Raw genomic sequence first — 56,446 nt, forward strand, 5'->3', positions numbered from 1 at the left:
GAATACAGCAGGGTATAATCCGCGCTGGCTTCATTCTGCAACGCGCTGCCGATGGTGTAATACACCTCCGCAATCCCATCCTGCGCGCCGCGCACGTGGGTGAATGGCAATTGCTCCCCGGCCTTTAAAGCCGCCTGCATCTGGCGCAACTCCGGATCAAGATCGGCGCCAAACACCTCATCCAACAACGCCAGAGCATCAGTGTTGCGCTCCAACTGACTCAGCACTTCGACTTCTGCCATGACACCGCGCCGCGTGCGTTGCAGCCCGTTTTCTGCGCCATTGGCAAAAATCTTGTCCGCGCCCTCAAAATCGCCAACAGAAGCAAGGGCCAAGGCCCTGTGATATGCGGCAAAACCGGAAAGGCCGGGCTCAGCCGCCACGGCATCAAAGGCGTTAAGTGCTTCGGACATGTCGCCTCGTCCGATCTGGGCCCAAGCCTTCATCAAACCATCAACCAACGGCCCGATGCCGCTCGCCTCCAATCGTTCCAAAACGTCGGAATACTGCCCGTCTTTCACCATGCCCGAGGTGATGACCATCTCGGCAATCTGGCTTTGGAAACCTTCTCCGTCCAGCTTGCGCGCAATCGGCATCGCCCGTTCGATCTGCCCCAGCGCCATAAAGGCCAGCACTGCGTTTTCCAAAAGCCCGGGGTTAGAGGGATCGCGCATCAACGCTTCGGAATAATACCGCGCCGAATTGGTGTAATCGCTGCCATAGCTCGCCTGCCGCGCTGCCAGATACGGGCCGGCAAAACTGTCGGCAACCGCAGGAAGCGCCAATGCGGCCACCAGCGCTGAAACGGCGACCGAGCGGAAAAAACGATGTGCCACAGGCAACTCCCTTTTCAAATCATCAAGGAAGGGTAGTCCGCGCTCTTCAGACACGCAATGGGGCGACCCGCAGGCCGCCCCATCTTTTTCGTCAAATCTTTGCGACCACCGATCACATGTTCGGATAGTTCGGCCCGTCGCCGCCCTGCGGCGTGGTCCATGTGATGTTCTGGCTGGGGTCTTTGATGTCGCAGGTTTTGCAGTGAACGCAGTTCTGGAAGTTCACAACAAAGCGCGGCTCGTTGCCTTCCTCCTCGACCACTTCGTAAACACCGGCGGGGCAATATCGCTGTGCCGGCTCTGCGAATTTCGGCAGGTTGACCGAGATCGGCTTGTCGGGGTCGGCCAGACGCAAATGGCACGGCTGGCTTTCCTCGTGGTTGGTCATCGAGAAGCTGACGTTGGTCAGGCGGTCAAAAGACAGCTTGCCATCGGGCTTGGGATAATCGATCGGCTTGTGCTTGCTGGCTTCTTCGGTCGCCTCGGCGTCGTTTTTGCCATGCTTGAGTGTGCCAAAGAGCGAGAAGCCGCCGGTAAGGGTCTGGAACCACATATCAAAACCACCCAGCGCCAGAGACGCGGTGAGGCCCCACTTGGACCACATCGGTTTAACGTTGCGCACCTTCTTGAGGTCTTTGCCGATGGCGCCGCCACGCACGTCCTCTTCGTAGGGGGTCAGCTCATCACCGGACCGCTCCGCCTTGATCGCATCAAACGCCGCCTCGGCCGCTGCCTTGCCCGAAAGCATTGCGTTGTGGTTGCCCTTGATCCGCGGCACGTTGACCATGCCCGCAGAACAGCCAAGCAATGCCACGCCAGGCGCAACAAGCTTCGGCATCGACTGATACCCGCCTTCGGTGATCGCCCGTGCGCCATAGGCCACGCGCTTGCCGCCTTCCAGCAGTTCCGCAATCATCGGATGATGCTTGAAGCGCTGGAATTCCATATAGGGGAACAGATGCGGGTTCTTGTAGTTCAGATGCACCACAAAGCCGACATACACCTGATTGTTCTCCAGGTGATAGACAAAGGAGCCGCCGCCAGCGTTGGAGTTCAGCGGCCAACCCATAGTGTGGGTGACAGTGCCTTCCTTGTGCTTGGCTGGGTCTATCTCCCAGATTTCCTTCATGCCGACGCCGTATTTCTGCGGCTCTTTACCGGCCTGCAGGTCATACTTTTCGATCACTTCCTTGGACAGCGAACCGCGCACGCCTTCCCCGAGGAACACATATTTGCCGTGCAGTTCCATGCCCGGCTCGGTGTTCGGGCCATAGGAGCCGTCCTCCTCAAGACCAAAGACACCGGCAACCACGCCTTTGACTTCGCCGTTATCGCCGTAAACCAGCTCGGAACACGCCATACCCGGGAAGATTTCAACGCCCAGTTCTTCAGCCTGCTCCGCCATCCAGCGACACACGTTGCCCATAGAGACAATGTAGTTGCCGTGGTTGTTCATCAGCGGCGGCATCGGGAAGTTCGGCACACGGATCTCGCCCGCCTCGCCAAGCATGTAGAAATTGTCTTCGTTCACCGGCGTATTGAGCGGCGCGCCTTTTTCTTTCCAATCCGGAATCAGCGCATCAAGTCCGCAAGGATCAAGCACCGCGCCCGACAGGATGTGCGCCCCGACTTCGGATCCTTTTTCGAGAACCACCACATTGAGGTCCGCATCCAACTGTTTCAGACGGATCGCCGCCGACAGGCCCGCGGGGCCTGCACCGACGATGACAACGTCATATTCCATGGCTTCGCGTTCGATTTCCGACATTGGCTTCCCTTCCCGGATCGCTGGCGTAATATTGTTTCGCAGTTGCTAGCCTGAGTTTTACGCTTCGGTCAATCGGAACCCAACGACATTTCATCGGAAAACGACATGTTTCGCTGCGGCACAGCATAATTGTGCCCTCATCACGCTCTGCTCTTGCATTTCAAGAGCGCCTTGGGGCAAGTTGCGCCACATGTTTTACGAATGACCCGCCCCCGCGTGCGTTTGCCGGGGCCAATAACCAACGGGACTGCCTCATGGACAAACTACCGATGACCCGCGCCGGCTATGCGGCGCTCGAAACAGAATTGAAGCAGCTCAAGACCGTTGAACGCCCGGCGATCATCGAAGCCATTGCCTCCGCGCGGGAACTTGGCGACCTTAAGGAAAACGCCGAGTATCACTCCGCACGCGAAAAGCAGGGCTTTATCGAAGGCCGCATCAAAGAACTCGAAGGCGTGATCGGTCTCGCCGAGGTCATCGACCCGACAAGCTTGTCCGGATCCATCAAGTTCGGCGCCACAGTCGCCTTGGTCGATGAAGACACCGACGAGGAAAAGACATGGCAGATCGTCGGTGAACACGAAGCCAACGTCGAAAACGGGCTCCTGAACATCAAATCACCTCTGGCGCGCGCGCTGATTGGCAAAGACGAAGGTGACAGCGTCGAAGTCCGCACTCCGGGTGGCGAAAAAAGCTACGAAGTTCTGTCTATCGTTTTCAAATGAGCCAAGCCAACGGTCAAAAAAAAGGGACAGAGGACCGCGACGGCAAGTCAACTCCTCTGGGCATCTACGACAAACCACGCGTGCCGGCTGTCACCGGCATCGAGGTGATTGCCGTCGGGCTAAGCTTTGTCTGGCTCACGGCCGCGGTGGTGTTTTTTCTGGTTCTAGACCCCAACGCTTTGGGTCAGGTGGACAACCTGCGCTTCATCATGACGTTGCTCGCGGTCTTTATGCCCGTCGCGATGATCTGGGTCGCGGCCACCGCCGCACGCTCAGCGCGTGTTGTGCGCGAAGAAAGCGCCCGCCTTCAAGCCGCCATCGACGGCATGCGCCGCACCTATGTGGCGCAATCCCGCGGCGCCCAGATCCAAGGAACTTCAGAACCCTCTGTGGCCCGAAAGCTCGACGAAATCGCTGCGGCCACCCGCAAGACAGAAACCGCACTGGCGACGTTTTCCAGCAGCCGCGACCGCGACACCGGCATTCGCAAACCCGCAGAGAAAACCCAAACGGCAAGCAGCGAAAATCAAGGGCTTTTGGAGTTGGGGACACCAGCCGAAGATCTCGGGCCGCCGCTGTCACGCGACGATTTCATTTCCGCTCTGAACTTTCCGGAAAACGCCGATGATGCGGTGGGCTTCGCAGCCCTGCGCAAAGCGCTCAAGGACCGAAAGGCCGCGCATCTTATTCAGGCCAGCCAAGACATTCTCACGCTTCTCAGTCAGGACGGGATCTATATGGACGATCTGCGTCCTGATCTGGCACGCCCCGAGGTCTGGCGCCATTTCGCCGCCGGAGACCGTGGCCGCTCGATCGCTGCGCTTGGTGGCGTACGCGACCGCAGCTCTCTGGCCTTGGCGGCCGGACGCATGAAACAGGATCCGATCTTCCGCGACGCCGCGCATCACTTTTTGCGCCGTTTCGACAAAAGCTTTGTTGAGTTTGAGGAAACCGCCACAGACGCGGAAATCGCACGGCTTGCCGACACACGCACCGCGCGGGCTTTCATGTTGCTGGGCCGTGTTGCCGGTATTTTTGACTGATCCAAGAAGGGGGCGAACCCGTTTGCCCCAAAGGTACTTTTGCCGGAAAGAAAGCGCCTAAAGGCCAAAGGACGCGTAGCTGTAAAACGCCACGGGTGTGCCCGGCTCAATGTCCTGAGCCTCATCCGGCAACTCGACCAGCCCCTCAGCCCAGCTCAGACCGCTGATCCGGCCAGACCCTTCGGAGGCAAACACTTCGACCGCGCCGTTTTGCAGGCGGGCGCGTAGGTATTCACGGCGACCGGCCTTTTTGCGTTTGCCAAACTGCGCGGGCAACATAAGCGGCGTGGGCATCTGCCAACCTTCACCAGCCAGCGCGCCCATAGCCGGACGCGCAAACACCAGCGTGCACACCATGGCCGCCACCGGATTTCCCGGCAGACCGAACACCGGCTTGCGGTTCCACATACCGAGTGCCAAAGGGCGACCCGGCTTTATGGCCAACCGCCACAGCGTCATGGCTCCGCTTTCATTTAACAAGGCTGACAAGTGGTCCTCATCCCCAGCGGATGCGCCTCCCGAGGTCAAAATCAAATCCGCATCTTGCGCTGCCTGATCCAGCATCGCCCGAAGCTGATCCCGATCATCCGGCGCACGCCCCGCGTCCACAGGCTCAAACCCGAACTGTTCTATCATCGCCAGAAGCATTGGGCGATTGGCGTCAAAAATCTGATCTGCCCGCGCTTGCTCCCCAGGTTGTGCCAACTCGTCGCCGGTAGACAAAACCGCCACCCGCAACCTTTTGCGCACCGACAGCTCTGACATGCCAGTCGCCGCCGCAAGGGCCAGATCGGCTGGCGTCAGCCGCCGCCCCGCAGGCAGGATTACGTCGCCCGCGTTCACATCCTCTCCGGCGCGCCGGATATTGGCGCCTGACTTAAGGCCTCCGTGAAAAGCGATTTGCGCGCCGTCCGTTGTCACGTCTTCCTGAAGGATGACGGTGTCCACGCCATCGGGGACAGTGGCGCCCGTCAAAATGCGGATGGCGTGGCCCTCCGGCAACTGACCATGATAAGGCGCCCCAGCCGCAGATCGGCCATCCACCAGCGGCAAGCTGTTTGGCCCCTCGGTTGTGTCCGCAAGGCGCAGCCCATATCCGTCAACCGCCGAATTGGGCTGCGGCGGATTGGAACGTTGCGCGAAAGCATTTTCGGCCAAAACCCGATCCAGCGCAGCGTCCAGCGCCACTGTCTCGCTGCCGACCACGACCGACAACCGCGCCCGCAGCATGTCATGCGCCTCCGAGACCGGAGTCCAATGGGTGCCGGGCGGCAAAGAAAAACAGTCGTTCGTCAATGGCGGTGGCGCCAGCGGCTCAGACATCGCCTCCTCCCTCCGCCAAGGCAGGCATCAAACCCACCTCGGACAAGACAAAATCCGCGATGGACCCTGTGTCGTCCAAGTCAAAAACCACCCGATCACTGTCCAGTGTCACGTCCGCCGCAATCGCCTTGATCGTGGCGTCTTCCGGCGCAATCAGCGGATTACCGGTGGCCTGTCGAAAGGCCTCCACCTTCGGGTGCGCGTCGCGTTTGTAGCCCTCCACAAGAACCAGATCGACCGGCGCAAGCTTGGACAAAAGCAACTCCAGCGGCGGCTCTGCCTCTTGCGCAAGTTCATGCATCAAAGCCCAGCGCGCACCGGAAGCCAAAAGAACTTCGCGCGCACCCGCCGTGCGATGCCGGTGGCTGTCTTTGCCGGGTTGATCCACGTCGAAACTGTGGTGCGCGTGTTTGACCGTCGACACCGAGAACCCACGCCCCGTAATTTCGGACACGAGCCGTTCCATCAGTCCGGTTTTGCCGGCGTTCTTCCAACCGACAACGCCATAAATCCGCTGTGTCATTCTGCCCCCACCATCTGCCGGGCCTTGCTCAGGTCGTCGGCGGTATTCACATTAAAAAACGGATCGCCACCTTCGGTGGAAAATTCCGCCAGCCGCCCGTCATGCGGGTCGGTCCACAGCACCACTTTGCGCAAACCACCGTCAAGCGCACGGCGCAAATCGTCGCGCAGCGCCACCGGCCAGATGCCAAAGGTCGGATGTCGGATCAAGCCCGAGCGCGACATGGATTTTGTTTCTTCGCCCTCACCGCGCGGCGTGGCTGCCAGAGCCAGCCGATGCGTCGTGCCTTCGGTCGCTAGCAACAGACGCGGCACCAGATCACAGGGGAAGAACGGCGTGTCCGCCGCGGCTGTGACAATCGTCTCAGCACCTCGCTCTGCTGCCCAATCAAGTCCCGCCAGCACACCCGCCAAAGGCCCTGCAAACCCATCCACATCATCCGCGACCACCGGCAAGCCCAGATCTGCAAACCGAGCTGCGTCGCCATTGGCATTCAGCGCCACTTCCGCCACCTGCGGCTCAAGCCGGTCGATCACATGCTGCAAAATGGAGCGCTCCCCGAGCTTCAATCGCCCTTTGTCGCCCCCGCCCATGCGCGTGGCCTGTCCGCCCGCAAGGATCACACCCAGAGGCTGCTTCATTGCGGTGCTCCCTTGCGCCGGTGTTTCTTATCCTCTTCGCGCACCGTAGCCGGATCAATGTCCCGCAGCAGCCGCTCCTCACCACTCAGACAAACAAACCTCTGCCCGCGCATGCGGCCAATCAGCGTCAGGCCGACCTGCTGCGCGATCTCCACACCCCAAGCTGTAAATCCGGACCGCGACGCCAGCACCGGAATGCCCATCATCGCGGTTTTGATCACCATCTCACTGGTCAGACGGCCCGTGGTGTAAAGCACCTTATCGCCCGCATCCGCGCCTTCCTGAAACATCCAGCCCGCGATCTTGTCGACCGCATTATGCCGTCCCACGTCTTCCATATAGACCAACGGCCGATTTCCCTGACACAGAACCGTGCCGTGGATGGCACCCGCCTCCAGATACAACGACGGTGTACGGTTGATCTTATGCGCCAGCGCATAAAGCTCCGATGTGCGCACCTGCGCGTTCGGCAACTCAACACCCTCCAGCCCCTCCATCATATCGCCAAAAACCGTGCCCACTGCGCAGCCGCTGGTGCGGGTCTTTTTCGCCAGCTTTTCCTCGTGGTTGGTTTCCTGCGCCGTGCGCACCACCACAACCTCAAGCTCCTCGTCATACTGAACGCCGGTGACGTCATCATCGGGCATCAACATGCCCTGATTGAGCAAAAATCCCAGGGCCAGATATTCGGGGTAGTCGCCAATTGTCATCGCGGTGACGATTTCCCGACTGTTGAGATAGATCGTCAGCGGACGTTCTTCGACAACCGAAATTGTCGCCTCGTTGCCGTCGTGATCCCGTCCGGTCACACGCCGCGTCAAACGCACGGCCGAGGGATCAGGCGCAATAAGGTAATCCTTGGCAAGGTCTTCGTCATTCAATGCAATAACCTCCGGGCAGTCACAGAAAACTTAGTCCGGTTTCCCCAAAGTGACCACCGGTGAATCTTCGTTCATTGCATCCCGTGAAAACCCGCGCTACGGCTTGGCGAACCATTAATCTGTTTATCATTTTGCGGATCACCATGACGTCCTACTATGATCGTTCCTCCTACTTGCGCGGCGTCCGCGACGGGCTGCCATTCATTCTGGTGGTCTCACCTTTTGCGCTGTTGTTCGGCGTTGTGGCCACCGAGGCTGGTCTTACCGTGTTTGAAACGCTGACATTTTCCGCCGTAGTGATTGCCGGAGCCGCCCAGTTCACGGCATTGCAACTGATGAATGACAATGCTCCGACACTGGTGGTCATCCTCTCGGCTCTGGCGGTGAATCTGCGCATGGCGATGTATTCCGCCTCGCTGACCCCTCATCTGGGCCCGCTCCCGTTCTGGCGGCGTGCTTTTGTGGCGTATACGTTGGTTGATCAAAGCTACGCTCTCAGCACGCTGGAATTCGAAAAACGCCCCGACATGACATTGGCCGAAAAGACGTCCTACTTTTTCGGTGTCATCACCCCCGTCCTGCCAAACTGGTATCTTTGGTCTCTGGTCGGAGCCATGGTCGGGCAGTCCATTCCGCCCGCGCTGGCGCTGGATTTTGCCGTCCCGATCACCTTCCTTGCGATGATCGGCCCTATGCTGCGCACCGGCGCTCATGTCGCTGCCGCGTTTGTTTCGGTGGCCTGTGCGATCGGGTTTGCCTTCTTACCATGGAACCTTGGCCTGATGGTTGCAGGTATTGCCGGCATGGTGACAGGCGCTCAGGTGGAACTCTGGATGGTGCGCCATGCCGCCAAAGGAGACGCGCAATGATCGACAAAAGCGATCTTTGGATCATCATCTTCGCAATGGGCATTGGCAGCTTTGGTCTGCGCTTTCTGTTTCTCGGCCTCGTCGGAGACCGCGCAATGCCTGAATGGGTGCTCCGTCACTTGCGCTATACGGCCGTCGCCGTCCTGCCAGGGCTGGTTGCGCCGCTGGTTCTTTGGCCTGCCGCAACAAATGGCCAGCCAGACCCTGCGCGCCTGATGGCGGCTTTGGTGACACTTGCGGTGGGGTATTTCACGAAAAACGTCCTCGCCGCGATCTTTTCAGGCGCGGGGACACTATTTCTCGGTCTCTATTTTTTGGGCTGACGCAACCGCGACGATCAGTTCGTCGGCTTGACGGGCTGCTCTTCGTATTGCGGCGTGAATGTTGCCAATACTTTGGACTTGTCGTCGTCGTCATACTCAAACAAGCGTTCATAAGTCGCGCCCTTGGCCGCGAAATACTCTTCCAGTTTGATCGGGAACAGTGTCGATGGGGCATCTTCAAACCCCGGCAATGAGCGCAACACTTGCGATGTGGACTGTGCGCATTGCGATTCCAGCACCGGGCCCAAAGATTGCGCTTTGCGAAACGCCATTTCCGCCACCTGCGGGCTCACGTCAATGGATTGCACCACAACATGATATGTCTCACGAGCGTGAAAACGGGTGTACTGATCGACCATCCATGGCGTCATGCCATAGACCACGTCGTTTTTGGCCACGATGGCCCCTTCCTTACGGAAAGAGCCTGCCGGATCAAACGCCACCCGTTCAGACGCGTTAATCAAAAGCGACGTATGCGCGCCTTGTCCGGTCCGGTTGGAGCGCATCGTATAAAGCGTCAGGCGGGTTGGGCCATCATGCACATAGCGCGACGCCGCAACCGCCGCGTCCGCCGAGTTTTCCTTGACCGGATTGCGCACGGTACAAGCCGACAATGACACCACAGCCGCAACGATAGCACACACACGCAAAACCGATTTCATGACGCTTTTCCCGCGATCAGCTGTTGAACAGCGCCAAGAAGATCAGCACACCAATGGAAAATACCGATACGCGGATCGACCATTTGATAAAGCCCGCAAATGCCTCTTCCTGAACCTTGATGTCCATCGAGCCGTGTTCATTTTCCGCCATAGTCGCGTTCCCTCTTGTTCGCTGCGCCTGATGCAAATTCAGGCACTCAATTCCCTCGGATCAGACTGCCCTGATCCCAACCTTTTTGGTTGAATACCTGATTCAATCCGGCCTGTCACCACGACAATGACGCACAGGCCTATGAGGCTTCCAGGCCCTGCGCCAAGCGAAAGCCGATACGTGCCGCCTCTGTCGTTTCTGCCGGTTTCGGCAAAGCCCGCAACATCACATTAAGCTGGCTCACATGCTGCACCAGTTGGGTTTTGATGCCGTTGCTGTCGCTGCCGTAAAACGTGACGATATCGGGGTCAAAGAATCCCATACCCTCAATGCGCAACACACCAACCTCGCCACCGGTGAACCCCATCGCGATTTCGTGGTCGCTATCCAGTTGCTTTTCAAAGTTCTGGATATACATCACCAGCCGCTCATAGGCCCATTCCGCAGGGCTTTTTTGGGCCACTGGCTTCTGGCTCACCCCGTCCGGCACTTCCACCTGTGTGGCGTCCGGATCCGTGTGAACTTCGTGCAAACGCGGAAGCGCCGCCGCCTCAACTGCTTCGGCGGTGGTTTTGATCTCGTCATTCATACTTAGGGCCTTTTAGTCGATACGTTGCCACAAATAGGCGCCGTCATCCCGAACCGTGCGCCGTGCAATGCCAACATGGTAAAGATGGTTGAGATGCGCAAGCGCCTCCACCAGAGCCAGACCATAGGCCCCGCCCTCGATGTTGCGCTTGAACAGCGGCAAGAAGCACTCCGCCGCAGTCTTTGGCGTGTCCAGATGATCCCGCAGGCGGTTCAAGGCCCCGTGATGGTTCTCGATCAACTGCCGCATCCGCATCGGCGCGCCGGTAAAGGGCAGCTTGTGCCCCCCCAGAATCAATTGATCATCCCGCGCCAAAAGCGACAGGCGCTCACAAGCCTCAAGCCAGTCCGCGACCGGATCAGCCTCCGGTTCTGTGGCGTACACACCGATATTGGAACTGATCGACGGCAAAATCTGATCGCCTGAAAGAACCAGATTGTCGCTGCGGCTCCAGAACGTTGCATGCTCGGGCGCATGGCCGTTGCCGATATGCACATCCCAGACGCGCCCGCCCATTTCGATCACATCGCCCTGTTTGATGCGCTTGAACCCCAAAGGCATCGGGGCCACCACATCGGCAAAATTGAACGGCCGCTCGGTAGCACGCTCCTGATAGATCGCCTCGTCCATGCCGCAGCTGCGATAAAAATCCAGTGTTTCTTGACGCGGCACCGCCTGCTCATCAAGCTGCAACATCCGCGCAAACAGCCACGCCGTGCGCGTCGTCCAAAGGCTCGCGCCATGCTCGGACTGGAACCAACCCGCGAGACCCACATGATCCGGGTGGTGATGCGTGACCACAACGCGGCCAACAGGTTTGCCCTTCAGCGGACCGGCCAAAAGGCCGCCCCACATGGCGCGACCTTTCTTGCTGTCAAAACCTGTGTCGACGATGGTCCAGTGATCGCCCTCATCAAGCGCATAGACATTCACATGGTCCAACGCCATCGGCAGTGGCAGACGTATCCACAGAACCCCCTCAGCCACCTCAATGGCCTCACCTGCTGCAGGAGGGGTCTCCCATGGATATCTGATACCTACTGCCGATCCGTCGCTCATTAAGCGGCTCCCAAGTCTTCCGCGCTCAGCGCATAAATTCCGGCTGCACCCTGCATGGCCTGCTCCAGAAGTCCGGAGTGTTCCGGCAGCAACCTGTTGATATAAAACGCCGCAAGCTTGCTGCGCGCACCTTCTCCACCTTCCGCAATTGCCGCTTTCAGATGGAAATACCCGCCCAATACACGGGCAAAACCGATCAGGAACGGCACAGATCCGGCAAACCGCTCGTTCATGTCGCTCTGCGCAACCATCCATTCGGTGGCTTCTCGCAGAGTCTCCGTGGCCTGCCAAAGCGGCTCGGCCAGTTCGGACATGCTCTCGCGTACCTTCTCGGCGCAATCTTCGATCTCATCAAGGATGGCATAGGCCGCGTCACCGCCATCCATCAGCTTGCGACCCACAAGGTCCATCGCCTGAATGCCGTTGGTGCCTTCATAAATCGCGGTCACACGCACATCGCGGCTGAACTGCGCCGCGCCTGTTTCCTCGATAAAGCCCATGCCGCCATGCACTTGCACACCCTGATGGGCCACATCCATGCCGACTTCTGTGCCAAAGGATTTCGCAATCGGCGTGAGGAACGCCGCGCGGGCTTTCCAGTCTTTGTCACCTGTTGCGGTGTTCATGTCGATCGCCACTGCGCAGGACATCTCGATCGCACGAGCCGCAAAAATGTCGGCCTTCATGCCCGCCAGCATGCGGCGCACGTCGGCGTGATCCAGAATGGTGCCGGTGCCATCGCCCACAGGAGTACGGCCCTGCTTGCGGTCCAAGGCATAGCCCAGCGCATGCTGAAACGCCGCCTCGGCCGCGCCAACACCCTGACCACCAACGCCCAGACGCGCATTGTTCATCATGGTGAACATGCACTTCATGCCGTCATGTTTTTCGCCCACAAGCCAGCCCTTGGCGCCATCAAATTGCATCACTGCTGTTGGAGACCCGTGCAGACCGAGCTTGTGCTCGAGGCTGACCACACCCAGCGTGTTCGCGACACCTGGCTTGCCATTCTCGTCGGGCAGCAGCTTGGGAACAATAAACAGGCTGATGCCTTTGGTGCCGGAAACACCATCTGGAAGGCGTGCCAACACAAGGTGACAGACGTTTTCGGTGATGTCGTTATCACCCCAGCTGATAAAGATTTTCTGGCCCGTCACCGCATAGCTGCCGTCGCCATTCGGCTCAGCCTTGGACTTCAACGCACCAACGTCAGAACCGGCAGACGGCTCGGTCAGGTTCATCGTGCCTGACCACTCACCGGAAATCAGCTTGGGCAGGTAAAGGTCTTTGATCTCATCAGAGGCATGGTGCTCCAACGCTTCGATCTGGCCCTGCGTCATCAGCGGCGCAAGTTGCAGCGACAGACATCCCGCAGCCATCATTTCGTTCACAGCAGTGGTGATCGAATGCGGCAAACCCATGCCGCCGTATTCGGGATCCGCACTGGTGGAAATCCACCCGCCCTCGGCAATTTTCTGATAGGCCTCCTTGAAGCCCGGCGAAGTGCGCACCTTGCCGTTTTCCAAAACGGCGCCCTCAAGGTCACTTCCACGGTTCACAGGGGCCATGACTTCCTCGACCATTTTGCCGGCTTCCAGCAAAATGGCATCAGTGGTTTCCTTGTCGGCATCTGCGAACCGCTCGGTGGCGGTCACGCTTGCAAAGTCCACGACATGATCGAAGAGGAACTGAAAATCGGTTACTGGGGCGCGAAACGGCATGAAAATCTCCGGCAGGCTTGGCATTGACTGCTGCGGCTTGTATGCAGCATTTCGCGTTACGGTAAGGGGCGAAAGGGCCCTATGACAGAAGAACGCAGCGTCACAGGAGGCCGCCCGTTGGATACGCAAACGCTGACAGCAGACAAGGCGGGCTTTGCCCGTGCAGCAACCCTTCTGGACGCTGGCGGTCTGGTGGCCTTTCCAACGGAGACCGTTTACGGGCTTGGCGCAGACGCGCGCAATGATCTGGCTGTGGCCCGCATCTTTGAGGCCAAAGGCCGCCCCCGATTTAATCCGCTGATCGTGCATGTACCGGACGTGGAGCTGGCAAAACGCTACGTCATTTGGGACGATGAGGCTGATCGATTGGCTGCCGCGTTCTGGCCCGGCCCGCTGACGCTGGTTCTGCCATTGCGCCCCGACAGCGGCCTCAGCCCGCTTGTAACAGCGGATTTGCAGACACTGGCCATTCGTGTTCCGGCGCATCCTGTGGCCCGTGCTCTACTGGAAAGATTTGGCGGGCCGGTCGCCGCGCCCTCCGCCAACCCGTCCGGCCGGATCAGCCCGACCAAAGCCGCACATGTGCTTGCCGGCCTTACAGGCCGGATTGAGGCCGTGGTGGACGGCGGCGATTGTGATGTGGGTGTCGAAAGCACCATTCTCGGGCTTGGCGAAACACCGACGTTGCTGCGCCCCGGTGGCCTGCCGCAGGAAGCACTGGAGGCGGCACTTGGCACGACCTTGACCCGCTATCAGGACGGCGATCCGTTGACCGCGCCCGGCCAGATGACGTCGCACTACGCACCCGGCGCCAAAGTGCGCCTGAATGCCCGCGAAATTGACAAAGGCGAACGGCTGCTTGGGTTTGGCAATGTCCAGAACGCCACCCTCAACCTCAGCCCAGCATGCGACCTGACAGAAGCAGCGGCCAACCTGTTTCACCACCTGCACTCTCTGGATCAATCAGGTAATGCCCCCATCGCTGTTTCGCCAATTCCCGAAACCGGATTGGGACGTGCAATCAACGACCGCCTGCGCCGCGCCGCTGCTCCACGGTCGTAAAGGGGCCAGCCCCTCTTGGCCTGCGGCCAATTCACCCCGAGGTATTTTCGGCAATAGGAAATACGGTGGCTTCAGGTCTGGGTGATGCCGAGCGCACCAAGCACTTTCTCCGCCGCTGCCGTGGGGGCCATGTCGCCGGCGGCCACCTCGGCACCGGCTGCAGCCACCAAACGTTGCGCCTCTTTGGTTTCAAGCCGCGCCAGCAAGGCCTGACGCAATTCTTCGTGAAACCAATACTGCGCCTGATGCGCACGTCGCCCCTCCCAATGACCATTCTCCTTGCGCCAGCCAGTGAGGCTTTGCATCTCTTCCCACGCCTGAGCCAGCCCGTCTTCCTCCAGCGCTGACACGGTCATCGCTTTGGGGAAACCCTCAGGATCCTGTGGCCGTTTGCGCAGCAGACGCAGCGCGCCCGCATAATCCGCGCAGGTGCGCATCGCGGTCGGCTTCAGATCCCCGTCCGCCTTGTTCACCAAAATGACGTCCGCCATTTCCATGATCCCGCGCTTGACCCCCTGAAGTTCATCTCCGCCCGCTGGTGCCAACAAAAGCAGGAACAGGTCCGACATTTCGGCAACAACGGTCTCTGACTGCCCGACCCCCACGGTTTCAATCAGCACCACGTCAAAGCCCGCAGCTTCGCAAAGCGCAACGGCCTCCCGGGTGCGCCGGGCCACCCCGCCCAGATGGGTCTGGCTTGGGGACGGCCGGATAAAAGCGTTCTTGTCGCGGCTCAAACGTTCCATCCGTGTCTTGTCGCCAAGAATCGACCCGCCGGAGCGCGCCGAACTCGGATCCACCGCCAGCACCGCAACCCGCAGCCCCTGCGCGGTGAGCATCATGCCAAAGCTCTCGATAAAGGTGGACTTACCCACCCCCGGCGTGCCCGACAGACCGATGCGCAACGCCTGTCGCCCTGCACCACGCAGCCCGTCCAACAGCTCCGCCGCCTGCGCTCTGTGATCCTCACGTGCGCTCTCGACCAGCGTGATCGCTCTTGCCAGCGCGCGACGCTCTTGGTTCAATATCCTGTCTCGCAAGTCTGCGATATTCATACCGTCACCCGATTTTAGTCTGAGCCCGTTCATGCCCCGCCCCCATTGCCCTTGTCCAGCCCGAGGCCATTCATTGCGACAACTTGCACGAAACATCGCCCTTGGCGTTTGGCTTGCGGCTCCGGCGCCACTCCTTGCCGATCAGGCGCAGCTCTGGTCGGTGCACGCCTTTGGCCTCAAGGTTGGCGAACTCAAGATCCGGTCCACCAGCACGCCTGCGACCTACAACGGCAATGGCACGTTCAAAACCACAGGTCTTGCCGGTGTTCTCAGGCGCATCCGGTTCACCATTGCAGCCCACGGCACACCGCGCGGCGCCGACCTCCTGCCCATGGCCTATGACGGTTTTATCGACACCGGACGGCGCGTGTCTGAGACCAAATTGCGGTTTCAGGGGGGACTGCCAATCAAGATAGCCGGAGATCAAGACCCCGAAACGCCGATCTCAAACGCTGCAAAACGTGGTGCGCTCGATCCCATGTCGATGATGCTCCTGACCGTCCGCGACCAGTCAGACGCCACGCTCTGCACTATCAATGAAACCCAATTTGACGGCACCCGCCTTGTGCGCATCAACCTGCGAACCCGCAATGACGCAGGCGATCACGTGGAATGTTCCGGAACCTACGATCGCATCGGTGGCTATTCCGCTGACGAACTCGCCGAGTTAAAAACCTCGCCCCTCTCGATCACCTACCACCGTCAGGACGGCCTGTGGCAGGCCCAAGAAATCCGGCTCACATCGCGCCACGGCAAGGCAAAGCTCCTGCGTCAGGAGTAGCCTCTGGACGCCAAGCCTTCGCTGTCCGATAAGTCGCCCATGACGACTTTGCCGATCCACGACGCCCTTGATCCGCTGATCACCGCGCTGCGCGACACCAACCGTGCCGTGCTGCAAGCGCCCCCTGGCGCCGGCAAAACCACCGTTGTTCCTTTGGCGATGCTTGATGCGGGCCTAACCAACGGCCGCATTCTGATGCTTGAGCCCCGCCGCCTTGCTGCGCGTGCTGCGGCCGAACGCATGGCACAAACGCTGGGAGAGAAAGCCGGCGAGACCGTTGGCTACCGCGTGCGCGGAGAAAGCAAAGTTGGCAAATCCACCCGCATCGAAGTTGTCACCGAAGGCATTCTGACCCGCATGATCCAGTCGGATGCAGAATTGTCCGGCATCGGCGCGGTGATCTTTGACGAATTTCACGAACGCTCGCTCAATGCCGACCTTGGCCTTGCGCTCTGTCTGGAAATCGCCGACGCCCTGCGCGATGACCTGATCCTCCTGGCGATGTCAGCCACGCTTGACGCCGAACCTGTGGCCGCGCTGATGGGCGAGGTCCCCGTCATCACCTCCGAGGGGCGCGCCTTCCCTGTCGAAACCCGCTGGATCGACAGGCCTTTGGGCAAAAAGGACCGCCTTGAGGACGCCACCGCGCGCCTGATCGAAAAGGCCGTTAGCGAAACCGAGGGCGGCGTGCTGGTCTTTCTCCCGGGCGAAGGCGAGATCCGCCGCACCCAATCCGCCCTGCGCCTGCCAGAGGACTGTTCTGTGCATCCGCTCTTTGGCGCAATGCCATTCAAAGACCAACAGGCCGCAATCCGGCCCGCCCAATCAGGCCGCAAAGTGGTTCTTGCCACCTCCATTGCAGAAACCTCTCTGACCATCCAGGACATCCGTGTAGTGATCGACGCCGGCCGCGCACGCCGCGCGCGTTTTGATCCCGGCTCCGGCATGTCACGCCTTGTCACCGAACGCGTCACCCGCGCCGAAGCCACACAACGACAGGGGCGCGCAGGCCGCGTGGCCGAGGGCACTTGCTACCGTTTGTGGACCAAAGGCGAAGAAGGCGGCCTTCTGCCCTTCCCACCCGCCGAAATCGAAGCCGCCGACCTCACCGGCCTCGCGCTGGAACTGGCTCTCTGGGGAGCGACACCGGACGATCTGGCCTTCCTGACCCCGCCCAACACCGGCAGCTACGCCGAAGCGCAAACCGTCTTGCAAATGCTCGGCGCACTGGATGCGGACAATCGCATCACACCCCACGGCAAATCGCTTGCCGCCCTGCCCTTGCACCCACGTCTTGCTCATGTGATGGCTGTGGCCGGCCCACAAGCCGCTCCCGTCACGGCGTTGCTCGCCGCGCGCGATCCGCTGACCCGAGGCGCGCCAGTGGACCTCGGCCTCCGCCTTGAAGCGCTCGACGATCTGAAAACCTTCACCGATCGCCGCCCCTTTGGCGTCAACCGCAATGCACTCGCCACCATCCGCGACGAAGCAAAGCGCCTGCGCCGCTCCACCCGCGACGTCAAAGCTGATGACCTCTCCCCCGAAGAGTTGGCGGCGCTTGCCTATCCCGACCGCATCGGCCTGCGCCGCAAGGGCGACACCCCGCGGTTTGTACTATCAGGTGGCAAAGGTGCCGTTCTGGACGACGGCGATCCGCTGGCCAATGCCCGCCTGATCGTCGTGACCGACACCGACGGCAACCCGCGCGAGGCGCGCATCCGTCAGGCCATCCAGATCAGCGAAGCCCAACTGCGCAACCTTTTCTCCGATCAAATTGCTTGGCAGGACACCTGCACTTGGTCCAAACGCGAGCGCCGCGTGATTGCACGCCGACAGGAAATGTTGGGCGCGATTGCCTTGGATGACCGCGTTTGGAAAGACGCACCGGACGACGCGGTCGCCAGTGCCATGCTGGACGGGGTGCGTGATCTTGGCATCACGCTTTCTTCGGCAGCCAAACGTTTTGTTGCCCGTGTTGAATTGATCCGCACCGCCGGCCATGACCTTCCTGACATGACGCCCGACGCGCTTTTGGCCAGCATCGATGACTGGCTCCTGCCGCATCTTTCTGGTGTCAAAACCGCAGACCATTGGAAAAAATTTGACCTGTTGGACGCCTTGCGCGCACGGCTGGACTGGCCCCAGATGCAGCTGTTGGACCGTCTGGCCCCCGCGCATTTCACCACACCACTCGATCGGAAAATCCCCATCGACTACTCAGGAGAAACACCGGAAATCACACTGCGATTGCAAGAACTCTTCGGCCAGACCACCCACCCGAAGATCGGCAACACACCACTGCGCGTGACCTTGCTGTCGCCGGGGCAGAAGCCAGTGCAAACCACGATGGACATCCCGGGTTTCTGGTCCAGCTCCTATGCAGACGTTCGCAAGGACATGCGCGGTCGCTACCCGAAACACCCATGGCCCGAAGACCCCACGCAGGCCGACCCGACCCTGCGGGCAAAGCGGCGCAAGCCCTCCTGAGCGGCCACGCCTTGACGTTTTCGCACAGCGAACGTATATACATTTCAAACAACCAAAAAAACGACAGCCAATACTCAGAGCAGACCAATGACCAGCGCCTTCAAAAGAGCCTACGACAGCGTGCTTGCCCCGCTGTTGCAACGCCCACGGCGTCTGCAAGTGGCGGCTCTGTGTCTGCGCAGCCGCGGCGGTCATCGCGAAGTGCTTCTGGTCACGTCCCGCGACACAGGCCGATGGGTTCTGCCCAAGGGCTGGCCCATTCGCGGCATGGATGCAGCCGGCTCCGCCCTTCAGGAAGCTTGGGAAGAGGCCGGTGTGCGTGAGGCCAATATGAACACCTCTCCGGTGGGGACTTATGGCTACGACAAACGTCTGGACAGCGGTCTGGAACTGCCTGTTGAGGTCAAGGTGTTTGAGGCGCAAGTGACAGAAATGTTAGATAAATTTCCGGAATCTGATGAGCGGACCCGGAAATGGGTGCGCCCGGATGATGCCGCAGATATGGTCAACGAACCCGAACTTCAGGCCCTATTGCGCGACATCTGACTTATGGCTTTTGAGCCTAAGCTTGTCGCTTTCATGACAGTTTCCTAACAGAACCGTTGAAAAAATTCGGCTCTGCCGTTAGCCCTTGCGCCAACTCGGCATAGGGATTCTGTCATGGCTGCCCCCAAACACGGCAAACAATGGTCTGCACTGGACCGCGATCTTCACCGCTTCTCCTATCTGGAAGCAGGAACCGCATATGTCTCGCGCCCGTTGGTGGGCTTTGGCATCGCGCTTGCATTTATCGTTATCGCCGGCGTTCTCGCGGGCTTTGTTTTTGGCACCGACACCAGCGGCATGATCATCATCGCGGCCGCCGTGTTCGGCGCCTATATGGCGATCAACATTGGCGCCAATGATGTGGCCAACAATATGGGTCCCGCGGTGGGTGCAAACGCCTTGACCATGGGCGGTGCCATCGCCATTGCCGCCATTTGCGAAAGCGCAGGCGCGCTGCTGGCCGGCGGTGACGTTGTCTCTACCATCTCCAAAGGCATCATCGACCCCTCAGGTATGCAGACCACCCAGATCTTCATCTGGGCGATGATGGCGGCGCTGATCTCCTCGGCGCTCTGGGTCAACCTCGCGACATGGGTCGGCGCACCTGTGTCCACAACCCACTCAGTCGTAGGTGGCGTCATGGGCGCCGGTATTGCCGCTGCGGGCTTTGCCGCGGTGAACTGGCCAACGATGGGCAAAATCGCTGCATCATGGGTAATTTCCCCGGTTTTGGGCGGTGTCATCGCCGCTGCGTTCCTCGCCTTCATCAAGGCCAACATCGTCTACAAAGACGATAAAATCGCCGCTGCCCGCAAATGGGTGCCGGTGTTGGTTGCCATCATGGCCGCCGCGTTTTCTTCGTACCTGGCGCTCAAAGGCCTCAAGCGCGTTGTGAAAATCGACATCGAAACGTCGCTCATCATTGGTCTTGTGATTGGTGTTCTCACATATTTCGTCACCCGTCCGATGATCCATCGCCAATCCGAAGGCCTTGAGAACCGCAACAAATCACTCAAAGTTCTGTTTGGTTTGCCGCTGGTGTTCTCCGCTGCCATGCTGTCCTTTGCACATGGTGCAAACGACGTGGCCAACGCGGTTGGCCCTCTGGCGGCCATTGTGCACGCGTCGCAATTCGGTGACATCGCCGCCAAAGTGGCGATCCCAAGTTGGGTCATGATCATCGGGGCCTTGGGCATCTCTTTCGGTCTATTCCTGTTTGGCCCGAAGCTGATCCGCATGGTTGGCGAACAGATCACCAAACTGAACCCGATGCGCGCCTATTGCGTGGCACTTTCGGCCGCGATCACTGTGATCGTCGCGTCTTGGTTGGGCCTGCCGGTCAGCTCCACCCATATTGCCGTTGGCGGCATCTTCGGCGTGGGCTTTTACCGCGAATGGCACACAGAACGCCGCCGCCGCAAGCTGGCAGCGACTCGCCCCTTGCCTCACATTCCGCTACTTGCACCGGAAGAGCGCCGCCGCCGCAAATTGGTGCGCCGCAGCCACTTCATGACAATTGTCGCCGCTTGGGTCATCACCGTACCCGCCGCCGCCATCATGTCCGGCCTGATCTTCCTCTTGCTGAACGCAATGGTAGGCTAACAAAACCGCGGGGCGCTCAGTCGCCCCGCACCTGCGCCGGCATCAAAGCGGGCGACCCATGGCCCGCGTTCTCCGCGTCACGAACCAGGCTCATCACACGCTCGTTGATCGGGGCAGGTATGCCATGTTGATGCGCCAAAGCGACGATCACGCCCTGCAACTCGTCAATCTCGGTCAGCCGACCTTTTGTCAGATCTTCCCACATGGAACTGCGCGCGGTGGGGTCAATCGCCAACATCGCCTTGGCAACCCAACGAAACGCCCATGTCGGCAACCGCAGGATTTTGGGCACCATCGTCATCGACACAGACGCAGTCACCGGATTAGTGGTCTCCACGCTCGCCGCGGCCAGCACTGCCAGCGCTTCGGTCATCTGGTCCGCCATCAACCGTCGCCACCGGATGTCCATGATCTGCTTTCGCAGCGGCACATTGGACAAGGCGTTCAACCCGTTGTTGAGATTGATCAAAAGCTTGCCCCACTGGACCGGCGCCATTCGCTTGACCTCGTGCACATCAAGGCCCGAAACACTCAGCTTGCGCGCCACATGTCCTAGGCCTTTTTCAATCACGATGTCGCCACTTGTGCCGCGGTGAAACCGTCCGCCTCCCATCGCGACCACGTTGAACGGCACCATGCCCGCGCGCACGTCCCATCCCTGCAACCGCTCCCTCAACAGGCCCGCATTCTGGGTGCCGTTCTGCAACGACACCACGATAGCATCCTTTGACGCAAAGGAGGCGATCTGTTCGGCAATCACGGCCGTGGCACCGCTTTTGACCGTCACCAGAATAATATCCGCTTCCGCAAGGGCCTCGGGCTTCAGCACGAGCTTCACCGCATCCGGCGGCAAAGCCTCATCCAGCCCCGCAAAATCCGTAAGCAATATCCCCTGCTGCGCGATCTCTTCCAGCATATAGGGCCGCACCAACAGCGTCACATCCTGCACGCCGCGCGCCAGCATGCCGCCGACAAAACAGCCAACGCTGCCCGCACCGGCCACCACAATTCGCGGTGGCCCCGACGGTCTTTGCTCCTGATCTGACATACCATCTCCCAACGCGGATTGACCGCACATAGACATCTTGACCCGATTAAAGTCCATTTTGCGGCACAACCTAAAGGGCAAAATGCAAAAAGGCGCCCCGGACTTCCGGAGCGCCTGCGTTCTGATCTGATTTCAGTCTATCAGTTTTCCAAACACCACTTCATGATCGCCTTCTGTGCATGCAGGCGGTTCTCGGCCTCATCAAAAATCACAGAGTTCGGGCCATCCATGATGGCATCCGTGGCCTCTTCGTTCCGATGCGCGGGCAGGCAATGCATAAACAGAGCGTCAGGCTTGGCGTTGCCCATCAGTTCCTCGTTCACCTGAAACGGGCGCAAAAGGTTGTGCCGCCGCTCGCGCGCGGATGGCGCATCGTGCATGCTGACCCAAGTGTCCGTCACCACGAGATCCGCGCCCTCTACGGCCTTTGCCGGATCGCGTTCGATCTCAACGTTCACACCCTTGGCGCGCGCTTCCTCAAGGAACCCCGCCTCAGGATCAAGAACTTCGGGTCCGGTAAATGTCAGGTCAAATCCGAACTGTCCCGCCGCATGGGCAAAGCTGGCAAACACGTTGTTGCCATCGCCTGACCACACGACCTTTTTGCCCGCAATCGGGCCCGCGTGCTCTTCAAACGTCAGAATGTCCGCCATGATCTGACAAGGATGCGAGCGGTTGGTCAGCCCGTTGATCACCGGCACCGTCGCATATTCGGCCATTTCTAGAAGCGTCGCCTCTTCAAACGTCCGGATCATGATCATATCCACATAGCGGCTCAGAACCTTGGCCGTGTCCGCCACGGTTTCCCCGTGGCCAAGCTGCATTTCCGAGCCCGACAGAACCATGGTCTGACCACCCATCTGGCGCACACCCACATCAAAGCTCACACGGGTCCGCGTCGACGGCTTCTCAAAGATCAAGGCAACCATGTGATCCTTCAGCGGCAGATCGTCATCCGGCGCCCCTTTCGGGCGGCCGTTGCGCGCTGTCTTGATCGCTTTTGCGCTCTCGATCATGCCCCGAAGATCGGCCACGTCCGTTTTGTTGATGTCCAGAAAGTGTTTCATCTTCTCAGTTCCTTATGCCTGCGCCGCCACTTGCGCCGCCGCTTTGTCAAGCCGGTTCACCGCCTCGGAGATTTCGTCATCAGTGATGTTCAGAGGCGGCAGAAGCCGCACCACATTGTCCGCCGCCGGAACGGTGATCACCTCGTTGTTATATCCCGCTGCCACCACATCGGTGCAGGCCGGTTTTGCGCATTTCAGACCCAGCATCAGCCCCGCCCCGCGCACGCCTTCAAAGACGTCCGGATGCGCCGCAACCAGCCCTTCCAGCTTCTGTCGCAACAAACCTGCTTTGCGGTTCACGTCCTCCAGAAAAGTCTCATCCGTCACCACATCCATCACCGCGCCGCCCACGGCACAGGCCAACGGATTGCCGCCATAGGTCGACCCATGCGTGCCCGCAACCATGCCGCTCGCCGCGTCTTCGGTCGCCAAAACCGCACCCAATGGAAAGCCGCCGCCAATGCCTTTGGCCACCATCATGATGTCCGGCGTCACTCCGGCCCATTCATGCGCGAACAACTTGCCGGTCCGGCCCACACCGCACTGGACTTCATCCGCAATCAACAGAATGCCCGCCTCGTCACAGATCGCGCGCAACTCTTTGAGGTCCGCATCCTCCATGGGGCGGATACCCCCTTCCCCTTGCACAGGTTCCACAATCACGGCAGCGGTGTTTTCGGTGATCGACGCCTCAAGCGCCTTCAGATCGCCCCAGCCGACATGCACAAATCCCGGCAACAGCGGACCAAACCCCTTGGTCATCTTCTCGCTGCCCGCCGCCGCGATACCGGCCGAACTCCGGCCATGGAACGCGCCCTCAAAGCCGATGATCTCGACCCGCTGCGGCTGACCTTTGTCGTGCCAGTATTTCCGCGCCATCTTGACCGCCAGTTCGCAGCACTCCGTCCCCGAATTGGTGAAAAACACCGTATCCGCAAACGTCGCCGCCACCAGCTTGTCTGCCAAGGCCTGCTGCTGCGTGATATTATACAGGTTGGACACGTGCCAGAGCTTGTTGGCCTGCGTCGTCAGCGCCTCAACCAGCACCGGATTGGCATGGCCCAGCACATTGACCGCGATCCCCGCACCCAGATCCAGAAAACGTCGCCCGTCCGCTTCGATCATCCAGCTACCTTCGCCCGACTCAAAGGTCAGGTCAGCACGGTTATAGGTCGGCAAAACGGAGGGGATCATCGCGATCATCCTTTTCAAAGAGTGAGCCTCAATAAGTGAAAGTCAGAGGCGGTTTCGTCAACAAAAATAGGGGGTTTCGTGTCATATTTAGACACATGAGATCAAGGGCCGGTTACGCGCTAAGGCGTCGGCGTCGCTCAGACAGGATATGACGGAGTTTGATCATGCCGCTTCCCTAAACCGAATACCACCGAATGGAAAGCCCGTTCTTTCACTTTGTTCAAATCGGATGCATTTTGCGCAATTCGGACGCCTTTTCCGCCACGCAAGTTACAACGCTTGCCACGCACGGGCGCGACCCACATAACGCTCCTATGGACACGCGCCCCAACCCCGCCATTGCCGCCGCCCTGACGCTCGCGGCCTCCGCTTTTGCTGCAGGCACAACGCTGCTGGCCAAAGCGCTCGGAACAGGCGCACTCGGCCCAGCTCTGCATCCGCTACAGGTCAGCCACGGACGTTTTCTCTTTGCTTTTATGATCTTCGCCACGGCTGCCACCGTCCTGCGACCGCGCTTCAGTCGCCCGAACTGGAGACTGCACATCGGCCGCTCCTCTTTGGGATGGGGCGGTGTCACGTTGATGTTTGCCGCCGCCGCCTTCATTCCCCTCAGCGACGCCACCGCGATCAGCTTTCTCAACCCCGTGGTTGGCATGCTTCTTGCGATTCCCTTCCTCGGGGAACGCATCGGCCCATGGCGCTGGGGATCCGCCGTTCTCGCCTTTGCAGGCGCAATGGTTCTCACCCGCCCCGGCTCGGGTGCCCTGGAATTCGGCGCCCTCCTTGCTTTGGGGGCCGCCTGCGCTTTGGGAGGAGAACTCATCTGCATCAAGCTGCTGTCAGGGCGCGAGAAACCCTTCCAGATCCTGCTTGTAAACAACGCCATCGGCCTGACCATCGCGACCATCGCCGTCAGCTTTGTCTGGCAATCGCCAAACGCCGCCCAATGGGCCGCGCTCGCCGGCATCGGCGCGCTCATGGCCTCTGCACAAACCTGTTTTGTGAACGCTATGCGCATGGCGGACGCGAGCTTTGTCTCGCCCTTCTTTTACACGTCACTGGCCTTTGCCGCGCTTTATGACGCGCTGGTGTTCTCGGTACTGCCCGATTCCGTATCCTACATCGGCGCGGCGATGATCCTCACCGCCGCCGCCATCCTTGTCTGGCGCGAGGCCCGCCCTAGACCGCGCCCGCTTCCCTAGTCCATACGCACAATCACGGTCATGTCGCCGGCATAGGAATTGCCCCAGCGCAAATCGACTTCGCTGCCGTCGCTGCCCTGCTCAAGGTTCACATTCGGCATGTCATAGACGGTCACATTGGCCGTGTTCTTGAGCTTGCTGGTCGGCACCAGACCATCGACTCCCCGCGCGCGGCCACCAAACGGCAGTTTGCCCGCCGTGCGTACGGTCCATGTGCTTTGGTGCGTGTTCTGATCATGCGCCACACGCAAGGGATTGTGCGCCGCGGTCACCACATTGTGGAAGGTATTGCCCGCAAACAGGATGTTCTTGCCCTTGCTCATGTCGAGATCCGAGAAACTCGTGTCCACCCGATCCACGCGATCAATGGTGCCGTTGATCGACCGGAACTTGTTGCCGGTGACATTCAATCCCGTGATGAAATGCCCGCTGCCATGCGGCTTGATCACGATATAGCCAAACCACGGCGCCACATCGCCTGACAGGAACACATTGTCCGTGATCGACAGCGACCCGAACGAGAACCCGCCGGAAAAGTCCGGCTCGTTGTCATATTCGTTGGACCACTCCAAAAAGGCGTTATCGACATAGTTCCCGTCAAAGGTCGCCGAGGTGAACCCTTGGGCAAAGACAATCCCCGCAGTGCGCACCCCGTCGGTCTCGTCATCGCCCTGAAAGAAATGGTTGCCTGTCACCATCGCATTCTCGCCGCCGATCACGGCAAAATGCCGGAGCTGGCTGGCACGGTTGTTGCGCAGCTTGAAATCATTGGCGTTGCAGTTGATCGCCACGCTGATGCGATCCTGCGAGGGCACGCCGCCCTCATGGGTAATGAACTGGCACCGGTCGACCAACAACCCCTGACACCCCTCGCCGCACGAGGTAATCCCGCGATGTTTGGGGCGCGTGATAAAACTGTCGCGAAAGTGGAACGCCACACCGGACGGAGACAACAAAATCCCGCTGGCCTTTGAATTGCACTGCAATTCCACATCCAAAATCGAAAAGGCGCTGACCTTGGAAAAACCACTGAAATCAAGAATATACTTGAAACGAGTGAAGGTGTAATTCTGCGTTCCCGCCGCATCATACAACGGCTGACTCAGCGTCACCTCCTGCGTCGGTACATCCACCGCACGCACATACACCTCGCGCCCCACGCCATTGCCCGTCACCAAGGATCCCACCTGAATATTCGCGACATTGGCCACATTGCGCAATGTGCGCCCGTTCGAGGTCGCATAGGTCGCCTGCGACGTCACCACATCCGGCTCCCACGCAGTGTCCCCGCTGACGTAAAACTGCCCGTTCGCGATATGGCGCCGCTGCGCATAGCTGCCGCGATTGGGCACCGCCCCCTGCAAATCAATCGGCTCCGTAATGGTGATCCGTCGCCCCCCCATGTCCAGACTTTCATGGTCCGCGTTGTTCAAAAGCGATTGAAACGCCTTCTTGAAGGCCAGCTCTTCGTTGCCAAAAGCGTTGATGTAGGTCGGCAGATCAAAATTCTTGGTCAGAGACAGGATGGAGCCGGTCCCCATGCTGAGCGTGCCTTCAAATTCCACGGGGTTTTCAAAGGTCACGCTGCTGCCCAGAAAATAAACTCCCTCAGGCACCAAGACCCGTTTGCCATCCGCCGCCGCATCCGCCGCCTCAAACGCGGCTGCGCAATCGGTGCTGCCATCGCCCACCGCCCCAAAATCGCGCACATCCACCCAATTCATCATGTCCCGATGAAAGGCGCCGGTGATGTCCTCGATCCTCAGATCATCCACACGCACAACGCCGCCGTTGGGCCCCGTCAGATCAAGCCCGAAATGCCCATAGGCCGGCGTGGCACCCCAGACCATATCGACACCCCCACGGGCACCGCTGCCGACAATCGCGCTGACTTCGACAACCGATCCATACGTCTGCAAGGTCACGTCGCCGCCCACTTCGGACAATCCGCTCACATGCCCACCGCCAGCGGTGGCGGCAAATCCCGCAATCCTCACCGTAGGAAGGTTGCCGCTGATCGCCTTCACCCGTGCCGTGATACGCAGATAACACCCGGGCAAAATCGGTGTCTGCCCCATGTACCGCAGGCGCTGCGTGCCTTGCGTTTTCAGAAGCTCCAGACAGCCGCCAAAATCGCTATCTGCCGGCACATAGGCCGCATTGGCAGCCCCGTCATACGTGTCCGATCCTGCCGTGCCATCCTCGCTCGACCACACATCCAACCCGTCCACAAACGGCGTTGGCATCAACACCAGACCATCGGTTATCGCCTTGTTCATCTTGCCCTTTCCGCGCGCCGCGCCCCGCGCAACCCGTCCCAAGTCCTCACCCCGCACGCCCGCAATCAAGGCGGCCTAAAGGGCATAGCGCAGACAAAATTAACGCGCGGCTTTCCCACCGCGCGTTGCATCGCCAAGGATCTCGGAAGTGGTGGGGTATCAGGCGCTCTCGTCAGTGGTGATCATCTGCACCGCCGCGATCCGCCAGCCAACGTCTGTCGGCACCATCAGATAATCCAGCACATACAGCGCGCCTGCTTCGTCACGCACCAAGACGCGCTGCCACAGCGCATCGCCTTCCTGACGCAGGGTGCCAAACCGCACATCCGTCGGCCTATGCACCATTGGATAGCCACGCTTTACCATCTCGCCAAAATTCTCCGGCGTGCCGAACATGCGCCGGATGTTGTCGGCCGCAAACCCGAAGGCCTGAAAAAAATCATCGCGTTGAAACGCATCCATCTGCTGGCTGATGATCCCCTCGATCTCTCCCGCGGCGCTTTGCTGCGCCTCAACCTCCCGAGACAATCCCGCAATAACCACTAGAGCCAGCAATAAATGTTTCATGGCGCATCCTCCTGCGAAGACTACGCCGGAACGCGCCCTTCGGATCACGCCCCCCTCCCGACCGCTTGGCTCAAAACGGCCAAAGGCCCGCCAAAGCGGGCCTTTGCAAAACCTGTCTGCGTCATCAGACGCAGTCCTTTGGATCAGTCGGCTACGAACTCGCCGTCCAGCGCCTTGTTGATCAGATCGCGTGTCTCTTCCACGCCATAAAGCGCGATGAAACCGCCAAACCGCGGCCCTTGGCTCGCGCCCAGCAGCACTTCATAGATCGCCTTGAACCAGTCCCGCAGCGGCTCAAAGCCATGCACTTTGCCCACGGCGAAAACGATCGACTGCAAAAATTCCTCGTTGTCGAAATCCGCCTCCGGCAGCGGGTCTTCGTTGCCCACCAGCTCGTTCTTGCGAGCAATCATCGCCAACGCGGTCTCTGCCGAGCCCAGCGCATTGCTCAGATCTTCCAGCGCCGCGCGTTCCTTTTCGTCGGGCGCGCGATACACTTTGGCCGGCTTCACAAAATCGTTGAAGTAGCGCACCGCATAGCCCGCCGCCGCATCCATGCCCGGGTGGGTTTCCGCAGTGGCATCAGGGGCGTATTTGTTGATGAACCCCCACATCGTCGCGGTGTCCTCGGCCGAGGACGCGCTGGCAAGGTTCAGCAACATGGAGAAACTCACCACCAGATCGCTTTGCGGCACGTCGCCGGAATGGATGTGCCACACCGGATTGTTCAACTGCGCCTTCACATCCTGCGTGTGATAGGCCCGCAACTGCTGGTGATACTCGTCCATCGCCTTGGGGATCACATCAAAATGCATCCGCTTCGCGGTTTTCGGCTTGAGGTACATGAAATAGCTCAGGCTCTCGGTCGAGGCATAGGTCAGCCATTGGTCAATCGACACGCCGTTGCCCGAAGATTTGGAAATCTTCTGGCCGTTCTCGTCGAGGAACAATTCATAGGAGAAGTGGTTCGGCGCCCGCCCCCCAAGCACACGACAGATCGCGTCATAGATCTTTTCGTTGGTGGCGTGTTCCTTGCCATACATCTCGAAATCGACCCCAAGCGCCGCCCAGCGCGCGCCAAAATCCGGCTTCCACTGCAGCTTCACATTGCCGCCGGTGACAGGCAGGGTCCATTCCTTGCCGTCCTCGTCATCAAAGGTGATGGTATAGGTCTCGGCACACACCTTCTTCATCGGCACATAAAGCACGCGACCGGTTTCCGGATGCAGCGGCAGGAAGATCGAATAGGACGCCGCACGTTCTTCGCGCAGCGACTTGAGCATGATCGCCATCACCTCGTCATAACGTTCCACGGCACGCTTCAGGACCTCGTCAAACTGACCCGAGGCGTAGAACTCCTTGGCCGAATAAAACTCGTACTCAAAGCCAAAGGTATCCAGAAAACGTCGCAGCATGGCGTTGTTGTGATCGCCAAAGCTCGCGTGGGTTCCAAACGGATCCGGCACAGATGTCAGCGGACGCTGCAAATGATCTTCCAGCAACTCGGGGTTGGGCACGTTGCTGGGCACTTTGCGCATGCCATCCAAATCATCGGAGAAACAGATCAACCGAGTCGGCACCTCAGAGATCGCTTCAAACGCTTTGCGGATCATGGTCGTGCGCAAAACTTCGCCGAAGGTGCCGATGTGCGGCAGACCTGACGGGCCATAGCCGGTTTCAAACAGCACATAACCCTTCTTGTCCTTGCTCCCTTCATACCGTTTGAGCAACCGGCGCGCTTCTTCAAAGGGCCAGGCTTTCGATACAAGGGCTGCGTCGCGCAGTTCAGACATAGGATCTCTCCGGTTCAAAGGAAAACACCCTCGGAAACACCATTGCGTCCAAAGGTTCGCCGCTTCCTATTGCCCCTGACCATCGCAGTCAATATTCTGCACTGCAACACTGCTTTGCAAAGGATCACACAGTGACTCAAGACCTACCCCATTCCCTGTCGCCCCAAGACAGCCTTGTCGCCGTGATGATCGCCATTTCGGCCTCTGACGAAAACATCCGCACCGCGGAGCTTCTCAAGATTCAGGTGGCCCTCAACAACCTGCCGATCTTTGCCGAATATGACACCGACCGCCTGCAAGTGATCAGCCAGATCGTCTTTGATCTGTTTGAACAGGAAGACGGCCTTGCCGCGTTGTTTGGTCTGGTCCGCGAGGGGCTCGACGAGCGGCTTTATGAAACAGCCTATGCTCTGGCCTGCGACGTGGCCGCCGCCGACGGTTCGCTGGCGGAACCCGAGCTGCGTCTGCTTGAGGAAATCCGCTACGAGCTCAACATCGACCGCCTGCACGCCGCCGGCATCGAATGGGGCGCCCGCGCCCGCCATATGGTGTAATCCGCCCAAGGTGCGCGGCCCCCGCGCACCTTCGCGGCCACCTCAGGCATGGCCGCACAACACCTTGAACAGATCGCTTTTGCGAAACGGCTTGCTCAGAAACGCGTCCATTCCCGCTGCCAGACAATCCTGCGCATCTTTGGGGTGGGCATTTGCCGTCAACGCCACAATCCGCCCCGCGTCTTTGCCGGCCTGTTGCTCAAAGTCGCGAATCCGGCGCGTGGCTTCCAGACCGCCCATGACCGGCATCGACAAATCCATCAGCACAAGATCACAGTCCAGAGCCATATAGGCGTCAAGCGCCGCCGCTCCATTGTCGACCATCACCAGTTCGGCGCCCGTGTTCTCCAACATCTTGCGTACCACCATCTGATTGGTGCGATTGTCTTCAGCAACCAACACGCGCTTGCCCGCAAGTGACGCCGAAGGCACAGAGTCGGCTTGGGCTTGCGCCAGTTCCACTGGGGCGCTGTCCGCGGCGGTCTGCATCACTTCGGGATCGGCCATTTCGCGCCCGATATCGTCATGGGTCTCCAGCGCTGGCAAATTCAGCCGCACAACAAAGGTCGACCCTTCCCCCAGCTGACTGTCTACCGAGATTTCGCCGTTCATCTGCTCCACCAGCGCGCGGGTGATCGCCAACCCAAGGCCGGTGCCCTCGCCGTTTCTCACTTCCGGCCGGTCGACCTGCTCAAAGGCCGAGAAAATATGTGGCAGGTCTTGAGCCGCAATGCCCTGCCCCGTGTCGGTTACGGAAATCTCCAATGGGGTCTCAACCCGGTCCCGCAAATAGCGCACCGCAACTTTCACGCTGCCCGCCTCGGTGAATTTGGCCGCATTCCCCAGCAGGTTGGTCAATATCTGGCGCACGCGCCCACGATCTCCGGCAAACAGGCTGGGCGTTTGCGCGCTATAATCCATCACAAGCTCAACGCCCTTGCGCTCCACTCCGGGGCGCAACAATGTCACGGTCTCCGTCACCACATCGCGCAGGGAAAACGGCGCCTCCTGCAAAGTCAGCTTCTCTGCCTGTATCTTTGAAAAATCCAGAACATCGTTGATGATGTCCAAAAGCGCATTGGCAGAGCTGAAAATCGTGTCTGCATAAAGCGACTGGTTGGCGTCCAGGGCAGTTTCCCGCAACAGCTCGCACATCCCCATGATCCCGTTCATTGGCGTGCGGATTTCATGGCTCATATTGGCAAGAAACTGCTCCTTGGCCCTGCTGGCCGCCTCCGCCTCTTCCTTTGCCAGTTTGGTCAGTTCCAACGCCGCATCCCGCTCCTTTTCCGATGTGATGTCCATCGAGGAGCCAATCAAATGCGTGACATTGCCCTCCGCATCCAGAAACGGCACCAACCTGGTTCGCATGGTGCCAAAGTCCTGCGCAAAGGGAATTGTGACCTCATAGGAAATCGGCCGTCCCGCCTCGACAACCGCTTGATGCTTCTTCAACGCGGCCCGACCGGTCTCACCGCCAAACAGTTCGAGCGCGGTTTTGCCTGGGATCTGTTCCGACGTCAGCCCCGTCCACTCACGCCCCACAGAGTTGATCGAAATATATCGCGGCAATCCGTCCTCCGCGACGCGAATCCAAAAGATCGAAAGCTGTACCGCCTCCATCACGTCGATGGGATCAATAAGAGGTTGTTCGCGCACGATTTTCTCCATCTGCCAAACTCCGGGGGAGAGATGCCCTTAAGACGCTTAAAACCAACAAGTTAGAAAAACCTTTCACAAAGCGCGCGGAGGCGCCTGTTTGCTCTTTTGGCGCTGCCCCCTTTCAATTTGCGACATGCCCCACTATGTAGCGGTTGCTAACGTTTTTCTTTTTCGACCACTGTCTCCCTTCACACGGCGCTCAGTCTCTCGATCCAGACCTACCGCGCCAGGCTGCCGCATCGTGTGGGCAGCATTAAAATTGGAGACTACGGATATGGCCAACGGCACCGTAAAATGGTTCAACTCTACCAAAGGCTTCGGCTTCATCGCACCTGAAGGTGGCAGCAAAGACGTGTTTGTACACATCTCCGCTGTTGAGCGCTCCGGCCTGACTGGCCTGGCAGACAACCAGAAAGTGACCTTTGACGTAGAAGCAGGCCGCGACGGCCGCGAATCTGCGGTAAACATCGAGCTGGCATAAGCCAACACGTGCGCATTGCGCACCACTGATTTGAAAACGGCCCGCCAATCGCGGGCCGTTTTTTTGTCTCTACCCACTAAATGGAATGCACAACCAACCGGAATCCTTCATCCGGTGATGGTGGCACAAAATGCGCTGACAGTTTGTCAAACTGCGCCTCGCTGACCGAGAACGGATGCGCCCCCGACGCATTGCGCGCCGTCAGCCGCGCTTTGCACACCGCATCTGGCACATCCAGATGGTGCAACACCGCCTGCACCTGCGCTTGCCGCGCCAGCCCCAGCATCCACGCGCGGCTCTCTGCTGTGTTGGCCTGAAAGTCCAAAACAACCGTCACCCCTGCCCGAAGCAGGTCCACCACATGCGGCCCCGCCACATCGCGGACTTTCTGCGAACAGCGCACAAAATCCTTCAGCGACGCCATCTGATCCCCAAACAACGCGGCCAGCCACGCATCCTCCGAGATCACAACCGCGCCGGCCGTGCGCACAAGCTGCGCGCACAATGTCGACTTGCCCGCCGCGGGTTTGCCGCACAGCAAATGCAATCGTTCCTCAACCACGCCACGCGCTCCCGACTTGTTCTGCAAAGGCTCCGCTGCGCATCCCGATCCTCACCGCCTCAGGCCCGATAGACCGCAGCCCAACGCTCTATCAGCTTTTGCTGCAGCTTCTTGGACCGGCTGTTGAACGTGCGTGATCCCTTAGGTCTTTCGCGATCCGGGCCGATCAACCGCGCCCGCGCGTCCACATCAGCGCCGAATATTGCAAACGCCAGCTCGGTGTTGTTCGGCCCTGAAATATACCCCGCCAGCGCACTGACAAAATACAGCGTGCCGGTCTTGGCCTTAACCTTGAGCGGATGCGCCTTGTTCACACGCCCGTTTCCATCTCGCAGCGCGATGTCTTTCAAGATTGGTTTCAGCACCTCATGCTGTCCGGCGCGCGCCAGCACCGACGCCAGTTCGTCCGCCCGCATCCGCGACGCCTCGCCCAGCCCCGAGTGATCCACCAGAGCGGCATGGCGCATGCCCAGCGTTTCGGCGGCCCACGCGTTCATCGCATTGGCCGACGCCTTCAGACTGCCCACCTGCGCCCCGCGCGCATGGCTCGCCGCCATGCCGACCATCTCGGCAGTGATGTTGGTTGAATACTTCAACATGCCCTTCAGGATCGTGCGCAAGTCGGGGCTCTGATGCGTCGCCATCACCGTCCCGCGCGGCGCCGATTGTGTGATTTTGGGCGCCTTAAGCTGAATGCCGTGGGACCGTGCCATCGTGCGAAAAACGTCTCCGGCATAAAGCTCGGGCTGTCGCACCGGCAACCACCGCGCCCCGCCATTGGCCAAAGCAGACCGCGCCACGGTCCAGTGATCTTCCTTGCCCACCGCCTTATAGGTGTAGACCGGCAAATCGCGGTTGGAGACTTTCATCTTCGCCACGCTCACCGCTGGGCGATATTTATTTGTGCGCGCGTCCATGGTGGTGACATAGCCACTGGCGCTGCGCTTCCATTCAAAATGCACACGGTTGTAGTTCAGCGAAAGCCCCGACACCGCCGGATTGTATCCCGCATGGTCCGGCTGTTTGCGATCAATGCGCGCCACCTGCGCCATCGCACCGCCCCAGACCAGAAACCGCCCCGAAACGCCCCTCACGCCGGTCGCTTTCAGTGTCCGCGCAAGATCCGCCAACCCGTCGGTGTCCAACGTAGGATCTCCGCCACCACGCAACACCAGATCGCCCTGTACAACACCGTTCTTGATTGGTCCCGTTGCCACTACCTTGGTCTGAAACCGGTGCCCACCACCCAGATAATGCAACGCATAAAGCGCCGTCAGCGCCTTCGCCACACTCGCAGGAGGTTGTGCTGATTGCGCCCCGAAACTCTCCAAGACTTCGCCAGAACCCACGCGCGCCACAGCCACGCTGAGTTTTCCGCTCACTTTGGCGTTCCGCACAAGGGTATCAATGCCCGGCGCACTGACTTTGCCAAGTCCCTTAGGCCGCAGCACAGGCCTCAGGGATTTCGCAGGCGGATTGGCCCATACCGGCGCGGCAAACCCTGCCGCCGCCAAACTCAAAAACGCACGCCTCGAAATACCTTTGGTCATGTGGCCACACTACGCGCGCCCTTGCCCCTGTTTCAAGCGTCTAGACACGCTATTTCCCCTGTTATTTCCGTGAACTGGCGTGCTAGGCCTGCGCCCATGTGGAGATTGCCCGCCCTCATGTTTCTTGCGATGTCGCTGATCCCTGCAGGGGATGCCGCGGGCAAACTCATGACGCAAAACCACGGCCTCAGCCCGCTCTTTGTGGCGTGGTCGCGCTTTGCGCTCGGCGCGCTTCTGGCGCTTCCGCTGGTGCGGGCCGACACGCTCCGCCACATGACCGACTGGCGGATCTGGCTGCGGGCGCTCCTGCTGGTCGGCGGCATCACCTCCATTCAGACCGCGTTGCAACACGCGCCTCTGGCGGATGTCTTTGCTGCCTTCTTCATCGGCCCGATCTTCAGCTTCGCCCTCTCCGCGTTCCTACTTGGCGAGCGTGTTACAGTGCCCCGCGCGGCGCTTATGGGCCTTGGCTTTGTTGGGGTTTTGCTTGTCGTGCGCCCCGCCATCGGCGGCGAGGCCCCGATCCTGACCACAGGCCGCAGCTTTGCCGTGCTGGCAGGCCTGTTTTACGGCGCGTTTCTCACCGCCTCGCGCTGGCTCGCAACCGCCGCCCGTCCGGGAAACCTTCTGTTCACCCAACTCTGCCTCGGAGCTATTGCCCTCACCCCCTTCGCTGTGACCGCAATCCCCGAAATGACCGGTGAAATCGCAGGCCTCACCTTTGCCTCCGCTGCCTTCTCCGGCCTTGGCAACCTGCTCCTGATCTACGCCTACATGCGCGGCAACGCCTCCGAGCTTGCACCCTACGTCTATTTTCAACTCGCCTCAGCGGTCGCGCTTGGCTGGCTCATTTTTGCGGAGTTCCCCGACGCCCTCACATGGGCTGGCCTCGCGCTGATCGCCACGGCTGGCCTCGCCTCCGCCCGCCTGTCGCGTCCCTAGCTCCAGCGCCCCTTGGCGCGGATCTCGGTCGAACTCGCGTCAGTCATCGGCAAGTTCACAAAACACCACGCCGGCGCTTCGCTGCGTCCCAACAGACGCGACGCCCGTGGATGCAAGCGTGCAGGACGCATCACCTGCGCGGCCTTGCCGGTGCGCCCCGCCATCCGGTCCCCCGGACGTGCCAGAACCCCGACCGGCACCCGCGCCATGATCTCGCGCCAATCCTTCCAGCGGTGAAACTGCGCCAGATTGTCCGCACCCATCAACCAGACAAACCGTGTCTCAGGGTTTAACGCCTGCAACGCCATGATGGTCTCGGCCGTATACCGCGTGCCCGCATGGCTCTCAAAATCGCTGATCTTGATGCGCGGATGATCCACCAGCGCCCGCGCCGCCGCCATCCGCCGCCCAAGCGCAGCTGGCCCACGATCCTTGAGCGGATTGCCCGGACTGACCAGCCACCAGACCTCATCCAGCCCGAACCGCTTCATCGCCTCAAGCGTGATATGCACATGCCCGCTGTGAGGCGGATCAAACGATCCTCCCAAAAGGCCGACAACCCGACCGCGCGGCGCATATGGCAAGCCGTTCTGCATAAAGGAGTTTCTTGCCGCGCCTCCGCCCCCTGTCAACCGGCAATTCCGTCTTGACCTCCCCACTTAGTTGACTTATGCAAACTATTAAAGTTGACTAAGGTAAACAAAATGACAATTGATCCGATCACCCGCATCCGCCGCTTTAACCGCGCTGTTGTACGCGAAACCGGCATTCTGGACCAAAGCTATCTGGGTCGTGGCCGCCCTCTTGGCCCTGCCCGCGTGCTGCACGCCATTGGCTCCGACGGTGCCGAGCTCGAAACGATCCGCGCCTATTTGGGGCTCGACAAAACCCTGCTCAGCCGTTTTTTGAAATCGCTGCAAGACGAAGGCATGGTCACTTTGGAAAAAGACGAAACCGATGGCCGCCGCCGCATTGCCAAACTCACCGAAGCAGGCCGCGTTGAATACGCCGCCTACAATGCGCTGTCCGATGCACAGGCCAACGCCACCCTGTCCCGCCACCCCCGCGCCGAGGCCTTGCTCGAGGCCATGGATTTAATCGCCAGCGCCTTGGGCCGCGATGACATCACCTTTGAACAAGTGGATCCGCGCTCGGAAACCGCGCTCTATTGCCTGCATGAATACTACGCCGAACTCGACCGCCGCATCGACATCGGGTTTGACGTGAACCTCTCCGCCGACCCCGACGCCACCGACATGATGGCCCCACGCGGCACCTTCCTTCTGGCCATGTCAGACGGGCTGCCCTTGGGCTGTGTCGGCCTCAAAGGCACCGACAAAGGCTACGCCGAAATCAAACGTCTTTGGATCGCACCCTCCGCGCGCGGTTTGGGTTTGGCCAAACGCATGATGGAACAGGTCGAGGCGGCCGCCCGTGATCTCGGCATCACGCTCTTGCGGCTCGACACCCATGCTGACCTGCCCGAGGCCGTGCGGCTCTATGAAACCTCCGGCTGGACCCGGATCGAACGTTTCAACGACGACCCCTATCCGACGCATTTCTTTGAGAGAGCTGTGTAAAAATACCGCCAAAGCAAAATCACAGATTTTGCCAGCGCCCACTGGCCGACAGGGCATTGTGCAGCAATGTCCCGAAAGGCGAACCGCCCCGTCAAACCGAAGGTTTACCTCTGGCAAAAGCGCGGGCGCTTCGCCCCTCGGGGCGGTCCCTTCATCAACCTCCATTGCCCCTCTCCGCCCACTCCGCTATCACCTCTGCCAACCTAGTTTCCCCATGACGGAGTCGTCCCAATGGCAGCCTATCAATACGTCTACCACATGCAGGGTGTGTCCAAGACCTACCCCGGTGGCAAGAAATGCTTTGAAAACATCCACCTGTCCTTCCTTCCGGGCGTTAAAATCGGCGTGGTCGGCGTCAACGGCGCCGGTAAATCGACCCTGATGAAAATCATGGCCGGTCTAGACAAGGACTTCACCGGTGAAGCGTGGGCAGCAGAAGGCGCCAAGGTCGGCTACCTTCCGCAGGAGCCGAAGCTGGATGAAACCCTCAATGTGCGTGAAAACGTCATGCTGGGTGTGAAGGCCAAGAAAGACATTCTCGACCGCTACAACGAGCTGGCGATGAACTACTCGGACGAAACCGCCGAGGAAATGGCCAAGCTGCAAGACGACATCGACGCCCAAAACCTCTGGGATCTCGACAGCCAGGTCGACATCTCAATGGAGGCCCTGCGCTGTCCGCCCGATGACGCCCGCATCGAAGACCTCTCCGGTGGTGAGGCCCGCCGCGTCGCGCTCTGTAAACTGCTGCTCGAAGCGCCCGATATGCTGCTGCTCGACGAACCCACCAACCACCTCGACGCGGAAACCATCGCTTGGCTGCAACAGCACCTGATCGACTACAAAGGCACCATCCTCTGCGTCACCCACGACCGCTACTTCCTCGACGACATCACCGGTTGGATTCTCGAGCTGGACCGCGGCAAGGGCATTCCTTACGAGGGCAACTATTCCGCATGGCTGGAACAGAAAGCCAAACGTCTGGAGCAGGAAGCCCGCGAGGACAAATCCAAGCAGAAAACGCTGGAGCGCGAACTCGAATGGATGCGTCAGGGTCAGAAAGCCCGCCAAGCCAAATCCAAGGCCCGTATCTCGGCCTATAACGAAATGGCCAACCAGTCCGAGCGCGAAAAAGTTGGCCGCGCCCAGATCGTGATCCCCAACGGCCCGCGTCTTGGCTCCAAAGTGATCGAGGTCTCCGGCCTCTCCAAACACTACGGCGACAAGCAACTGATCGAGAACCTCGAATTCTCCCTGCCGCCGGGCGGCATCGTCGGCGTGATCGGCCCCAACGGCGCCGGTAAATCCACGCTCTTCAAAATGCTGACCGGTCAGGAACAGCCCGACGAGGGCTCCGTGGAATATGGCGACACCGTCAAACTGTCCTACGTCGACCAAAGCCGCGACGACCTGAACGACAAAGACACCGTTTGGGAAGCGATCTCCGGCGGCGCGGAAATCATCGAACTGGGCGACGCTCAGGTCAACTCCCGCGCCTATTGCTCATCGTTCAACTTCAAAGGCGGCGATCAGCAAAAACCGCTGAACCTGCTGTCGGGTGGTGAACGCAACCGTGTCCACATGGCGCGCCTGCTCAAGGAAGGCGGCAACGTGCTGCTGCTGGATGAGCCGACCAACGATCTGGACGTGGAAACCCTCCGCGCGCTCGAAGACGCGCTGGTCGATTTCGCGGGCTGCGCCGTGGTGATCTCCCACGACCGCTTCTTCCTCGACCGCATCTGCACCCACATGCTCGCTTTTGAGGGCGACGCCCATGTGGAATGGTTCGAAGGCAACTTTGAGGACTACGAAGAAGACAAGAAACGCCGTTTGGGGGCTGATGCGCTCGAGCCCAAACGTCTGAAGCACAAAAAGTTCACTCGCTAACGCGAGTGAGCTTTTTGGGATTCCGTTTGGGGTCAAGGAGTGCGTGGCAGGGTTTTGGCGCAGCCAATAACCCGTACGCACCTCGGTGAGGCAGCACGTGATCGCTGAGTGACCCAAAAACACCCGCGTCCCGGCGCGGGTGTTTTTTTCACCAACCCACATTTCTCCACCCCAAAGCCCGCAAAGCGGGCTTACGCGTCCGATCCGCCCCCACGGGCGGGCGCGTTCGGTTCCGCCCTCGGTTCAGACGCGCATATCTTCTCCGCCGCAGTTCATACAACATTTTGCGACACCCACCCCATTCACCACAAATTATATGTGCGACAAGTTCTCGCATCCAGAGAATCACGTTAGACCATATGCAGGGTTTCTCGATCTACAGCTCCAGCAGCGGCCCCACAGCAGGCGATTTATGCTGAGTACGAACTACCGCTGGAAAGGTGACAGGGAAACTCTATTTGCAGCGAATGCCGGATCCAGCATGATTTGGCTAAGCTGCCCCAACAACGCACGCTGTTGGACAAGCATCGAACGGGATCCCTGAGTGATCATAGGGAATTCCACAAGCCGTCAACGTAATGGCGGGATATAAACTGAGCGTCTTTTAACGTTCATCCGGATGAACATCGCCGGAGGCTTAGGCCAATGCGGTTATCATTCAAATTGGAAGGGCGAGTTTCATACGCCGATATCATCGGCACCGTGGCACTCATTCTAACAATCATAGGACTTTTTCTGTGATGTTGGGCGGCGGCAACGCCGCCCTTCCTAGTTTTTCCTCACTTCAAAGTCTCCAACGCAGGCCAACACGTCAGTTCCAAAACGCCATATCGCCCTCAATCCGGCCGAAACACGCCACCCCCACACCCAAACCGGCAACCTCCTGCCACTCCCCCCACCTCGGCACAGCCTCGCCTCGCCAGCGCCCCATTTCCGCCCTATTTCAGGATCAGAGTTAACGGGTGCAATCACCCAAAGGCGGAGTCCCTCCAATGGCCCTGATCCTGTTCTTTGTCGGAAGTTTCCTCGGCCTCATCGTGGCCGCGGTACAAACGCTGTTCCACGGCGCCTCGCTTTGGCAGGCCTTCGGCACCTATTGCACATTTTCGCTCGTCATCCCCTTCTTCGTCGGCCTACTGGCCTATGCTCTGCATAACCTGCGCAAAGCCCATCAGGACGAAGACTCGGCCTATGGCATGAACGAGGCCTGATCCGCCAACCGCGCGTCGATCGCCCGATCAAGCCGCACCTCTTCGGAAATTTTCATCTGAACCCATGTCGCCAACAACCGGTTGATGCGCGCGTGATACCCCTTGCCCATGGCGCGGTAGAATTTTGCCACCGACCGATCCAGATAGAGCGTCACCTTCTCCTTGGGCTCCTCCACATCCAGATCAAGCTCCAGCGTGTGCCACGCCTCCGGCACATCCTCGCGCAGCGCTGCACTTAGCCAGTTTTCGGAATTCAGCACCAGCAAATTGCGCGCCAGCTTCTCGCGGGCAAGCCGTTGGGTTTTGGTTCGGGGGCGTGGTGTGGCCATGGCAAAATCTCCTTTGCCCAACACCCTGCCATTGCCCCGTTAACCATACGTCACAGCATCGCGCGGCCACACCGACGCAATACCGACAAAATACCGACGCGTTGCAGACAGCCGTTTTCAGCCTGGCCAGGACTCATCCTCGGGCGGAACCGGACGCGGGTTTCCATCCTCGTCGATCGCCACATAGGTGAACACCGCTTCGGTCACTTTCTCATAGACTCCGCGCCGGTGCCGGAACGCCCAGGCCTCGATCCGCACCGCCATCGAGCTCCGACCGATCCGCTCCACCCAAGCCCAGACACACAGAATATTTCCAACTTTCACCGGCCGGATAAACTTCATCGCATCCACCGCAACAGTGGCCACGCGCCCCTTGGCCCGCTGACCGGCCACGATGCCGGAAGCGGAATCCATCTGGCTCAGAACCCAGCCCCCGAAGATGTCCCCGTTGATGTTCACATCCCTTGGCATCGCCGACACACGCAACGTCGCCTCACCGTCGGGCCGCTTCTCGTCCAGTTGCTCAACCATGGTCATTCCTTTCGATCTTGTTGCCCTATCGTAACCCTCTGGCCTCGCACGCGAAAGCTGTTAGAACCACGCATAGCAGGGAGTGACCATGTCCAGTTTCGACATCATCATTATCGGCGCCGGTCCCGCAGGCAGCGCCGCCGCCGTCTGGGCCGCCAAAGGCGGGGCGCGGGTTGCCTTGATCGACAAGGCCACCTTCCCTCGCAACAAGCTGTGCGGCGGCCTTTTTACCGAGCGCAGCCGCACCTACTATCAAGAGATTTTCGGGCAGGATTTCGACCTCTCCCGCGCTGTCACCCGCACTGATATCGCCTTTTGGCACGACGGCGCGGAACTGGCAGTCCTGAACGATGTCCCGCCGCTGCACCTGACCATGAGGCTGGATCTGGACGCCACCCTGTTTGGTCACGCGCTGGCCGCAGGCGCGGTCAACTTCTCTGGACGCGCGATCTCTCAAATCACTGACAAATCGGTGTCTTTTAAGGACGGAGAGACACTTGACGCACCAATTTTGATTGGCGCGGATGGCGTTAATTCCATCGTTGCCAAGCACCTCTTTGGCTCCGCTTTTGACACCCAAACCATCGGGTTCGGTCTTGAAATCGAGGTTCCGTCAGAGACCCAGGCACCGGAGCAACATCCCCTTCGCATCGATTTCGGAGTGGCCACTTGGGGCTATGGCTGGTCCTTCCCCAAGCGCCACTCCACCACCGTTGGCGTGGGCGGGCTGCGCGCGCCCAATCCCGACATGAAAGGCCACATGCGGCGCTATGTTGAGACGCTGGGGTTGGATCCTGACGCGATCAAATTCAAAGGCCATCACCTCCCCTTCGGCGACTTCCGCCCCACGCCCGGGCGGGCCAATATTCTCCTCGCCGGAGATGCGGCAGGTCTGGTCGATCCCATCACCGGTGAAGGCATTGCTTTCGCCATGAAAAGCGGACAGATCGCGGCGCAATCCGCGCTGGATGCGCTGGCCGCGAATGCCCCCGACACCGCGCTTGTCCGGCATCAGAAAGGGCTGCGCGAGATTCACAAGAATCTGCGCATCGCCCGCACCCTACGGCGCATCATTTTCGCACCGCGCTGGCAAGGCACCTTCACCCGAACCTTCCGTCGTTCCGGCACCGTGCGCGTCATGTACATGCGCCTTCTGGCTGGCGAACTTGAATATCCAGAGCTGGCGCGCAGCGTTCTCGCCCGCCTGCCCCGCTATCTGCTCAACCGGTTCAGAACCTGATTTGCGGCTCAAACCGACCGTTTCACCCAGTTAACGATTGCCGATTTGGGCATCGCACCGGCCTGCCGCGCGCGCTCTTTACCATTTGCAAAGGCGGCCAGTGTAGGAATCCCCTTGATGCGATATTTTGCACCCGCGTTTTTGTGCGCCTCGGTGTTCAACTTCACCATCCGCACCGTACCTTTAAACTCCTGCGCTGCCGCCTGATACTGCGGCGCCATTTGTTTGCACGGCCCGCACCACGGCGCCCAGAAATCCACCACCAGCGGCACGTCATCCGTTCGGGTCGCCTTCTCGAACGTGGCAAGGTCAACCTCCGCGACTTTGCCACTCATCAACCCCGCGCCGCAGGTGCCGCATTTCGGCTCCGCGCCAAGTTTGTCATAGGGCACGCGATTGATCTGGCCACAGTCAAAACAGGTGAGTTTTTTGCCGCTCATAGGCCTCGTCCTTTTCTCACATTCCGCCTGTCATATATATTCGTCGCCACAAATGTGAAGTCCGCATCGGCAATGAAAAAGGCCGGACGTGACGTCCGGCCTTCCCCACTCAGGTCTGATTTCTAAAATCAGTTCAATGCTTTGTCGGTGATCGCGTGGGTCCACGCGCCTTCCGGCATCTTGGTGATGACAGGATCGGAACCACCGGACATCAGGCTGCCCACGGTGCGCTCATAGTCCGCCGGATCAAGCGCGCCGTTGGACCCTGCGGTCAGCTTGGCAACTTCACCCATCATGCGGATCTGGTGCTCTTCGGTCTGCGCGCCAGTTGCGTCATTGTCCAGAACAATCATCGCCGCATCTTCGGGGTTCGCTTCGGCCCACTTCCAGCCTTTCATGGACGCGCGCACGAAACGCACCATCTTGTCCTCAAACGCCGGATCGGACAGGTTTTCTTCCATCACATACATGCCGTCTTCCAGCGTTGCGACGCCCTGATCCTCATATTTGAACACCACCAGATCGTCGGGGCTCAGGCCCGCATCGATGATCTGCCAGTATTCGTTATAGGTCATGGTCGACACGCAAGCCGCTTGGCCTTGCAGGATCGGATCAACGTTAAAGCCTTGCTTCAGAACGGTGACACCACCATCAGAACCGTCGGTTGCCAGGCCTAGTTTGCTCATCCAGCTCAAGAACGGATATTCGTTGCCAAAGAACCAGACGCCCAAGGTTTTGCCCGCGAAATCCTCGGGGGAGGAAATGCCCGCATCTTTGCGGCAAGTCAGCATCATGCCAGAGCTTTTAAACGGCTGTGCGATGTTCACCAGCGCCAGACCTTTTTCGCGGCTCGCCAGAGCGGACGGCATCCAGTCCAGAACCACGTCTGCACCGCCACCCGCGATCACCTGAGCGGGCGCAATGTCAGGGCCGCCCGGCTTGATCGTCACGTTCAGGCCTTCTTCTTCGTAAAAGCCTTTGTCTTGTGCCACATAATAGCCCGCGAACTGAGCTTGCGTGACCCACTTAAGTTGCAGCGTCACATCGTCTGCGGCCTGTGCAACACCCGCGGCCAGTACCGCTGCGCTGGCGAGGGCTGTTTTGATAAATGTTTTCATTTTCAGTCTCCTAGCTGTTGTTTTGATTGTTTTTGTTTTTGCGCCGTCTTTTTGCGACGCCTTTTTAACAAACCCACCCGCTCCCCGGATGGTCTTGAAATTCAATGGCTCTATCGCGACTTCCTTTGACTAGGGTGCCAGAAAGTCACCACTTTCTCCAACAATGCGACACCACCATAAAACAATGATCCCGCCAATGCGGCCACCACAATCTCGGCCCAGACCATGTCAAGCGCCAGCCGCCCGACTTCGGTCGAGATGCGGAACCCCATGCCTTTGATCGGGCTGCCAAAAAACTCGGCCACGATGGCCCCAATCAGGGCCAGCGTTGTTGAAATTTTCAGGCCGTTAAAGACAAACGGCATAGCCGCAGGCAGACGCAGTTTCATCAATGTCTGACGATAACTCGCCGCATAGGTCCGCATCAAATCGCGCTGCATGTGATCCGTGGCCTGAAGCCCCTCAACCGTGTTCACCAACATTGGAAAAAACACCATGATCACCACCACAGCAGCCTTGGATTGCCAGTCAAACCCGAACCACATCACCATAATTGGCGCCATACCAATGATCGGCAGCGCAGCGACAAAGTTGCCCACCGGCAGCAGCCCGCGCTGCAAGAACGGGAAGCGGTCGATCGCAATCGCGGTCAGGAACGCCGCGCCGCAGCCAATCACATAGCCCGACAATGCGCCCTTGATCGCGGTCTGCACAAAGTCCGCCCAAAGTGTCGGGATGGACGTGGCAAATGTCACCGCAATCGCGGAAGGGGCCGGCAAAAGAACGGGATTGATCTCTAACCCACGCACAACGCATTCCCAGATCACGATGATCGTCACGCCAAAAAGTGTTGGCACCAGCAACGCCGTCGTGCGGGTTCCGGGCATGGAGGACAGCCAAACGTTCACCCGCCATGCCGCGAGCCAGAATACAAACCCTGCAATCAGCCACGCCATCACGCCATCCCCATCCGCTTGAGAACCACCTTCTGGATCATTCCGATGATCCCCACCAATGCCGCAGCAAGAACCGCAGCCGTGATCAGCGCGCTCCAGATCTGGATCGTTTGACCATAGTAGCTTCCACCCAACAGACGCGCGCCCAAACCGGCCACGGCCCCTGTCGGCAATTCACCCACAATGGCCCCAACCAATGAGGCCGCCATCGCCACTTTCAGCGAGGGAAACAGGAACGGCATCGACGACGGCAGACGGAGCTTCCAGAATTCCTGCGCACGGGAGGCATTCCATGTTTTCATTTGGTCGACCTGCATGTGATCGGGGCTGCGCAAGCCTTTGACCATGCCGACAACAACAGGGAAAAAGCTCAGATACATCGAAATTACCGCCTTCGGCAGCAACCCCGAAATGCCCACCGCGTTCAGAACCACAATGATCATCGGCGCAATCGCAAGGATCGGAATGGTCTGGGACGCAATCACCCAAGGCATAACGCTCATGTCCATGGACCGGTTGTAGACAATGCCAACAGACAAAATAATGCCGAACCCAGTGCCCAGCGCGAACCCCAGAAGCGTGGCACTCAGGGTGATCCAGCTGTGATAAATCAAGCTCCGCTTGGAAAAAGCGCGCCCCTTGGCAACCATCGCGCCAGTGGTTTTCCAGATTTCCGCGCCCACCTGATGCGGCGGCGGCAGTTTGGGTTTTTTCTGGCTCATCGTGTCAGCAATAAGCTCTTTGGTGGTCAACTCCACACCCGCCCGCTCGGCCTTGTCATAGGCCCAAGGCGCATTCAACACGACCGAGCCCGCGTACCAAAGCGCGAAAATAGCGGCGACGACGGTGAGGATTGGAAAAAGATTTCTCATCGCGCCACCTCAGCGCAAATCCCAACGAACTTAGTCATCGCCATGCCCCGCCCGCAGACCATCACGCACGCGATGGGCAATTTCGATGAACTCAGGGCTGTCGCGAATGTCCAAAGGCCGCTCTTTTGGCAAAGTACTCTCAATCACATCCGTGATGCGACCAGGACGCGGGCTCATCACCACAATCTTGGTGCTCAGATACACGGCCTCGGGGATCGAGTGCGTCACAAATCCGATAGTCTTGTTGGTCCGCGCCCACAAATCCAATAACTGCTCATTCAGGTGATCGCGCACGATCTCATCCAGCGCTCCGAAAGGCTCATCCATCAACAAAATATCGGCATGAAACGCAAGTGCCCGCGCAATCGACGCCCGCTGCTGCATCCCACCCGACAGCTGCCAAGGGTATTTTTTCTCAAACCCTTCCAGATGCACCAGTTCAAGCACTTCCTGTACCGCCGCGTCCTGTTCGGCCTTGTCCACGCCCATGATTTCAAGCGGCAAACGGATATTGCCGTCAATCGTGCGCCACGGATAAAGGCCGGCATGCTGGAACACATACCCATAGGCCCGTGCCTCCCGCGCTGCTTTGGGGCTCACACCGTTGACGGTGATGTCACCCGCCGTGGGTTGCTCCAGATCGGCCATGCACCTCAGGAACGTGGTTTTGCCGCACCCCGAAGGCCCGATAAAGGAGACAAAGTCCCCCTTGTTGATCTCAAGGTCCACATCCTTGAGCGCGTGCACAGGCCCGTCGTTTGTCTGAAACGTCAGGCTCAGGTTCTTGGCTGAAATGACTGTGTCGTTCATCTTGGCTCTCTGTTCCCGCTGCGCGGGCTTAGTGTATCTGAGGGCGCCCGCCTCGGCCGCCCTCTGTGTGCTTTCGGGAGGTTACACCCCTGTCGCTGGAATGCCCGACCGTTTCACGGGCTGCGGAGACGTCAGCTCTTTCCAGGTGCTCAGCGCTTTGTTCACGGTTGTATTGGCTTCGCGTGAAACAAACTTGCCGTGGCCTTCTTGTGTCCGGATTTCACCGTCATGTACCGCCACCTGCCCACGGGTCAAAGTGAAGCGCGGCAGGCCCTTGACCTCGTGGCCTTCAAACACGTTGTAGTCAATCGAAGACTGCTGGCTGTTTGCGGAGATTGTCTTGGATTTTTCAGGATCCCAGACAACCAAATCTGCATCTGCGCCCACCAGCACTGCACCTTTCTTGGGATAGCAGTTCAGGATTTTCGCAATATTGGTCGAGGTTACGGCGACAAACTCATTCGGCGTCAGGCGCCCCGTCGCAACACCCTGCGTCCACAGCATCGGCATCCGATCCTCAAGGCCGCCAGTTCCATTCGGAATCTGGCTGAAGTTTCCAACCCCAAAGCGCTTCTGCTCGGTGGTAAAGGCACAGTGATCGGTTGCCACCACACTCAGGCTGCCCGACTGCAGACCCGCCCACAGGCTGTCCTGATGTTTCTTGTTGCGGAACGGCGGGCTCATCACACGCCGCGCGGCATGGTCCCAATCGGAGTTGAAATACTCGCTCTCATCCAGCGTCAGGTGCTGGATCAGCGGCTCGCCCCAAACGCGTTTGCCCTGCATCCGCGCCCGACGAATGGCCTCATGCGCCTCTTCACAAGACGTATGCACCACGTAAAGCGGCACGCCCGCCATATCAGCAATCATGATCGCACGGTTGGTGGCTTCGCCCTCAACCTGCGAAGGACGCGAATAGGCATGCGCCTCGGGCCCAGTGTTGCCCTCCGCCAGAAGCTTCGCGGTCATTTCTGCAACCACATCACCGTTCTCGGCATGCACCATCGCAATGCCGCCCAGCTCTGACAGACGGTTGAACGACGCAAATAGCTCATCATCATTCACCATCAACGCGCCTTTATAGGCCAAGAAGTGTTTGAATGTGTTGATGCCGCGCTGTTCGATCACGGTTTTCATGTCGTTGAAAACCTGCTCGCCCCACCATGTCACCGCCATGTGGAAGGAGTAGTCACAGTTCGCGCGGGTCGATTTATTGTCCCAGCGCTTGATCGCATCCATTAGGCTCTCGCCTTGGTTGGGCAGACAGAAATCCACCACCATCGTTGTGCCGCCTGCAAGACCCGCGCGTGTGCCGCTCTCGAAATCATCGCTGGAATAGGTGCCCATGAACGGCATTTCCAGATGCACATGCGGGTCAATCCCGCCCGGCATCACGTAACAACCGGTCGCGTCCAACTCCTCATCGCCCTTCAGGCCCTTGCCAATCTCGATGATCACACCATTCTCGACCAACACATCCGCCTCATAGGTCAGATCCGCCGTCACAACCGTGCCGTTCTTGATAACCTTCGTCGCCATTCATCCACTCCCTAATTCTTAAAGGCGTCGCCGCGCCAAACCTGCTTTAGCTTCCTATTGCCAAAAATACCTCGGGGGTCTGGGGGCAGCGCCCCCAGCCTTGGCCGTCACTCCACAATCTCCGCGGTCTCGAGCACCGCGTGCAACAGAACGTCGGTCCCTGCCGCCGCCCAGTCCTTGGAAATCTCCTCGGCTTCGTTGTGGCTCAGCCCGTCTACACATGGGCACATGATCATCGCGGTCGGCGCGACCTGATTGATCCAGCAGGCATCATGCCCCGCACCGGAAATGATGTTGGTGTGACTATACCCCAATCGCTCCGCCGCATTGCGCACTGCTGTCACGCAGCCCTCGTCAAATTCAACGGGGTCAAAGCCGCCAACCTTTTCAAAGGAAATCGACAGACCCATCTGGTCCGCGATCTTTTGCCCTTCGACACGCAGCCGCGCTTCCATGTCTTCGATCACCGACAAGTTCGGCGAGCGGAAATCAACCGTGAACACCACCTTGCCCGGGATCACGTTGCGCGAATTGGGATAGACGTCGATGTGCCCTGCTGCCCCCACCGCATCCGGCGCGTGACTCCATGCGATGTCATCGACTTTTTCAAGAATGCGGGCCATCCCCAGCCCGGCGTTCTTGCGCATCTTCATCGGGGTCGACCCCGTATGCGCGTCTTTGCCCTCGATTGTGACCTGCGTCCAGCTCAGACCCTGACCGTGGGTGACCACGCCAATGTCCTTGCCTTCCGCTTCCAAAATCGGGCCTTGTTCAATGTGTAGCTCAAACATGGCGTGCATCTTGCGCGCGCCCACTTCTTCGTCGCCACGCCAGCCGATACGAGCCAGCTCATCGCCAAACTTCAGCCCTTCGGCATCTTCACGGTCATAAGCCCACTCTTGCGTGTGAATGCCCGCAAACACCCCCGAGGACAGCATCGCTGGCGCATACCGCGTGCCTTCTTCGTTGGTCCAGTTGGTCACAACAATCGGGTGTTTGGTCTTGATGCCAAGGTCTTTCATCGTGCGCAGCACTTCCAGACCGCCCAGCACGCCAAGCACGCCGTCATACTTGCCGCCCGTTGGCTGCGTGTCCAAATGCGAGCCGACATAAACCGGCAACGCATCAGGGTCCGTGCCCGGATACTGTGCAAACATATTGCCCATCTGATCAAGCCCCATGGTGCAGCCCACGGCCTCGCACCACGACTGAAACAACGCGCGGCCTTCCCCGTCCTCATCCGTCACGGTCTGGCGGTTGTTGCCGCCCGCCACGCCGGGGCCGATCTTGGCCATTTCCATCAGACTGTCCCACAGCCGGTCCGCGTTCACCTTCAGGTTCTCACCAGGTGCACCCATTGCTTTCACTCCCTATGTCTGGCCCGGGGTCCTGTTCCTCGCGGAACGGTCCCTCGCTGGCGGGGCTCTTGATCTCACGGCCATCCTGACCGTATGGTCAAGTTCAGACGACCACAGCCTGACCAACCGGTCAAGATTTTTTAACAAAGCGGATTTGATGCCCGATCAACAATCTTCTCCCGCCAAAGCCAGCAGCAAAAAAATGCGCCGCCAAGAAGCAGAGGCGCTTATTTTGTCAGCAGCCGAAAAAGTCTTTGCCGAAGCGGGGTTTGGCGGGGCCACCATGCAACTGATTGCCGATGTTGCAAGCCTGCCCAAAGCGAACCTGCATTACTACTTTCCGACCAAGGAAAACCTGTATCGGCAAGTCGTGCAAAACATCTTCCAGATCTGGCTTCAGGCCGCCGATATCTTTGATCAGGCCGACGGGCCCGCAGAGGGAATCGGTGCCTATATCGACGCCAAAATGGAAATCTCGCGCCGCCATCCCGAAGGCTCCAAAGTCTGGGCCGCCGAGGTCATGCATGGCGCGCCGGTCATTCAGGACTATCTCGAGACCACGCTGACGGACTGGACCAACGGCAGGATCGCTGTGATCGAACGTTGGATTGCCGAAGGACGCATGGATCCGGTTGATCCACGGCACCTGCTTTATATGCTCTGGGCCACCACCCAACACTACGCTGACTTCGGCCATCAGATTGAAACCCTGAACGGCGCATCCCCCCTGACCGACGCTCAGTGGGACGCGGCCAAAGCCAATGTAAAACGCATCATTCTCAACGGCATAGGCGCAAATGATCTCTCCTGACGCGCATTCCGCACTCTGTTGATCTGGACAGACCGCCCCGCGCTACTCTAGCCTGCGCAAGACCGCCCAAAGAAGGTGAAATATGACCGAGGCCCCCGCACGCAAACCGAGCCGCATCCAGCAACGCAATCGCAAGATTATCATGGACGCCGCGCTGGACGTTTTTTCGCGCCACGGATACCGCGGCGCCACTCTGGATCAGATTGCAGAGGCCGCCGGCCTGTCAAAGCCGAACATCCTTTATTACTTCGACGGCAAGGAAGACATTCATGTCCAGCTGTTGAACACGCTAATGGAAACATGGCTTGATCCTCTGGAACATATGAATCCCGACGGCGATCCGCTCGAAGAGATCCTCGCCTACGTTCACCGCAAATTGGAAATGACCCGCGAATTCCCGCGCGAAAGCCGGCTGTTTGCCAATGAAATCCTGCAAGGTGCGCCGCGGATGGGCCCGCATCTGGAAACCGGCCTCAAGCCATTATTTGAACGCAAAACCGCAGTGATCAGGGGCTGGGTCGCGCAGGGCAAACTCGCGCAGGTCGACCCGCGCCACTTGATCTTCTCGATCTGGTCGACCACCCAGCACTACGCCGATTTTGATGCGCAGGTTCAGGTTCTGGTGCCAACGGACGAAGACATTCTGGACAGCGCCGACAGTTATCTGGTGCAGCTATTCACCAAGCTTCTGACACCCTGATTTTCTGCCAAACGCTCTCGCCATCTGTCGTTGCCCAGCGGGTGAAGACAGTCGTTGGGTCCGGCACAACTGACACTGAGCCTTCAGGTGTTTTTGAACAAATAGCTTCTTTCTTGTCCAAGTACTCCGGGGTGAGCGCACGGCAACGCAGTGCGTGAGGGGCTGGCCCCTCTCTATTCCAAAATCATAGAAAAACCCCGCCGCAGGAAGCAATGCGCGACGGGGTTTTCTCAGGAGCGGGAGAGCACCCTGATGCAGGCGGGGAACTAATCCTCCTGCGGTATGATTATTCCGCGGCCTTGGCCATCGGATTGTTTGGATGCGTGGTCCAGTTGCCGTATTCCGCAGCCACCGGTGTATCGGTGCGCTCATCCATCTCGCCGGCATCCAGCGTGCGCATGGTGATGCACCCCTCAACCGGACAGACGTTGACGCAGAGGTTACAGGCAACGCATTCGTCATCCTTCACCGTGAAGACGCGATCCTCAGACATGGCAATCGCCTGGTGCGAGGTGTCTTCGCAGGCCGCGTAGCAGCGGCCACAGCTGATGCAATCGTCCTGATTGATCTCGGCTTTGGTGATGTGGTTCAGGTTGAGATACTGCCAATCCGTCACGTTCGGCGTCGCCATGCCAACAAAATCGGCGGTGCTTTCATAACCCTTCTCATCCATCCACTGGCTTAGGCCCGAGATCATCTCTTGCACGATCTTGAAGCCATAAGTCATTGCCGCCGTACAGACCTGTACGTTGCCCGCACCCAGCGCCATGAACTCCGCCGCATCGCGCCATGTGGTAATGCCGCCAATGCCCGAGATCGGCAGGCGCGCGGTCTCTGGATTGCGTGCAATCTCGGCCACCATATTCATGGCAATCGGCTTCACCGCCGGTCCGCAATACCCGCCGTGGGTGCCTTTGCCGTCGATCATTGGCTCGGGGCTCATAGCGTCCAAGTTGACCGAGGTGATCGAGTTGATGGTGTTGATCAAGCTCACCGCATCCGCTCCGCCGCGCAGCGCGGCTTCGGCAGGATAGAGAATGTTGGTGATGTTCGGCGTCAGCTTCACAATCACCGGCAGATCAGTTGCCTCTTTGCACCAGCGCGCCACCATTTCGATATAATCTGGCACCTGCCCGACAGCCGACCCCATGCCACGCTCTGCCATGCCGTGCGGGCAGCCGAAGTTCAGCTCAAAGCCGTCACAACCGGTTTCTGCGATCATCGGCAGAATGCGTTTCCACTCTTCTTCCTCACAAGGCACCATGACAGATGCGATCACCGCATGATCGGGATAATCCCGCTTCACCCGCGCCATTTCCTCAAGGTTCACCTCAAGGGGCCGGTCGGTGATCAACTCGATGTTGTTCAGCCCCAACAGGCGCCGGTCCGCGCCGTGGATCGCGCCATAACGCGGCCCGTTCACATTCACCACTGGCGGCCCTTCCGACCCAAGGGTTTTCCAGACAACGCCGCCCCAGCCTGCTTCGAACGCGCGGCGCACGTTGTATTCCTTGTCCGTAGGCGGTGCAGACGCCAGCCAGAACGGGTTGGGGGATTTGATCCCTACAAAATCACTTTCGAGATTGGCCATTTGCTTATCTCCCCTTACGCCGACAACGCGGCGTTGATGTCTTCGGCGGCGTCGCGCCCTTCGGCCACGGCCGTCACGGTCAGGTCATCGCCACCTGTGGCGCAGTCTCCGCCAGCCCAGATACCGTCAACCGAGGTCCGGCCCGTGCCATCCACCTTGATCTTACCACGCTCAAGCTCCGGCAGGCCGTCGCCCTCAAGCGTCTGACCAATGGCTTTGAACACCTGATCTGCCGGAAGGCAAACAGTCTGGCCTGTCGGTTTCAGATCATCATCCGTGTATTCAAACTCGATCTCGCGCACAGCACCATTGCCAATCACCGCTTTGGGCGAGGCGTTGGTGATGATCCGAACACCCTTGGAGGCCGCCAGATCCTGCTCGAACTCGGACGCATTCATCCGGTCCTTGCCACGGCGATACACCAGCGACACGTTCAACGCTCCCAGCAGTTTCGCCTGCACCGCCGCGTCCACAGCCGTCATGCCGCCGCCAATCACGACAACGTCGCGACCAATTGGCAAGTCGCCAAGATCTTTGGCCTGACGCAGGTCCGCGATGAAATCGACCGCGTCGTCCACGCCGTCTTTGTCTTCGCCATCCACGCCCAGCGCGTTCACACCGCCAAGGCCGATGCCAAGAAACACCGCATCGTAATCTGCCTGCAAAAAGGCGAGTGACAGCCCGTCGCCCAGCTTCTTGCCGGTCTCAACAGTGATGCCACCGATTTTCAGTAACCAGTCCACTTCGCGTTCCGCGAAACTGTCGACCGATTTATAGGCTGCGATGCCAAATTCATTGAGGCCGCCGGCCTTGGACCGTGCGTCAAAGACTGTGACGTCATGACCATAGCCCGCCAAACGGTGCGCCGCCGAAAGACCGGCAGGCCCGGCGCCGACCACCGCGATTTTCTTGCCGGTAGCTTCAGCACGCTCAAAGGGATGCTCACCCGTTTCCACCAGCTTGTCCGTCGCAAAGCGTTGCAACCGGCCGATCTCCACCGGCTTACCCTCTGCCACTTCACGCACACAGACCTCTTCACAAAGAGTCTCCGTCGGACAAACCCGCGCGCACATGCCGCCCAGAATGTTCTGGCTAAAGATCGTCTTTGCGGCTGCCTCCGGCGTGCCGGTGGCGATCTGGCGGATGAACAACGGAATATCGATGTCCGTCGGACAGGCCGTCATACACGGTGCATCATGGCAAAAATAGCAACGATCCGCTGCCACCAGCGCCTCGTGCTCGTCGAAACGGGGATGAATATCCCCAAAGTTCTCGGTCAGTTCCGCAGGCTTCAAACGTCCCGACTGGATACCTTCGCTGAACGGTGTGTTGGACATAATACCTCCCCATACACCTTGTTTGGCTATTGAGGTCAGGCTTGCACAGGTCTTTTGACCGATCAATAAAAAATTTTACCGAAGGGTCAAAAGAATTTCGACGCCCAAAATTTCAGCGCAAATTTCGGGGCTTGGTTGGTTTTCTGGCAAGGCTGTAATTGCACCACCTCGAACCGATTGACTGTCATTTCTGACAGCCTGCGAGATCATGCCTGTGATGCGCAATCCATTGATCAGGTGACAAAATCATGAAATTCACCCGTTTTTTACCCGGAATCCGCGTCCGCCCCAGAATCTTTCTTGCTTTCTTTTTTTCCTTTGGTCTCATAAAGGCGCGAAGTTTCTATTATCGACCATCTGCTCCTATCCGGCACAGGCTCTCGATCAGAATACCCGCCGGGGCGTCGCATGTCGCGGACTGCCACAAACAAGGAGAAGAACGATGGCAACTGGCACCGTCAAATGGTTCAACACCACCAAAGGCTACGGCTTTATCGCACCTGACGAGGGTGGCAAAGACGTGTTTGTGCACATTTCCGCAGTTGAGCGCTCCGGTCTGACCGGCCTCGCGGACAACCAGAAGGTCAGCTACGAATTGCAGGAAGGCCGCGATGGCCGCCAGAACGCGACTGATCTCTCGCTACTGTGATCCTTGATCACGTGGCGAACCCGAAGAGGCGGCCATTTGGTCGCCTTTTTCTATGGGCCGTGCCAATCAACATCGCTTGCGACCTCGACAGTTAGCCGCCCCTTCGGCCAGGGAAACATCAGAGGTGTGACCTCTTTCTCGCTGCCAGTCAGCCAAACCGGCACATCGTGGCGGCGCAACAAAACCCCCATGCGATGATGGATAGGCGCCACATCGGCATTTGGCTCACATGTGACTGTCGCCACCTGAGGCACGCGCCGCCCGCCAGGTGCGGTCCAGACATCTGTAATCGCCGCAAAGATCAATGGCTCTGCGCCAAAAATCCGCCACGCGGTCTTGCGCCGTTTCTCACCGGTCCATTCATACCAACCGTCCACGATCACCACCGCCCGTCCAACGCCGTCAAATGCTGACTTGTCAAAAACCGTTTCCGAGCGCGCGTTGACAATGGTCTCCATCACCGGCCGCCCCCGCGCATTCTTGCGCCCCACAGGCACAATGCCCCAACGCATCCGCTCAAACCCATCGCTGGTCAGACACACGGTCTCTTGTCCGGGGGCAATGTTGCGGCGCGGCGGCTCATCCGCAACCGAAGCTGCGTCCGCACCGATCCACTCCGCAACGACGGGCATCGGTGTTTCAAGGAAAAAACGTCCGGGCATTGGACAAGCCTAATAACCCTTGCGGAGTTTGCCTAGTCCGCCACCACTACTCGGCCACCTCGGCCAGTTCCGCAACATAAGGCCCCAGCACCGCAACAATCCGCGCCACACCTTCTTTGTTGGGGTGAATCCCGTCCGCCTGCATCACCGCCCCAAGATCCTCGGGCGCCACGTCCCGCAGCCCTTCAAAAAAATCCGGCGCCAAGGCCACGCCGTACTCCTCGGACAGGGCACCATACATGCCGTCGAACGCCGCCTTATAGTCCGCCCCATAGTTCATCGGAGCCGTCATGCCGATCAGCAAAACATCCACGTTCGCAGCCTCGGCCGCATCCAGAATGCCAGACAGGTTGGCTTTGCTCACGCTCGGATCAATGCCGCGCAACACGTCGTTGCCACCAAGCGCCACGATCATCGCATCCACATCCGGCCCCAACGTCCAGCCAACGCGCGCCAGACCGCCTTGTGTTGTATCGCCGGACACCCCCGCGTTTTGCACCACCGCCTCAACGCCTTCCACCGCGAGCCACTCCGAAAGCTGCGGCACAAAGCCATCTCCTTGCGGCAAGCCATATCCGTGGGTCAGGCTGTCTCCCAAAGCGGCGATCACCACTGGCTCCGCCACGACAGAAGTTGCGCCGAGAGCCGTAAAAAGACCAAAGGTCAACACCTTGCCCCGTCGGGTCACAGGCCCATATAGAGTAAAACAATTTTCCAACAGGCGATCCCCGCAATGACATCCGTTCTTTCCCTCAAAGATGCCACTTTGGCGCTCGATAGCAATGCCGGTCGGATCGAAATCCTGCACGGGATCTCCCTGGACGTTCACAAAGGCGAGACCTTGGCCCTAGTCGGCCCCTCCGGTTCCGGCAAATCCAGCCTTCTGATGCTGATGGGCGGGCTGGAACGCGCGACGTCAGGCACGATCACGGCGCTCGATCAAAACCTGTCGCAAATGTCCGAAGACGCCCTTGCCAAATTCCGCCGCGAACACATGGGTATCGTGTTTCAAAACTTCCACCTGATCCCCACCATGACCGCACTAGAAAACGTCGCCACGCCGCTTGAACTGGCTGGCCGCAAAGACGCAATGGAATGTGCCCGCGCCGAACTCGACGCCGTCGGCCTCAGCCACCGCGCCGACCACTATCCAAGCCAGATGTCCGGTGGCGAGCAGCAGCGCGTCGCGCTGGCCCGCGCCTGTGCGCCCTCCCCGCAAATCCTTCTGGCGGATGAACCCACCGGCAACCTCGATCAAACCACCGGCGAAACCATCA

The 56,446-nt window shown here is 59.3% G+C and carries 56 protein-coding genes (2 of these 56 cut by a window edge); 21 read left to right on the plus strand and 35 right to left on the minus strand.

Features of this window, described 5'->3' with window-relative positions; all coding sequences use genetic code 11:
• Together BM069_RS07625 and BM069_RS07630 are read right to left on the minus strand one after the other, a co-directional pair.
• Positions 1-836, minus strand: the 5' end (the start) of a protein-coding gene (locus BM069_RS07625; RefSeq protein ID WP_093322851.1) for a tetratricopeptide repeat protein. 877 nt of this gene lie to the left of the window's left edge; only the first 836 of its 1,713 coding nucleotides appear in the window; it begins with the start codon at positions 834-836; its stop codon lies beyond the left edge, outside the window.
• 112 nt (positions 837-948) lie between these two features.
• Positions 949-2,604, minus strand: a complete 1,656-nt coding sequence (locus tag BM069_RS07630; RefSeq protein ID WP_093322462.1) for an electron transfer flavoprotein-ubiquinone oxidoreductase — start codon at positions 2,602-2,604, stop codon at positions 949-951.
• A 254-nt stretch (positions 2,605-2,858) separates the two neighbouring features.
• Between BM069_RS07630 and greA the strand changes: the two genes are divergently transcribed.
• Positions 2,859-3,329, plus strand: coding sequence for a transcription elongation factor GreA (gene greA, locus BM069_RS07635; RefSeq protein ID WP_093322465.1), 471 nt, complete (start codon positions 2,859-2,861; stop codon positions 3,327-3,329).
• The gene (locus tag BM069_RS07640; RefSeq protein ID WP_093322468.1) at positions 3,326-4,372 is read left to right on the plus strand and encodes a hypothetical protein; all 1,047 of its coding nucleotides are present in this window, start codon (positions 3,326-3,328) and stop codon (positions 4,370-4,372) included. The genes greA and BM069_RS07640 overlap by 4 nt, the downstream gene beginning before the upstream one ends.
• Positions 4,373-4,429: 57 nt before the next feature.
• Here BM069_RS07640 and BM069_RS07645 read toward each other — a convergent pair whose 3' ends face one another.
• The 4 genes from BM069_RS07645 to fdhD are packed head-to-tail and all read right to left on the minus strand — an operon-like array spanning position 4,430 to position 7,746.
• Positions 4,430-5,695, minus strand: coding sequence for a molybdenum cofactor synthesis domain-containing protein (locus tag BM069_RS07645; protein ID WP_093322471.1), 1,266 nt, complete (start codon positions 5,693-5,695; stop codon positions 4,430-4,432).
• Positions 5,688-6,218 (minus strand): molybdopterin-guanine dinucleotide biosynthesis protein B, encoded by a 531-nt coding sequence (gene mobB / locus BM069_RS07650; RefSeq protein ID WP_093322474.1) that lies wholly within the window; start codon positions 6,216-6,218, stop codon positions 5,688-5,690. Before mobB ends, BM069_RS07645 begins: the two co-directional genes overlap by 8 nt.
• Entirely contained in the window at positions 6,215-6,859 is a 645-nt protein-coding gene (gene mobA, locus BM069_RS07655; RefSeq protein WP_093322477.1) for a molybdenum cofactor guanylyltransferase MobA, read from the minus strand. The genes mobB and mobA overlap by 4 nt, the downstream gene beginning before the upstream one ends.
• Complete coding sequence (fdhD, locus tag BM069_RS07660; protein ID WP_425288672.1) at positions 6,856-7,746, minus strand: formate dehydrogenase accessory sulfurtransferase FdhD; 891 nt, start codon at positions 7,744-7,746, stop codon at positions 6,856-6,858. The genes mobA and fdhD overlap by 4 nt, the downstream gene beginning before the upstream one ends.
• Positions 7,747-7,883: 137 nt before the next feature.
• Here fdhD and BM069_RS07665 point away from each other — a divergent pair, with 137 nt between their 5' ends.
• Together BM069_RS07665 and BM069_RS07670 are read left to right on the plus strand one after the other, a co-directional pair.
• Complete coding sequence (locus BM069_RS07665; protein ID WP_093322482.1) at positions 7,884-8,609, plus strand: AzlC family ABC transporter permease; 726 nt, start codon at positions 7,884-7,886, stop codon at positions 8,607-8,609.
• Positions 8,606-8,932, plus strand: a complete 327-nt coding sequence (locus BM069_RS07670) for an AzlD domain-containing protein (RefSeq protein WP_093322485.1) — start codon at positions 8,606-8,608, stop codon at positions 8,930-8,932. Before BM069_RS07665 ends, BM069_RS07670 begins: the two co-directional genes overlap by 4 nt.
• 14 nt (positions 8,933-8,946) lie before the next feature.
• Here the strand turns inward: BM069_RS07670 and BM069_RS07675 are convergent, their stop codons facing one another.
• From BM069_RS07675 to BM069_RS07695, 5 genes are all read right to left on the minus strand, one after another.
• Positions 8,947-9,594, minus strand: coding sequence for a hypothetical protein (locus BM069_RS07675; RefSeq protein WP_244503560.1), 648 nt, complete (start codon positions 9,592-9,594; stop codon positions 8,947-8,949).
• A 16-nt stretch (positions 9,595-9,610) separates the two neighbouring features.
• The gene (locus BM069_RS07680; protein WP_093322488.1) at positions 9,611-9,745 is read right to left on the minus strand and encodes an aa3-type cytochrome c oxidase subunit IV; all 135 of its coding nucleotides are present in this window, start codon (positions 9,743-9,745) and stop codon (positions 9,611-9,613) included.
• A 139-nt stretch (positions 9,746-9,884) separates the two neighbouring features.
• Positions 9,885-10,334: a DUF6173 family protein gene (locus BM069_RS07685; RefSeq protein ID WP_093322490.1), complete on the minus strand. Its 450-nt coding sequence runs from the start codon at positions 10,332-10,334 to the stop codon at positions 9,885-9,887.
• A 12-nt stretch (positions 10,335-10,346) separates the two neighbouring features.
• A complete protein-coding gene (locus BM069_RS07690; protein ID WP_093322493.1) occupies positions 10,347-11,393 on the minus strand; it encodes an MBL fold metallo-hydrolase in 1,047 nt (348 codons plus the stop codon).
• Entirely contained in the window at positions 11,393-13,114 is a 1,722-nt protein-coding gene (locus BM069_RS07695) for an acyl-CoA dehydrogenase (protein WP_093322854.1), read from the minus strand. The genes BM069_RS07690 and BM069_RS07695 overlap by 1 nt, the downstream gene beginning before the upstream one ends.
• Positions 13,115-13,195: 81 nt before the next feature.
• On the opposite strand from BM069_RS07695, the gene BM069_RS07700 reads away from it, so the two are divergent.
• Positions 13,196-14,176 (plus strand): L-threonylcarbamoyladenylate synthase, encoded by a 981-nt coding sequence (locus BM069_RS07700; RefSeq protein ID WP_093322495.1) that lies wholly within the window; start codon positions 13,196-13,198, stop codon positions 14,174-14,176.
• A gap of 71 nt (positions 14,177-14,247) precedes the next feature.
• Here the strand turns inward: BM069_RS07700 and meaB are convergent, their stop codons facing one another.
• Positions 14,248-15,231, minus strand: a complete 984-nt coding sequence (meaB, locus tag BM069_RS07705; RefSeq protein WP_093322497.1) for a methylmalonyl Co-A mutase-associated GTPase MeaB — start codon at positions 15,229-15,231, stop codon at positions 14,248-14,250.
• Between the two features lie 73 nt (positions 15,232-15,304).
• Between meaB and BM069_RS07710 the strand changes: the two genes are divergently transcribed.
• From BM069_RS07710 to BM069_RS07725, 4 genes are all read left to right on the plus strand, one after another.
• Entirely contained in the window at positions 15,305-16,012 is a 708-nt protein-coding gene (locus BM069_RS07710; RefSeq protein ID WP_170846702.1) for a DUF3108 domain-containing protein, read from the plus strand.
• A 39-nt stretch (positions 16,013-16,051) separates the two neighbouring features.
• On the plus strand, positions 16,052-18,499 hold the full coding sequence (gene hrpB, locus BM069_RS07715) for an ATP-dependent helicase HrpB (RefSeq protein ID WP_093322502.1): 2,448 nt from the start codon (positions 16,052-16,054) through the stop codon (positions 18,497-18,499).
• 87 nt (positions 18,500-18,586) lie between these two features.
• Positions 18,587-19,045: an NUDIX hydrolase gene (locus tag BM069_RS07720; RefSeq protein ID WP_093322505.1), complete on the plus strand. Its 459-nt coding sequence runs from the start codon at positions 18,587-18,589 to the stop codon at positions 19,043-19,045.
• 114 nt (positions 19,046-19,159) lie between these two features.
• Positions 19,160-20,647, plus strand: coding sequence for an inorganic phosphate transporter (locus BM069_RS07725; protein ID WP_093322507.1), 1,488 nt, complete (start codon positions 19,160-19,162; stop codon positions 20,645-20,647).
• A gap of 16 nt (positions 20,648-20,663) precedes the next feature.
• On the opposite strand, the gene BM069_RS07730 is transcribed toward BM069_RS07725, so the two are convergent.
• The 3 genes from BM069_RS07730 to BM069_RS07740 all read right to left on the minus strand — a co-directional run bounded on the left by BM069_RS07730 (position 20,664) and on the right by BM069_RS07740 (position 23,956).
• Positions 20,664-21,695, minus strand: a complete 1,032-nt coding sequence (locus BM069_RS07730) for a 2-dehydropantoate 2-reductase (RefSeq protein ID WP_093322509.1) — start codon at positions 21,693-21,695, stop codon at positions 20,664-20,666.
• Positions 21,696-21,835: 140 nt separating this feature from the next.
• Entirely contained in the window at positions 21,836-22,762 is a 927-nt protein-coding gene (gene argF / locus BM069_RS07735; RefSeq protein ID WP_093322511.1) for an ornithine carbamoyltransferase, read from the minus strand.
• Between the two features lie 12 nt (positions 22,763-22,774).
• Positions 22,775-23,956 (minus strand): aspartate aminotransferase family protein, encoded by a 1,182-nt coding sequence (locus BM069_RS07740; RefSeq protein ID WP_093322856.1) that lies wholly within the window; start codon positions 23,954-23,956, stop codon positions 22,775-22,777.
• A 314-nt stretch (positions 23,957-24,270) separates the two neighbouring features.
• Here BM069_RS07740 and BM069_RS07745 point away from each other — a divergent pair, with 314 nt between their 5' ends.
• Positions 24,271-25,158, plus strand: coding sequence for a DMT family transporter (locus tag BM069_RS07745; RefSeq protein ID WP_093322857.1), 888 nt, complete (start codon positions 24,271-24,273; stop codon positions 25,156-25,158).
• Here BM069_RS07745 and BM069_RS07750 read toward each other — a convergent pair.
• The 3 genes from BM069_RS07750 to BM069_RS07760 all read right to left on the minus strand — a co-directional run bounded on the left by BM069_RS07750 (position 25,155) and on the right by BM069_RS07760 (position 29,797).
• Positions 25,155-27,437: a glycosyl hydrolase family 28-related protein gene (locus BM069_RS07750; protein WP_093322514.1), complete on the minus strand. Its 2,283-nt coding sequence runs from the start codon at positions 27,435-27,437 to the stop codon at positions 25,155-25,157. The genes BM069_RS07745 and BM069_RS07750 overlap by 4 nt on opposite strands.
• Positions 27,438-27,596: 159 nt before the next feature.
• On the minus strand, positions 27,597-28,004 hold the full coding sequence (locus tag BM069_RS07755) for a DUF4864 domain-containing protein (RefSeq protein ID WP_093322516.1): 408 nt from the start codon (positions 28,002-28,004) through the stop codon (positions 27,597-27,599).
• Positions 28,005-28,147: 143 nt separating this feature from the next.
• On the minus strand, positions 28,148-29,797 hold the full coding sequence (locus tag BM069_RS07760; protein WP_093322518.1) for a lysine--tRNA ligase: 1,650 nt from the start codon (positions 29,795-29,797) through the stop codon (positions 28,148-28,150).
• 185 nt (positions 29,798-29,982) lie between these two features.
• Here BM069_RS07760 and BM069_RS07765 point away from each other — a divergent pair, with 185 nt between their 5' ends.
• Positions 29,983-30,351, plus strand: coding sequence for a tellurite resistance TerB family protein (locus tag BM069_RS07765; RefSeq protein WP_093322859.1), 369 nt, complete (start codon positions 29,983-29,985; stop codon positions 30,349-30,351).
• 42 nt (positions 30,352-30,393) lie between these two features.
• Here the strand turns inward: BM069_RS07765 and BM069_RS07770 are convergent, their stop codons facing one another.
• Positions 30,394-32,010 (minus strand): ATP-binding protein, encoded by a 1,617-nt coding sequence (locus tag BM069_RS07770; protein WP_244503561.1) that lies wholly within the window; start codon positions 32,008-32,010, stop codon positions 30,394-30,396.
• Between the two features lie 277 nt (positions 32,011-32,287).
• On the opposite strand from BM069_RS07770, the gene BM069_RS07775 reads away from it, so the two are divergent.
• Positions 32,288-32,494, plus strand: coding sequence for a cold-shock protein (locus BM069_RS07775; RefSeq protein WP_093322523.1), 207 nt, complete (start codon positions 32,288-32,290; stop codon positions 32,492-32,494).
• Positions 32,495-32,570: 76 nt separating this feature from the next.
• Here the strand turns inward: BM069_RS07775 and BM069_RS07780 are convergent, their stop codons facing one another.
• Both BM069_RS07780 and dacB read right to left on the minus strand, forming a co-directional pair.
• Positions 32,571-33,056, minus strand: a complete 486-nt coding sequence (locus tag BM069_RS07780) for a P-loop nucleotide/nucleoside kinase family protein (RefSeq protein WP_244503562.1) — start codon at positions 33,054-33,056, stop codon at positions 32,571-32,573.
• Between the two features lie 59 nt (positions 33,057-33,115).
• Positions 33,116-34,606, minus strand: coding sequence for a D-alanyl-D-alanine carboxypeptidase/D-alanyl-D-alanine endopeptidase (dacB, locus tag BM069_RS07785; RefSeq protein WP_093322525.1), 1,491 nt, complete (start codon positions 34,604-34,606; stop codon positions 33,116-33,118).
• 96 nt (positions 34,607-34,702) lie between these two features.
• Here dacB and BM069_RS07790 point away from each other — a divergent pair, with 96 nt between their 5' ends.
• A complete protein-coding gene (locus tag BM069_RS07790; RefSeq protein WP_093322528.1) occupies positions 34,703-35,548 on the plus strand; it encodes a DMT family transporter in 846 nt (281 codons plus the stop codon).
• On the opposite strand, the gene BM069_RS07795 is transcribed toward BM069_RS07790, so the two are convergent.
• On the minus strand, positions 35,545-36,144 hold the full coding sequence (locus BM069_RS07795; RefSeq protein WP_093322531.1) for a nicotinate-nucleotide adenylyltransferase: 600 nt from the start codon (positions 36,142-36,144) through the stop codon (positions 35,545-35,547). The two genes, BM069_RS07790 and BM069_RS07795, sit on opposite strands and share 4 nt — an antisense overlap.
• Positions 36,145-36,252: 108 nt before the next feature.
• On the opposite strand from BM069_RS07795, the gene BM069_RS07800 reads away from it, so the two are divergent.
• From BM069_RS07800 to BM069_RS07810, 3 genes are all read left to right on the plus strand, one after another.
• Positions 36,253-37,128 (plus strand): helix-turn-helix domain-containing GNAT family N-acetyltransferase, encoded by an 876-nt coding sequence (locus BM069_RS07800; RefSeq protein WP_093322533.1) that lies wholly within the window; start codon positions 36,253-36,255, stop codon positions 37,126-37,128.
• Between the two features lie 231 nt (positions 37,129-37,359).
• Positions 37,360-39,015, plus strand: coding sequence for an energy-dependent translational throttle protein EttA (gene ettA / locus BM069_RS07805; RefSeq protein ID WP_093322535.1), 1,656 nt, complete (start codon positions 37,360-37,362; stop codon positions 39,013-39,015).
• Positions 39,016-40,007: 992 nt separating this feature from the next.
• On the plus strand, positions 40,008-40,226 hold the full coding sequence (locus tag BM069_RS07810; protein WP_093322537.1) for a hypothetical protein: 219 nt from the start codon (positions 40,008-40,010) through the stop codon (positions 40,224-40,226).
• On the opposite strand, the gene BM069_RS07815 is transcribed toward BM069_RS07810, so the two are convergent.
• Positions 40,205-40,555 (minus strand): BrnA antitoxin family protein, encoded by a 351-nt coding sequence (locus BM069_RS07815; protein WP_093322862.1) that lies wholly within the window; start codon positions 40,553-40,555, stop codon positions 40,205-40,207. The two genes, BM069_RS07810 and BM069_RS07815, sit on opposite strands and share 22 nt — an antisense overlap.
• A gap of 117 nt (positions 40,556-40,672) precedes the next feature.
• The gene (locus BM069_RS07820) at positions 40,673-41,086 is read right to left on the minus strand and encodes an acyl-CoA thioesterase (RefSeq protein WP_212611520.1); all 414 of its coding nucleotides are present in this window, start codon (positions 41,084-41,086) and stop codon (positions 40,673-40,675) included.
• Between the two features lie 88 nt (positions 41,087-41,174).
• On the opposite strand from BM069_RS07820, the gene BM069_RS07825 reads away from it, so the two are divergent.
• Positions 41,175-42,326, plus strand: coding sequence for a geranylgeranyl reductase family protein (locus tag BM069_RS07825; RefSeq protein WP_093322543.1), 1,152 nt, complete (start codon positions 41,175-41,177; stop codon positions 42,324-42,326).
• 8 nt (positions 42,327-42,334) lie between these two features.
• On the opposite strand, the gene trxC is transcribed toward BM069_RS07825, so the two are convergent.
• The 7 genes from trxC to BM069_RS07860 all read right to left on the minus strand — a co-directional run bounded on the left by trxC (position 42,335) and on the right by BM069_RS07860 (position 49,419).
• Positions 42,335-42,766 carry a thioredoxin TrxC gene (gene trxC, locus BM069_RS07830; protein ID WP_093322545.1) on the minus strand — a complete coding sequence of 144 codons (432 nt, stop codon included), beginning with the start codon at positions 42,764-42,766 and terminating at the stop codon, positions 42,335-42,337.
• A 128-nt stretch (positions 42,767-42,894) separates the two neighbouring features.
• The gene (locus BM069_RS07835; protein WP_093322548.1) at positions 42,895-43,884 is read right to left on the minus strand and encodes an ABC transporter substrate-binding protein; all 990 of its coding nucleotides are present in this window, start codon (positions 43,882-43,884) and stop codon (positions 42,895-42,897) included.
• Positions 43,885-43,994: 110 nt separating this feature from the next.
• The gene (locus tag BM069_RS07840) at positions 43,995-44,840 is read right to left on the minus strand and encodes an ABC transporter permease (RefSeq protein ID WP_093322549.1); all 846 of its coding nucleotides are present in this window, start codon (positions 44,838-44,840) and stop codon (positions 43,995-43,997) included.
• A complete protein-coding gene (locus BM069_RS07845; RefSeq protein WP_093322552.1) occupies positions 44,840-45,712 on the minus strand; it encodes an ABC transporter permease in 873 nt (290 codons plus the stop codon). The genes BM069_RS07840 and BM069_RS07845 overlap by 1 nt, the downstream gene beginning before the upstream one ends.
• A gap of 30 nt (positions 45,713-45,742) precedes the next feature.
• Positions 45,743-46,522, minus strand: a complete 780-nt coding sequence (locus BM069_RS07850) for an ABC transporter ATP-binding protein (protein ID WP_093322555.1) — start codon at positions 46,520-46,522, stop codon at positions 45,743-45,745.
• Between the two features lie 81 nt (positions 46,523-46,603).
• On the minus strand, positions 46,604-48,061 hold the full coding sequence (gene hydA, locus BM069_RS07855) for a dihydropyrimidinase (protein ID WP_093322558.1): 1,458 nt from the start codon (positions 48,059-48,061) through the stop codon (positions 46,604-46,606).
• 107 nt (positions 48,062-48,168) lie between these two features.
• Entirely contained in the window at positions 48,169-49,419 is a 1,251-nt protein-coding gene (locus BM069_RS07860; protein ID WP_093322560.1) for a Zn-dependent hydrolase, read from the minus strand.
• A 202-nt stretch (positions 49,420-49,621) separates the two neighbouring features.
• Between BM069_RS07860 and BM069_RS07865 the strand changes: the two genes are divergently transcribed.
• Together BM069_RS07865 and BM069_RS07870 are read left to right on the plus strand one after the other, a co-directional pair.
• A complete protein-coding gene (locus tag BM069_RS07865; RefSeq protein WP_244503563.1) occupies positions 49,622-50,230 on the plus strand; it encodes a TetR/AcrR family transcriptional regulator in 609 nt (202 codons plus the stop codon).
• An 82-nt stretch (positions 50,231-50,312) separates the two neighbouring features.
• The gene (locus BM069_RS07870) at positions 50,313-50,930 is read left to right on the plus strand and encodes a TetR family transcriptional regulator C-terminal domain-containing protein (RefSeq protein ID WP_093322565.1); all 618 of its coding nucleotides are present in this window, start codon (positions 50,313-50,315) and stop codon (positions 50,928-50,930) included.
• A 286-nt stretch (positions 50,931-51,216) separates the two neighbouring features.
• Here the strand turns inward: BM069_RS07870 and preA are convergent, their stop codons facing one another.
• Entirely contained in the window at positions 51,217-52,521 is a 1,305-nt protein-coding gene (gene preA / locus BM069_RS07875) for an NAD-dependent dihydropyrimidine dehydrogenase subunit PreA (protein ID WP_093322568.1), read from the minus strand.
• A 14-nt stretch (positions 52,522-52,535) separates the two neighbouring features.
• A complete protein-coding gene (locus BM069_RS07880; protein ID WP_093322571.1) occupies positions 52,536-53,858 on the minus strand; it encodes an NAD(P)-dependent oxidoreductase in 1,323 nt (440 codons plus the stop codon).
• A 442-nt stretch (positions 53,859-54,300) separates the two neighbouring features.
• Between BM069_RS07880 and BM069_RS07885 the strand changes: the two genes are divergently transcribed.
• Complete coding sequence (locus tag BM069_RS07885) at positions 54,301-54,507, plus strand: cold-shock protein (protein ID WP_093322574.1); 207 nt, start codon at positions 54,301-54,303, stop codon at positions 54,505-54,507.
• A 50-nt stretch (positions 54,508-54,557) separates the two neighbouring features.
• On the opposite strand, the gene BM069_RS07890 is transcribed toward BM069_RS07885, so the two are convergent.
• Together BM069_RS07890 and BM069_RS07895 are read right to left on the minus strand one after the other, a co-directional pair.
• Positions 54,558-55,169: an SOS response-associated peptidase gene (locus tag BM069_RS07890; protein ID WP_093322577.1), complete on the minus strand. Its 612-nt coding sequence runs from the start codon at positions 55,167-55,169 to the stop codon at positions 54,558-54,560.
• A gap of 46 nt (positions 55,170-55,215) precedes the next feature.
• Positions 55,216-55,839, minus strand: coding sequence for an arylesterase (locus BM069_RS07895; RefSeq protein ID WP_093322864.1), 624 nt, complete (start codon positions 55,837-55,839; stop codon positions 55,216-55,218).
• A 63-nt stretch (positions 55,840-55,902) separates the two neighbouring features.
• Here BM069_RS07895 and BM069_RS07900 point away from each other — a divergent pair, with 63 nt between their 5' ends.
• Positions 55,903-56,446: the 5' portion of an ABC transporter ATP-binding protein gene (locus BM069_RS07900; protein WP_093322579.1), read on the plus strand. Its footprint extends 143 nt past the window's final position; 544 of the gene's 687 nt are visible here — the first part of the coding sequence; it begins with the start codon at positions 55,903-55,905; its stop codon lies off the right edge, out of view.

This window comes from Shimia haliotis (assembly GCF_900114415.1).
Taxonomy (GTDB): Bacteria; Pseudomonadota; Alphaproteobacteria; order Rhodobacterales; family Rhodobacteraceae; genus Shimia; species Shimia haliotis.

Bases quoted from the DNA above. Each gene is read 5' to 3' on its own strand.
- BM069_RS07630 (WP_093322462.1), bottom strand. From the start codon at position 2,604: ATGTCGGAAATCGAACGCGAAGCCATGGAATATGACGTTGTCATCGTC.
- greA (WP_093322465.1), top strand. From the start codon at position 2,859: ATGGACAAACTACCGATGACCCGCGCCGGCTATGCGGCGCTCGAAACA.
- BM069_RS07640 (WP_093322468.1), top strand. From the start codon at position 3,326: ATGAGCCAAGCCAACGGTCAAAAAAAAGGGACAGAGGACCGCGACGGC.
- BM069_RS07645 (WP_093322471.1), bottom strand. From the start codon at position 5,695: ATGTCTGAGCCGCTGGCGCCACCGCCATTGACGAACGACTGTTTTTCT.
- mobB (WP_093322474.1), bottom strand. From the start codon at position 6,218: ATGACACAGCGGATTTATGGCGTTGTCGGTTGGAAGAACGCCGGCAAA.
- mobA (WP_093322477.1), bottom strand. From the start codon at position 6,859: ATGAAGCAGCCTCTGGGTGTGATCCTTGCGGGCGGACAGGCCACGCGC.
- BM069_RS07665 (WP_093322482.1), top strand. From the start codon at position 7,884: ATGACGTCCTACTATGATCGTTCCTCCTACTTGCGCGGCGTCCGCGAC.
- BM069_RS07670 (WP_093322485.1), top strand. From the start codon at position 8,606: ATGATCGACAAAAGCGATCTTTGGATCATCATCTTCGCAATGGGCATT.
- BM069_RS07675 (WP_244503560.1), bottom strand. From the start codon at position 9,594: ATGAAATCGGTTTTGCGTGTGTGTGCTATCGTTGCGGCTGTGGTGTCA.
- BM069_RS07680 (WP_093322488.1), bottom strand. From the start codon at position 9,745: ATGGCGGAAAATGAACACGGCTCGATGGACATCAAGGTTCAGGAAGAG.
- BM069_RS07685 (WP_093322490.1), bottom strand. From the start codon at position 10,334: ATGAATGACGAGATCAAAACCACCGCCGAAGCAGTTGAGGCGGCGGCG.
- BM069_RS07690 (WP_093322493.1), bottom strand. From the start codon at position 11,393: ATGAGCGACGGATCGGCAGTAGGTATCAGATATCCATGGGAGACCCCT.
- BM069_RS07695 (WP_093322854.1), bottom strand. From the start codon at position 13,114: ATGCCGTTTCGCGCCCCAGTAACCGATTTTCAGTTCCTCTTCGATCAT.
- BM069_RS07700 (WP_093322495.1), top strand. From the start codon at position 13,196: ATGACAGAAGAACGCAGCGTCACAGGAGGCCGCCCGTTGGATACGCAA.
- meaB (WP_093322497.1), bottom strand. From the start codon at position 15,231: ATGAATATCGCAGACTTGCGAGACAGGATATTGAACCAAGAGCGTCGC.
- hrpB (WP_093322502.1), top strand. From the start codon at position 16,052: ATGACGACTTTGCCGATCCACGACGCCCTTGATCCGCTGATCACCGCG.
- BM069_RS07720 (WP_093322505.1), top strand. From the start codon at position 18,587: ATGACCAGCGCCTTCAAAAGAGCCTACGACAGCGTGCTTGCCCCGCTG.
- BM069_RS07725 (WP_093322507.1), top strand. From the start codon at position 19,160: ATGGCTGCCCCCAAACACGGCAAACAATGGTCTGCACTGGACCGCGAT.
- BM069_RS07730 (WP_093322509.1), bottom strand. From the start codon at position 21,695: ATGTCAGATCAGGAGCAAAGACCGTCGGGGCCACCGCGAATTGTGGTG.
- argF (WP_093322511.1), bottom strand. From the start codon at position 22,762: ATGAAACACTTTCTGGACATCAACAAAACGGACGTGGCCGATCTTCGG.
- BM069_RS07740 (WP_093322856.1), bottom strand. From the start codon at position 23,956: ATGATCCCCTCCGTTTTGCCGACCTATAACCGTGCTGACCTGACCTTT.
- BM069_RS07745 (WP_093322857.1), top strand. From the start codon at position 24,271: ATGGACACGCGCCCCAACCCCGCCATTGCCGCCGCCCTGACGCTCGCG.
- BM069_RS07750 (WP_093322514.1), bottom strand. From the start codon at position 27,437: ATGAACAAGGCGATAACCGATGGTCTGGTGTTGATGCCAACGCCGTTT.
- BM069_RS07755 (WP_093322516.1), bottom strand. From the start codon at position 28,004: ATGAAACATTTATTGCTGGCTCTAGTGGTTATTGCGGGATTGTCTCGG.
- BM069_RS07760 (WP_093322518.1), bottom strand. From the start codon at position 29,797: ATGTCTGAACTGCGCGACGCAGCCCTTGTATCGAAAGCCTGGCCCTTT.
- BM069_RS07765 (WP_093322859.1), top strand. From the start codon at position 29,983: ATGATCGCCATTTCGGCCTCTGACGAAAACATCCGCACCGCGGAGCTT.
- BM069_RS07775 (WP_093322523.1), top strand. From the start codon at position 32,288: ATGGCCAACGGCACCGTAAAATGGTTCAACTCTACCAAAGGCTTCGGC.
- dacB (WP_093322525.1), bottom strand. From the start codon at position 34,606: ATGACCAAAGGTATTTCGAGGCGTGCGTTTTTGAGTTTGGCGGCGGCA.
- BM069_RS07790 (WP_093322528.1), top strand. From the start codon at position 34,703: ATGTGGAGATTGCCCGCCCTCATGTTTCTTGCGATGTCGCTGATCCCT.
- BM069_RS07795 (WP_093322531.1), bottom strand. From the start codon at position 36,144: ATGCAGAACGGCTTGCCATATGCGCCGCGCGGTCGGGTTGTCGGCCTT.
- BM069_RS07800 (WP_093322533.1), top strand. From the start codon at position 36,253: ATGACAATTGATCCGATCACCCGCATCCGCCGCTTTAACCGCGCTGTT.
- ettA (WP_093322535.1), top strand. From the start codon at position 37,360: ATGGCAGCCTATCAATACGTCTACCACATGCAGGGTGTGTCCAAGACC.
- BM069_RS07810 (WP_093322537.1), top strand. From the start codon at position 40,008: ATGGCCCTGATCCTGTTCTTTGTCGGAAGTTTCCTCGGCCTCATCGTG.
- BM069_RS07815 (WP_093322862.1), bottom strand. From the start codon at position 40,555: ATGGCCACACCACGCCCCCGAACCAAAACCCAACGGCTTGCCCGCGAG.
- BM069_RS07820 (WP_212611520.1), bottom strand. From the start codon at position 41,086: ATGGTTGAGCAACTGGACGAGAAGCGGCCCGACGGTGAGGCGACGTTG.
- BM069_RS07825 (WP_093322543.1), top strand. From the start codon at position 41,175: ATGTCCAGTTTCGACATCATCATTATCGGCGCCGGTCCCGCAGGCAGC.
- trxC (WP_093322545.1), bottom strand. From the start codon at position 42,766: ATGAGCGGCAAAAAACTCACCTGTTTTGACTGTGGCCAGATCAATCGC.
- BM069_RS07835 (WP_093322548.1), bottom strand. From the start codon at position 43,884: ATGAAAACATTTATCAAAACAGCCCTCGCCAGCGCAGCGGTACTGGCC.
- BM069_RS07840 (WP_093322549.1), bottom strand. From the start codon at position 44,840: ATGGCGTGGCTGATTGCAGGGTTTGTATTCTGGCTCGCGGCATGGCGG.
- BM069_RS07845 (WP_093322552.1), bottom strand. From the start codon at position 45,712: ATGAGAAATCTTTTTCCAATCCTCACCGTCGTCGCCGCTATTTTCGCG.
- BM069_RS07850 (WP_093322555.1), bottom strand. From the start codon at position 46,522: ATGAACGACACAGTCATTTCAGCCAAGAACCTGAGCCTGACGTTTCAG.
- hydA (WP_093322558.1), bottom strand. From the start codon at position 48,061: ATGGCGACGAAGGTTATCAAGAACGGCACGGTTGTGACGGCGGATCTG.
- BM069_RS07860 (WP_093322560.1), bottom strand. From the start codon at position 49,419: ATGGGTGCACCTGGTGAGAACCTGAAGGTGAACGCGGACCGGCTGTGG.
- BM069_RS07865 (WP_244503563.1), top strand. From the start codon at position 49,622: ATGCGCCGCCAAGAAGCAGAGGCGCTTATTTTGTCAGCAGCCGAAAAA.
- BM069_RS07870 (WP_093322565.1), top strand. From the start codon at position 50,313: ATGACCGAGGCCCCCGCACGCAAACCGAGCCGCATCCAGCAACGCAAT.
- preA (WP_093322568.1), bottom strand. From the start codon at position 52,521: ATGGCCAATCTCGAAAGTGATTTTGTAGGGATCAAATCCCCCAACCCG.
- BM069_RS07880 (WP_093322571.1), bottom strand. From the start codon at position 53,858: ATGTCCAACACACCGTTCAGCGAAGGTATCCAGTCGGGACGTTTGAAG.
- BM069_RS07885 (WP_093322574.1), top strand. From the start codon at position 54,301: ATGGCAACTGGCACCGTCAAATGGTTCAACACCACCAAAGGCTACGGC.
- BM069_RS07890 (WP_093322577.1), bottom strand. From the start codon at position 55,169: ATGCCCGGACGTTTTTTCCTTGAAACACCGATGCCCGTCGTTGCGGAG.